This is a genomic window from Geomobilimonas luticola, from assembly GCF_018476905.1.
Classification (GTDB): Bacteria; Desulfobacterota; Desulfuromonadia; order Geobacterales; family Geobacteraceae; genus Geomobilimonas; species Geomobilimonas luticola.
The window spans coordinates 55,220-105,533 of sequence record NZ_JAHCVK010000011.1; the positions used below are offsets into that span (position 1 = coordinate 55,220).

General features: G+C 59.6%; 49 protein-coding genes (1 of these 49 only partly in view). 20 read left to right on the forward strand and 29 right to left on the reverse strand.

The annotated features are described in order from the left end of the window. The 5 genes from KI810_RS15780 to KI810_RS15800 all read right to left on the reverse strand — a co-directional run. Positions 1-1,140, reverse strand: partial view of a C1 family peptidase gene (locus tag KI810_RS15780; protein ID WP_214176525.1) — the 5' portion only. It extends 786 nt beyond the left edge of the window; the window shows 1,140 of its 1,926 coding nt (coding positions 1-1,140); its start codon is at positions 1,138-1,140; its stop codon lies beyond the left edge, outside the window. Positions 1,141-1,263: 123 nt separating this feature from the next. Continuing rightward, a complete protein-coding gene (locus tag KI810_RS15785) occupies positions 1,264-2,067 on the reverse strand; it encodes a hypothetical protein (protein WP_214176526.1) in 804 nt (267 codons plus the stop codon). Between the two features lie 143 nt (positions 2,068-2,210). Next, positions 2,211-3,377: an alpha/beta hydrolase gene (locus KI810_RS15790; RefSeq protein WP_214176527.1), complete on the reverse strand. Its 1,167-nt coding sequence runs from the start codon at positions 3,375-3,377 to the stop codon at positions 2,211-2,213. Positions 3,378-3,458: 81 nt separating this feature from the next. Further along, on the reverse strand, positions 3,459-5,195 hold the full coding sequence (locus tag KI810_RS15795) for a B12-binding domain-containing radical SAM protein (RefSeq protein WP_214176528.1): 1,737 nt from the start codon (positions 5,193-5,195) through the stop codon (positions 3,459-3,461). A 379-nt stretch (positions 5,196-5,574) separates the two neighbouring features. Further along, positions 5,575-6,195, reverse strand: coding sequence for a helix-turn-helix transcriptional regulator (locus KI810_RS15800; protein WP_214176529.1), 621 nt, complete (start codon positions 6,193-6,195; stop codon positions 5,575-5,577). 246 nt (positions 6,196-6,441) lie between these two features. Here KI810_RS15800 and murJ point away from each other — a divergent pair, with 246 nt between their 5' ends. Further along, complete coding sequence (murJ, locus tag KI810_RS15805; RefSeq protein WP_214176530.1) at positions 6,442-8,007, forward strand: murein biosynthesis integral membrane protein MurJ; 1,566 nt, start codon at positions 6,442-6,444, stop codon at positions 8,005-8,007. Continuing rightward, positions 8,004-8,537, forward strand: coding sequence for a methylated-DNA--[protein]-cysteine S-methyltransferase (locus KI810_RS17510; RefSeq protein WP_214176531.1), 534 nt, complete (start codon positions 8,004-8,006; stop codon positions 8,535-8,537). The genes murJ and KI810_RS17510 overlap by 4 nt, the downstream gene beginning before the upstream one ends. Positions 8,538-8,866: 329 nt before the next feature. Here KI810_RS17510 and mazG read toward each other — a convergent pair whose 3' ends face one another. Both mazG and tgt read right to left on the reverse strand, forming a co-directional pair. Beyond that, positions 8,867-9,664, reverse strand: coding sequence for a nucleoside triphosphate pyrophosphohydrolase (mazG, locus tag KI810_RS15815; RefSeq protein ID WP_214176532.1), 798 nt, complete (start codon positions 9,662-9,664; stop codon positions 8,867-8,869). A gap of 35 nt (positions 9,665-9,699) precedes the next feature. Continuing rightward, complete coding sequence (tgt, locus tag KI810_RS15820) at positions 9,700-10,812, reverse strand: tRNA guanosine(34) transglycosylase Tgt (protein ID WP_214176533.1); 1,113 nt, start codon at positions 10,810-10,812, stop codon at positions 9,700-9,702. A gap of 538 nt (positions 10,813-11,350) precedes the next feature. On the opposite strand from tgt, the gene KI810_RS15825 reads away from it, so the two are divergent. From KI810_RS15825 to ftsH, 6 genes are all read left to right on the forward strand, one after another. Next, positions 11,351-12,019: a succinate dehydrogenase cytochrome b subunit gene (locus tag KI810_RS15825; RefSeq protein ID WP_214176534.1), complete on the forward strand. Its 669-nt coding sequence runs from the start codon at positions 11,351-11,353 to the stop codon at positions 12,017-12,019. Between the two features lie 10 nt (positions 12,020-12,029). Further along, on the forward strand, positions 12,030-13,946 hold the full coding sequence (locus tag KI810_RS15830; RefSeq protein ID WP_214176535.1) for a fumarate reductase/succinate dehydrogenase flavoprotein subunit: 1,917 nt from the start codon (positions 12,030-12,032) through the stop codon (positions 13,944-13,946). Next, on the forward strand, positions 13,946-14,704 hold the full coding sequence (locus KI810_RS15835) for a succinate dehydrogenase/fumarate reductase iron-sulfur subunit (protein WP_214176536.1): 759 nt from the start codon (positions 13,946-13,948) through the stop codon (positions 14,702-14,704). Before KI810_RS15830 ends, KI810_RS15835 begins: the two co-directional genes overlap by 1 nt. Positions 14,705-14,770: 66 nt before the next feature. After that, positions 14,771-15,676: a CRISPR system precrRNA processing endoribonuclease RAMP protein Cas6 gene (gene cas6 / locus KI810_RS17635; RefSeq protein ID WP_214176537.1), complete on the forward strand. Its 906-nt coding sequence runs from the start codon at positions 14,771-14,773 to the stop codon at positions 15,674-15,676. A gap of 73 nt (positions 15,677-15,749) precedes the next feature. Next, the gene (locus KI810_RS15845) at positions 15,750-15,941 is read left to right on the forward strand and encodes a hypothetical protein (protein ID WP_214176538.1); all 192 of its coding nucleotides are present in this window, start codon (positions 15,750-15,752) and stop codon (positions 15,939-15,941) included. Continuing rightward, on the forward strand, positions 15,941-17,791 hold the full coding sequence (gene ftsH / locus KI810_RS15850; RefSeq protein ID WP_214176539.1) for an ATP-dependent zinc metalloprotease FtsH: 1,851 nt from the start codon (positions 15,941-15,943) through the stop codon (positions 17,789-17,791). The genes KI810_RS15845 and ftsH overlap by 1 nt, the downstream gene beginning before the upstream one ends. A 13-nt stretch (positions 17,792-17,804) precedes the next feature. Here ftsH and dinB read toward each other — a convergent pair whose 3' ends face one another. The 3 genes from dinB to lexA form a co-directional block, all read right to left on the reverse strand. Next, entirely contained in the window at positions 17,805-19,073 is a 1,269-nt protein-coding gene (gene dinB, locus KI810_RS15855) for a DNA polymerase IV (protein WP_214176540.1), read from the reverse strand. Continuing rightward, on the reverse strand, positions 19,070-19,318 hold the full coding sequence (locus KI810_RS15860) for a hypothetical protein (protein WP_214176541.1): 249 nt from the start codon (positions 19,316-19,318) through the stop codon (positions 19,070-19,072). The genes dinB and KI810_RS15860 overlap by 4 nt, the downstream gene beginning before the upstream one ends. 63 nt (positions 19,319-19,381) lie before the next feature. Beyond that, positions 19,382-19,990, reverse strand: a complete 609-nt coding sequence (gene lexA, locus KI810_RS15865; RefSeq protein ID WP_214176542.1) for a transcriptional repressor LexA — start codon at positions 19,988-19,990, stop codon at positions 19,382-19,384. A 201-nt stretch (positions 19,991-20,191) separates the two neighbouring features. Between lexA and KI810_RS15870 the strand changes: the two genes are divergently transcribed. Both KI810_RS15870 and KI810_RS15875 read left to right on the forward strand, forming a co-directional pair. Then, positions 20,192-21,493, forward strand: coding sequence for a hemolysin family protein (locus KI810_RS15870; RefSeq protein ID WP_425513907.1), 1,302 nt, complete (start codon positions 20,192-20,194; stop codon positions 21,491-21,493). 31 nt (positions 21,494-21,524) lie between these two features. Continuing rightward, the gene (locus tag KI810_RS15875; protein WP_214176544.1) at positions 21,525-22,619 is read left to right on the forward strand and encodes an AI-2E family transporter; all 1,095 of its coding nucleotides are present in this window, start codon (positions 21,525-21,527) and stop codon (positions 22,617-22,619) included. Between the two features lie 4 nt (positions 22,620-22,623). On the opposite strand, the gene KI810_RS15880 is transcribed toward KI810_RS15875, so the two are convergent. Both KI810_RS15880 and KI810_RS15885 read right to left on the reverse strand, forming a co-directional pair. After that, complete coding sequence (locus tag KI810_RS15880) at positions 22,624-23,559, reverse strand: TerC family protein (protein ID WP_214176545.1); 936 nt, start codon at positions 23,557-23,559, stop codon at positions 22,624-22,626. A 40-nt stretch (positions 23,560-23,599) separates the two neighbouring features. Further along, entirely contained in the window at positions 23,600-24,361 is a 762-nt protein-coding gene (locus KI810_RS15885; RefSeq protein WP_214176546.1) for a TerC family protein, read from the reverse strand. A 357-nt stretch (positions 24,362-24,718) separates the two neighbouring features. Between KI810_RS15885 and KI810_RS15890 the strand changes: the two genes are divergently transcribed. Both KI810_RS15890 and KI810_RS15895 read left to right on the forward strand, forming a co-directional pair. Next, complete coding sequence (locus KI810_RS15890) at positions 24,719-25,297, forward strand: TMEM165/GDT1 family protein (RefSeq protein ID WP_246525757.1); 579 nt, start codon at positions 24,719-24,721, stop codon at positions 25,295-25,297. 58 nt (positions 25,298-25,355) lie between these two features. Further along, the gene (locus tag KI810_RS15895) at positions 25,356-26,219 is read left to right on the forward strand and encodes an energy transducer TonB (protein WP_214176548.1); all 864 of its coding nucleotides are present in this window, start codon (positions 25,356-25,358) and stop codon (positions 26,217-26,219) included. 61 nt (positions 26,220-26,280) lie between these two features. Here KI810_RS15895 and galU read toward each other — a convergent pair whose 3' ends face one another. From galU to KI810_RS15940, 9 genes are all read right to left on the reverse strand, one after another. Next, the gene (gene galU, locus KI810_RS15900) at positions 26,281-27,147 is read right to left on the reverse strand and encodes a UTP--glucose-1-phosphate uridylyltransferase GalU (RefSeq protein ID WP_214176549.1); all 867 of its coding nucleotides are present in this window, start codon (positions 27,145-27,147) and stop codon (positions 26,281-26,283) included. Then, positions 27,147-28,016: a methylenetetrahydrofolate reductase gene (locus KI810_RS15905; RefSeq protein WP_214176550.1), complete on the reverse strand. Its 870-nt coding sequence runs from the start codon at positions 28,014-28,016 to the stop codon at positions 27,147-27,149. Before KI810_RS15905 ends, galU begins: the two co-directional genes overlap by 1 nt. A gap of 3 nt (positions 28,017-28,019) precedes the next feature. Beyond that, positions 28,020-28,667 (reverse strand): methylenetetrahydrofolate reductase C-terminal domain-containing protein, encoded by a 648-nt coding sequence (locus KI810_RS15910; RefSeq protein WP_214176551.1) that lies wholly within the window; start codon positions 28,665-28,667, stop codon positions 28,020-28,022. 76 nt (positions 28,668-28,743) lie between these two features. Beyond that, entirely contained in the window at positions 28,744-29,604 is an 861-nt protein-coding gene (gene folD / locus KI810_RS15915; RefSeq protein ID WP_214176552.1) for a bifunctional methylenetetrahydrofolate dehydrogenase/methenyltetrahydrofolate cyclohydrolase FolD, read from the reverse strand. Positions 29,605-29,740: 136 nt separating this feature from the next. Then, positions 29,741-29,989 (reverse strand): FmdB family zinc ribbon protein, encoded by a 249-nt coding sequence (locus KI810_RS15920; protein ID WP_214176553.1) that lies wholly within the window; start codon positions 29,987-29,989, stop codon positions 29,741-29,743. A gap of 105 nt (positions 29,990-30,094) precedes the next feature. After that, positions 30,095-30,559 carry a CBS domain-containing protein gene (locus KI810_RS15925; RefSeq protein ID WP_214176554.1) on the reverse strand — a complete coding sequence of 155 codons (465 nt, stop codon included), beginning with the start codon at positions 30,557-30,559 and terminating at the stop codon, positions 30,095-30,097. Between the two features lie 18 nt (positions 30,560-30,577). Beyond that, the gene (locus KI810_RS15930; protein WP_214176555.1) at positions 30,578-30,886 is read right to left on the reverse strand and encodes a DUF167 domain-containing protein; all 309 of its coding nucleotides are present in this window, start codon (positions 30,884-30,886) and stop codon (positions 30,578-30,580) included. Further along, on the reverse strand, positions 30,876-31,325 hold the full coding sequence (locus tag KI810_RS15935) for a DivIVA domain-containing protein (protein WP_214176556.1): 450 nt from the start codon (positions 31,323-31,325) through the stop codon (positions 30,876-30,878). Before KI810_RS15935 ends, KI810_RS15930 begins: the two co-directional genes overlap by 11 nt. Continuing rightward, positions 31,322-31,639 carry a YggT family protein gene (locus KI810_RS15940; protein WP_214176557.1) on the reverse strand — a complete coding sequence of 106 codons (318 nt, stop codon included), beginning with the start codon at positions 31,637-31,639 and terminating at the stop codon, positions 31,322-31,324. Before KI810_RS15940 ends, KI810_RS15935 begins: the two co-directional genes overlap by 4 nt. A 197-nt stretch (positions 31,640-31,836) precedes the next feature. Here KI810_RS15940 and KI810_RS15945 point away from each other — a divergent pair, with 197 nt between their 5' ends. From KI810_RS15945 to KI810_RS15955, 3 genes are all read left to right on the forward strand, one after another. Further along, complete coding sequence (locus tag KI810_RS15945) at positions 31,837-32,337, forward strand: nitroreductase family protein (protein WP_214176558.1); 501 nt, start codon at positions 31,837-31,839, stop codon at positions 32,335-32,337. Positions 32,338-32,613: 276 nt separating this feature from the next. Continuing rightward, positions 32,614-33,489: a GGDEF domain-containing protein gene (locus KI810_RS15950; RefSeq protein ID WP_214176559.1), complete on the forward strand. Its 876-nt coding sequence runs from the start codon at positions 32,614-32,616 to the stop codon at positions 33,487-33,489. Between the two features lie 33 nt (positions 33,490-33,522). Then, entirely contained in the window at positions 33,523-33,864 is a 342-nt protein-coding gene (locus KI810_RS15955) for a ferritin family protein (protein WP_214176560.1), read from the forward strand. 78 nt (positions 33,865-33,942) lie between these two features. Here KI810_RS15955 and KI810_RS15960 read toward each other — a convergent pair whose 3' ends face one another. The 5 genes from KI810_RS15960 to KI810_RS15980 form a co-directional block, all read right to left on the reverse strand. Next, positions 33,943-35,073 carry an ABC transporter permease gene (locus tag KI810_RS15960; protein WP_214176561.1) on the reverse strand — a complete coding sequence of 377 codons (1,131 nt, stop codon included), beginning with the start codon at positions 35,071-35,073 and terminating at the stop codon, positions 33,943-33,945. A gap of 27 nt (positions 35,074-35,100) precedes the next feature. Continuing rightward, the gene (locus KI810_RS15965) at positions 35,101-36,234 is read right to left on the reverse strand and encodes an ABC transporter permease (protein WP_214176562.1); all 1,134 of its coding nucleotides are present in this window, start codon (positions 36,232-36,234) and stop codon (positions 35,101-35,103) included. After that, entirely contained in the window at positions 36,231-37,205 is a 975-nt protein-coding gene (locus KI810_RS15970; protein ID WP_214176563.1) for an ABC transporter ATP-binding protein, read from the reverse strand. The genes KI810_RS15965 and KI810_RS15970 overlap by 4 nt, the downstream gene beginning before the upstream one ends. Further along, positions 37,202-38,131 (reverse strand): ABC transporter ATP-binding protein, encoded by a 930-nt coding sequence (locus tag KI810_RS15975; protein WP_214176564.1) that lies wholly within the window; start codon positions 38,129-38,131, stop codon positions 37,202-37,204. Before KI810_RS15975 ends, KI810_RS15970 begins: the two co-directional genes overlap by 4 nt. A 90-nt stretch (positions 38,132-38,221) precedes the next feature. Then, complete coding sequence (locus KI810_RS15980) at positions 38,222-39,223, reverse strand: HlyD family secretion protein (RefSeq protein WP_214176565.1); 1,002 nt, start codon at positions 39,221-39,223, stop codon at positions 38,222-38,224. Positions 39,224-39,347: 124 nt separating this feature from the next. Here KI810_RS15980 and KI810_RS15985 point away from each other — a divergent pair, with 124 nt between their 5' ends. The 4 genes from KI810_RS15985 (at position 39,348) to KI810_RS16000 (ending at position 43,253) form a co-directional block, all read left to right on the forward strand. Next, entirely contained in the window at positions 39,348-39,920 is a 573-nt protein-coding gene (locus tag KI810_RS15985) for an ANTAR domain-containing response regulator (protein WP_425513906.1), read from the forward strand. 257 nt (positions 39,921-40,177) lie between these two features. Then, on the forward strand, positions 40,178-41,575 hold the full coding sequence (locus KI810_RS15990) for a L,D-transpeptidase family protein (protein ID WP_246525763.1): 1,398 nt from the start codon (positions 40,178-40,180) through the stop codon (positions 41,573-41,575). Positions 41,576-41,725: 150 nt separating this feature from the next. After that, positions 41,726-42,685 (forward strand): rhomboid family intramembrane serine protease, encoded by a 960-nt coding sequence (locus KI810_RS15995; protein ID WP_214176568.1) that lies wholly within the window; start codon positions 41,726-41,728, stop codon positions 42,683-42,685. 337 nt (positions 42,686-43,022) lie between these two features. Beyond that, positions 43,023-43,253, forward strand: coding sequence for a hypothetical protein (locus KI810_RS16000; protein ID WP_246525742.1), 231 nt, complete (start codon positions 43,023-43,025; stop codon positions 43,251-43,253). 87 nt (positions 43,254-43,340) lie between these two features. On the opposite strand, the gene ptsP is transcribed toward KI810_RS16000, so the two are convergent. The 3 genes from ptsP to KI810_RS16015 all read right to left on the reverse strand — a co-directional run bounded on the left by ptsP (position 43,341) and on the right by KI810_RS16015 (position 48,516). Next, on the reverse strand, positions 43,341-45,692 hold the full coding sequence (gene ptsP, locus KI810_RS16005; RefSeq protein ID WP_214176569.1) for a phosphoenolpyruvate--protein phosphotransferase: 2,352 nt from the start codon (positions 45,690-45,692) through the stop codon (positions 43,341-43,343). A gap of 406 nt (positions 45,693-46,098) precedes the next feature. After that, positions 46,099-47,367, reverse strand: coding sequence for an acetate/propionate family kinase (locus tag KI810_RS16010; protein ID WP_214176570.1), 1,269 nt, complete (start codon positions 47,365-47,367; stop codon positions 46,099-46,101). Between the two features lie 279 nt (positions 47,368-47,646). Then, entirely contained in the window at positions 47,647-48,516 is an 870-nt protein-coding gene (locus KI810_RS16015; protein WP_246525744.1) for an alpha/beta hydrolase, read from the reverse strand. A 135-nt stretch (positions 48,517-48,651) separates the two neighbouring features. Here KI810_RS16015 and KI810_RS16020 point away from each other — a divergent pair, with 135 nt between their 5' ends. Next, complete coding sequence (locus KI810_RS16020; RefSeq protein WP_214176571.1) at positions 48,652-50,172, forward strand: B12-binding domain-containing radical SAM protein; 1,521 nt, start codon at positions 48,652-48,654, stop codon at positions 50,170-50,172. The last annotated feature ends 142 nt before the right edge of the window (positions 50,173-50,314 follow it).

Consider the following 50,314-nt stretch of genomic DNA (forward strand, 5'->3'; position numbering starts at 1 on the left):
GCGGCGGCTGACGGCGTCCTTGAGGATGTTGGTGAGGGTCGTCCAGAAGTCGCTGTGCCAGATGAAAGAGACAGGGTAGACCTCGGCCCGGAGGAGCGCGGGAAGATAATCGGCCAGCCGCTGGACGGATGATGTCTCATCAACCAGTCCACCATGGGCGTAGAGGAGGATGCGCCTGTTCTTCCAGCCTGTCGTGACGTGGGGGATGTGGTGCTCGAATATCTGATGAACTTCATCCTCGCCGGTGCCATAGGTGCCGCCAGCTCTCAGGGATCCGTCGTTGCCGATGCTGACGATGTGGCGGCGCAGGTCGTTGAGGCTGAGTGCGTCGGTGTAAGTGGTGGCCGACGAGTGCCGCGTGGCGACGGCCGCAGCAGTCTTGACGGCGACGGGGGCGCCGAGCCGTGCCACCCAGACGTCGGTGCCGTTGGCCAGCCAGTCGTCGTAGCTTATATGGGCAAACCCCTCCTTGCCCCAGTCCTGTCCCCAGGAGTTCTGGAGCCAGAAACCGTCCTTGTCGTAGGCGACGATGGCGAAGGCGTGACCGCCGAGAATATCGTCGCTCATGGTGATGATGCCGTTTTTCCTCACCTTCTCCCATCCGGCATGAACGGTGGCCGTGGCGTAAAGGATGCCGACCTCGGCGATGGCACTGTGCATTGCCACCAGGTCTTTGTGGTTGACCCGGTAGTAGGCACCGAGGGGGCGGGCTGCCCCATCGTCGGCAGCACGGGGGGTGAGGCTTCCCCCCTTCTTCCAGAGGTTCTCCGTGCAGACCCCGTGCTTATGCCACCCCTTCATGGCTCCCCGGGCGCTCGATCCGTCGTAGTTTTCTCCCGACCATTCATCGTAGCGCCTGGCCAGCTGGTAGAGCATCCAGGGACTCACCCCCGCCTTGTCGGGAACCACTTTCCTCATTCGGAGCAGATAGTTGACCACCGTGGCGAGACCGAAACCGGTGCAGGCCCCCTCTGTCCCCTGATCGAGGATCGGCACGCCGGTTTTCCGGTAATCCTTGAGGTCGACAACCGACGGCACCTCTACCAGCGTGGGGGCAAACATCCTGTCGCGGAAATCCAGGGTGTCTGGCCTGACGTTCAGTGTCCTGCCGCTCCTGGTGACGTTCATCGTTTTCGCCATGGCTTTCTCCCTGGAACGCCCGGCAGCTCATTCCTGACCGCTTTCGCCAGTGAATGGTGCCGGGCGTTCCTCCCTTCAGATTATGGTTCAGAGGTCCGACCTGCTTGCCCTGCGATGCAAAGCTTACAAGCCGTACTTCTGCAGAACGTTCGTCATTTCAGCGATGAGTCTCGTCGCATCCACCCGGTCAAGGAGTTCCTCGATACGGCGGAAGTGTGCCGGCTCCCGCACGCCGGGGCCGAGTTTCCTCCCCACCTGTACGTTGATGAGCTCTTCTATTATGGCGCGGAAATGGGCCGGTTCCCGTACGCCTGGAATCTGGCGGATGGTGTCGCGACGGGCAACGGCGACACGTTCCGCCAGTTTAAGGTCCGTATAGACCTCGTCGATGGCGGCGATCAGTATCTCCTCCTCTTTTGCAAGGGCGAAGCCGGCGTCGAACCAGTGGGCGGGCTCCCGTATTCCGGGATTGAGCTGCGCCGAGATTTCCTGGGCAACCGCGGGCTGGATGGCACCTACCTGGAAATCCCGGTAGTGGGCCGGTTCGATCCAGTCGGCTTTAAGCTTGAGCTTCAGCGCCTCATGCCAGAGCAGATAGAGGTTGTAGCTCCCGGCGGCTATCTTGCCGATCTGTTTGCCGCTCAATTTTTTAAAGAGGGGAGCGAACTCACGTTCGAAGAGGGTTCCCTGGAAGTTCTTGCCGACAAACTCGATCCGTTCCAGCTTTCCTTCGCCGGCAATCTGGAACGCCACCGGCAGGGTGGTGCTGACCACGAAGCCGATCTGCTGGGAGACCTTGTCGAAGGTGGCGTCCACCTCCAACTGGAGCGCCTCCCTGATGAAACGGTAGATGTGGATGAAGTCGTCGAAACGCTGCACGAGCACCGGGTGGGCCGGTTCGACCCAGTCACGCTTGATTATTGCCATGTGTCGCTCCTCCTGTTCGTGGATAAATTATGTTCATCAGATTTTTCCGGGATTTCACACATGTTGCCTGTCTCTGCCCTTATCACCTCCCCACCTGTGTTTCCGACGATGCCGATTGCCAAAAGGGTTAACCAGGACGGTATTTATCGTGCAATCTTCCAGTAACGCCCTGTCGGGGTGACTACCTCCTGCAGGCCGCGCCGGGGTGGACGCTCGTCCTTGTGGATGAGGGAGAACAGGTCGGCAATGACGGAGGTCGCTTCGCCGAAATAGGAGTGCCCGAGAAAATCCGTATCGACGGCGGTGGCATCGATGGTTTCGATGCCGGGCAGGAGTATCAGCCCGGCGCCCGCATCCCCCGCCCGGGGGTAGCCGTGAATTTTTTTCGAAGCGATGAGGGCCTTGTCCGCCGCAGACGCGTAGAGGGTAACGGGGTGATCCTCCCCGGCGATATGGGGGGCTATGTCACGCCTGAACACGTCGGCATCGATGTCGGGGGCGGTGAGGATAATTTCCTTGAATTTTTGCCGCAGCTCCGGCCGGTCCTCGGCGAGTCTCGCGAAAGAGCGGGTCAGCGCGCGGTTCCCCATGCTATGGGCAATCAGGTAGATATTCTGTGCATCGGATCGGGTGGCGATGTCTGCAAGAAAAGCCACGAGATCCTCCTGGGTCCATTCCACATTGGTCTCGTCCACCAGGTAGTCCTTCACATCCCCCTGGGAAGGCCAGCTGTAGAAGACCGGAGCGCCGTCGAAGGCCAGGTCGTAACTCATCTGGGCGGTGCGGCGTGCCGCATCGGCGAACGTCACGTTGTAGCCGTGGACGAAGAGCAGGAGTTTCTTCCCCGTTGACGTCCGCACGCGGCTTGCCACATCAGCGAAGTAGCCGTCTTTATCCTGGGGGACCACCTGCAGGAGCACCACGTGCTTTTCGGGATTCTCCCGGAATTCGAGACGCCAGATGGAGGGGGCTTCCAGTTCGCCGATCCTGTGGTCCCGGGGGATGCTCACCTGGCATGTGCCATAGGTTACGGGGCCCCGCTCCTTGCCAAATACCTCCGCAGGTGTGCTGCTCTCCGTCTTTTTCCGGTCAGTGGCATAGAAGACCTCGACCACGGCGTAGTTTTTGGCAGTTCCTCCGTTGCGAGGCACTCCGTCAGGCTTGGGCGCAGGAGCCGGCATAGGGGCTGGCGCAGGCATGTACACGTTTTCTTCTGCTGCAGGGGGTGGTCGGTGCCCGGTTTTCGGGGGGGCTGCACACGCCGCGGTTATGAGTGTCAGAGCGGCGATCCAGATTGTATATCGATTCATGGAACCCTCCGTACGCATCCTTTCCGGCAAGAGGCTGGGGCAGGCCGTGGCGAGGGCACAGTCTCCGCCTTCATGTCCGTCTTATTTCTGCTCTGCCAGCCGCCGCCTGAACTCGGCATAGGGAATAGGCGTTCCGCCGCCGAAAAAGCCGGGTCCCACCGGGTCGGCACCGGCGTTGGCAAGGCTCTCTCTGCCGAAGTACGGATAACCGCCGCCAAGAAGTGATATTTCCCGGTTCACGGGAGTTGTGTCCGCGCGCTCCGGTCGCTGTTCGACCCAAGCCCGTCGCAACCGCTCCAGAATCCGCTCGCCCCGTGCCCGCAATGCGATCCCTCCGTCGTCCACCCTCAGTCGCACGCCACCCATGGCGTTTCGGAGGGTTTCCTGGTCGGCCGGGTCGATGGCCTGGACCATGTCCCAGATCCGGGAGAGGCAGCGGTAGGTGTCGATGTTGGTCTCCTTGATGAAGGAACGGACTTCGCTCCGGAGCTCCTGGGAGAGAAGGTCGGGATGGAAGCGGCGCAGGAGCTGGAAGGAGAAGTCCACTTCCATGTTGAAGTAGTGGAGGCCGAAGTCGTTGAAGTTGCGATCGAAGAAGGCATAGTTGGCGATCTTGTGGAAAGCCTCCACGTGCGGGTCCTTGATGCGGTAGTCGAAGCCGAAGTAGTCACCGACGAGAATGCCGTCCCGCCGCAGTTTCTTTTCCAGCCCCGTGGCGGCATAGGCTTCGGCACGGCAGAAGTTGAAGGGGTTGTCCATGTGCCGTTCCATGAAGCGGAGATTGATGAGGATGTCCTCCAGAGTGGTGTCCGGTTCGAACATGAGGAGGTTGTAGGCCACGTGGACGTCCACGTCGTTGAGGATATGCAGGGCGTTCTCGATGGCGTCCCTGCTGCATTTTCGGTTCAGGTTCTCCAGTTCCCGCTCCGACGCGTTCTCTACCCCCAGGAAGACCCGGAAGACACCGAGGTCATCGAGGACCGACATCGCTTCCCGGTTGATGCTGTCGGGTCTGGCCTTGACGGCGATGGCGATATCCTTTACGCCTTCCCTCCAGAGTGAATCCCGCAGTTCCGTGAAGCGGGCCAGTGCCTTCGCCCGATCGGGGAGGAAGAAGTTATCGTCCTGGAAGTTGAAAATTCTCACCCCGTTCCCATGGTAAAGCTCACTCATCTCGGCGACGATGTTCGGGACGCTCCGGATGCGGAACTTGCTCCCTCCTCCCGAACGGTACCAGGCGTCGATGCTGCAGAATGCGCAACTCCGCCAGCAGCCTCGCGAGGAGAGGATGCTCGCGATCGGCTTGCCGTAATACTCGTGGAAGGTGTCGCGCCGGGGAAAGGGGAGGAGGTCCAGTTCCTCCGGGTTGCCGGCGGAGGGGTTCACCCTGATGGTCCTGTCCCTGTCCCGGTAGCAGAAACCGGGAACGTCTGAAAGGTTCGAGAGGTTTGCTGCCAGTTCGCAGATGAGCTTTTCTCCTTCGCCAAGGGCTATGGAGTCGAATTCGGGGAAGTCCTGCATGAGCTGCCGGCAGTTCAGGGCGGCAAAATGGCCGCCGGCGGTGAGGTGGCCGGCGAAGCCCGATTCCCGCAGGGACCTGGCCAGGCGGCAGAATTCGCGGGCCCGGCCGGTGAATACCATGGAAAGGCCGGCTATGTGGGGAGCGAAGGCCGCTATCTGGCGAACGACAGTTGCTAGCTCCGTTTCATCATTGAAGGGGAAGATTCTCGCCCGGTGTCCCGCCTGCTCAAGGGCCGATACCATGTAGCGAAGCCCCAGGTTTTCTTCGAGTTCCGCGCCGATCAAAGCGACTTTCATGGTGAATACTCCTCTGGCATTCTATGGTCTGTCTGCAGCATGCTGGAACTATTATGGTAATGGATGTTTGCGGCAACCGCTCGGAAACTGCTCGTCAGGCACCCGTACTCCATCTGTTCCTGCATAACCGGTGAGCCTGTGGAGCCGCACGTAACGTTAATCCGTAGCTGAAAGTGACAACGGGGGACAGTAATGTCGTGCTTCGACGAACGCTAAATTAAAAGGTGTGAATAGTGTAGTGTGGCGTGGAAGTGAGACAATAATCCGGATGGCTATTAATTTTCCTGCTGAAGTGATTAACCCGTCGGGTTAATACGTCTGGCCGAACTCACGGCGACCATGGGGTAGCTGACACTCGGGATAGGTACATGGGGGGGACTTACAATTTGTATTTCAGGGCGAGGGGGACCAGTTGGGAGCGGTTGGAAACATTGGCCTTCTTGAAAATGCGGCTGAGATGGGCCTTTACGGTCTGTTCGCTTATGCACAGCCTGCCGGCAATCTCCCGGTTCCTCTGCCCTTCGGCCACGAGGAGTACGATCTCCCGTTCTTTTTTGCTCAGGCTTTCGGACGCGGGTGGTTTCAGCGCTGCTGAACGGTTGTGGATCAGTGCCTTGAGCTTGCCGTTGTCAACCCAGACCTGGCCGGCATTGATTGCCCGCAATGCCTTCTTGAAGAGGGTGGTGCCGGCGCTGGTGGCGATGACCCCGTCCAGTTTATGGGAAAAAAGGAGCCGGATCACCTCGTCTTCTGCCAAGCCGGTATCGATGAGAATGACATTTGCCCTGTCCCATTCAGGCGGAAAGGGGTACCCGAGGGTGGAGGCATCGACGAGGATCTTGTCGGGGATGCATTCCTTGCTAGACCAGGAACTGTAGATCTCTACCGACTGGTAGGCATCCTCGTCCTGCATCAGGAGGTTTTTCAATGCTTCGCCGAGAAGCCTGCTGCTGAGATTGATCAGGATGTTCATCCGTGGGTAATTCGTCAGTCTGTCCATCTGTCCTCTTCGGTATGGATAGCTGGAAAAGCCTGCTTTGTGGCACGCTGTTCCGCTCTTAAATGTATTCGCAAACGTGTGGGCAAATATAACCCACTGAAATCATTAATGCAAGCAAAAGATTTGCGTGCACTAATATTGTCGATTGCGTTGCGATGTCGATACGACGCAGGAAAAGAGAAAAACATACCAATGGACTGAGGTTTATGGTAAACCTCCCTTGACGCATACCTCCAAGGGATACCCATGTCGGAAAAGAAAAATATCGCCCGGGCTGCCGGGGTGCTCGGTTTTGCAACGGTTCTGTCGCGCATCATGGGGATGGTGCGCGACATGGTGGTCTCGCGCCTGTTCGGCGCCGGACTTGCCACCGACGCCTTTTTCGCCGCTTTCCAGATACCCAACATGCTCCGCCGCTTCTTCGCCGAGGGGGCCCTCACTTCCGCCTTCGTCCCCACCTTCTCCGAATGGTACACGCAGAAGGGTGAGGAGGAAGCGCGGGAGCTGGCCAACATCTGCTTTACCCTCCTGACCATCGTGATGGCGGTCATCACCCTGCTGGGAATCATCTTCTCGCCCCAGATCGTCGCCTTCATGTTTCCCGGGTTCAAGGCCCTCCCGAACAAAATGGAATTGACGGTGTTTCTCAACCGGCTCATGTTCCCCTATATCTTCTTTGTCAGCCTTGTCGCTCTCTGCATGGGGATACTCAATACGGTGCGGCACTTCTTCACCCCGGCCATCTCCACCGTCTTTCTCAATCTTGCCATGATCGTCTGTGCCGTACTTCTCCACCAGCGTTTCCAGGTGCCGATCGTTGCCCTGGCGGTGGGAGTGCTCGTCGGGGGGGTGCTCCAATTGCTCCTCCAGCTTCCCACGCTCTACCGCAAGGGATTCGCCATCCGCCCCCGTTTCGACCTGCACCACCCGGGAATGCGCAAGATCGCCCTCCTCATGGGACCGTCGGTGTTCGGCGTGGGGGTCTACTACCTGAACCTTACGGTCGGCAATATCCTTGCCTCTCTCCTCCCCCAGGGGAGCGTGTCCTATCTCTATTATGCCCAGCGCCTCTTCGAGTTTCCCCAGGGGATATTCACCGTCTCGGTGGCCCAGGCGGTCCTCCCCTCCATGAGCCGGCAGGCCGCTGCCGGCGAGATGGATGAGTTGAAGGAGTCGCTCGGCTTCGGCATGCGCCTTACCCTGTTCATCACCATCCCCGCCATGGCGGGGTTGGCGGTCTGCTCCACCCCCATCTTCAGCCTGCTCTTCATGGGGGGGGAGTTCGACTACGGGAAGGCGGTCAACTGCGGGACGGCGCTCGTCTACTATTCCCTGGGGCTCTCCTTTGTGGCGATGGTGCGAGTCCTGGTCCCCGCCTTCTACGCCCAACAGGATACCCGCACGCCGGTGGTGACGGCATTCGTCGCCTTTCTCCTCAATTTTCTCTTCAGTCTGCTCCTCATGGGGCCCCTCCTCCATGGAGGGCTGGCACTGGCGTCGTCCCTCTCCGCCCTCTGCAATATGGCCATGCTCCTCCATTATCTGCGCCGGAAGATTGGCCCCTTCGGCGGCCGGCGGATCTTCCTGGCAGGGGGAAAGACCCTGCTGGCATCGATTCCCATGGCGCTGGCGGTCAGCTTTGGGGTGAGGATGGCGGACTGGTCCCTGGCCGGCCACAAGCTCATGAAGGGGGGGGTCCTCGGGGGGACGATACTTGCGGGGGTCGGCATCTTTCTGGCTGCGGCCCATCTGCTGCACATCGACGAGGCGCGGGACGTGATCGGTCTCGTGCGAAGGAGGTTGAAACGATGAACAAGCGCAGAATTTCCACGGCGGGGAAATACCGCGCCCTGTTTGAGACATCCTTTGGCTCCGGGGCCGTGGTGGCGAGCGAGGCGGGGGTGCTGGAGGTGTTTCTCCCCTTTGGTGGGGAAGAGAAGGGGGAACTGCTGACCCAATTGACCGACCTGTATCCCCTGGCCCTCGGGGAGAACCGGGTGACGCGGGAGGCCGCCGATCTCCTGCAGCGGTATTTCGCCGGGGAGCGGGTCGAGTTTTCCCCTGTTCCCCTCGACCTGGCGGGGTGTACGCCGTTCCAGAACGCCGTCTATGGGGTGGTGGCCGCCATTCCCTACGGGGCTGTAAGGACCTATGGCGAGGTGGCCGCTCTTATGGGGAGTCCCACGGCTGCCCGGGGGGTAGGTTCGGCCATGGCGGCCAACCGGCTGCCGATCATCATTCCGTGTCACCGGGTGGTCGGTGCGGCCGGTGCACTCACCGGTTATTCGGCGCCGGGGGGGGTGGCGTCAAAAAAATGGCTTCTGACGATGGAACAGGGGTAAAAAGATCCGTTTTTTGGGAAAAATGGAGAAAATCCGGCGCCGTTATACACAGTGGCCCCGAACTTCATGTGAAAATATTAACCAATGATAGGTGATCGGAAAGTCATTCACCGTAGAAGGTTGTTGGGTTATTGTAACATGTTGATATTAAAGGACATAAACCTGTGCTTATAAATTAGGCAGAAAGCAAAAACCGCTTATTCCCTTATTTCTTTATCTTCTTTTCCACATCGTTGTTCACAGTTTGTCCACAACTTGTGTGGATAATGGGTTACCTGTTTGAAAATCTGTAACATTTCCGTTTGTTAGGGTCTGCTTATTCCACGGCGTCATTCTTCTGACGCTCGCTCTCTCATCTTGGCCTCTTGCCAGAGTTCCTCCATCTGCTCCAGGGTCGCTTCCGGCAGCTGCATCCCCCTGGCGTGGAGCGTCGTCTCTATATGTTCGAACCGGCGGGAGAAGCGGGCAATGGTTTTGCGGAGCGCTTCCTCAGGGTTGAGGGCAAGAAACCGACCGAGATTGACGATGGCGAACAGAAGATCCCCCAGTTCCGCTTCCATCCGTTCCTGGTCGCCGTCCAGCATGGTCTCCTCGAATTCGTGCAACTCTTCCAGTACCTTGGCGAATACCTCGTCGGTGCGGCTCCAGTCGAAGCCGACCCGGGCAGCCTTCTCCGTAATTTTATGTGCCTTCATGAGAGCGGGGAGGTGGGGTGGGACTCCGGCCAGGGCGGAGCGGCGTTCTTCCCCCTTTTCCGCCTTCTTGATCTTCTCCCAGTTTTCCACCTGGGCTGCACTGTCACAGATCTCCAGGTCGCCGAAGACGTGGGGGTGGCGGCGGACCAACTTGTCGCAGATGGCGGCGATGACATCGTCCATGGTGAATTCGCCCCGCTCTTCGGCGATGGCGGCGTGGAAGATCGGCTGGAGGAGCAGGTCTCCCAGTTCTTCCTTGAGCATCTCCGGCGAACCGGCGTCGATGGCCTCGATCACTTCGTAGCACTCCTCCAGCAGATAGCGCTTGAGGCTGTCATGGGTCTGCTCCGCATCCCAGGGGCACCCTCCGGGCGCACGCAGGCGGCGCATTATTCCCGTAAGGCGGTCGAATCCGGCTGTTTCATTCTGCATGGGGGAATCTCCTCAAAGGGGACCGTACTGCCCCGCTATTTTTTCTTTTCGCCCTTCAGGTACCCTTCAAGAAACGTCCGCTTGAATTCGCCGAACCTTCCCTCTTCGATGGACTTGCGGATATCCGCCATCATGGCGAGATAGAAATGGACGTTGTGGATGCTGGCGAGGATGGCGGAGAGGACCTCGTTGGCATTGAAGAGGTGGTGGAGGTAGGCGCGGGTGAAGTTCCGGCAGCAATAGCAACTGCAGGTGGGGTCAACCGGGTAGAAATCGCGGCGGTAGTTCTTGTTGGTGAGACGGATGCGACCGCGATTGGTGAACAGGGTGGCGCTCCGCGCATAGCGGGTCGGGATGACGCAGTCGAACATGTCCATCCCCCGTTCCACGCTCTCCAGGATGTCCTCGGGGAGCCCTACTCCCATGAGGTAACGGGGCTTGTCCTCGGGGAGGAAGGGGGCGGTCATGGCGACCACCTTTTTCAGAAGCTCCAGCCCCTCGCCGACGGAGACGCCGCCGATAGCGTAACCGGGGAAGTCCATGGCGACAAGTTCCCGGGCGCAGAGGGCGCGCAGGTCCTCGAAAACGCTCCCCTGAACGATGCCGAACAGGGCCTGGTCCTTGCGGGAGTGGGCCTTTTTGCACTGTTCCGCCCACCGGAGAGTCTTGCGGGTAGATTGTTCCGCGTACCGCTTGTCGCAGGGGTAGGGTATGCATTCGTCAAAGGCCATGATGATGTCGGCCCCCAACGCTTCCTGAATCGCCATGGCCCGGGCCGGGTCGAGAAACACCTCCTCCCCGGTGATTTCGTGTTTGAAGTAGGCCCCGTCTTCCGTAATCCGCTTGTTGGGGAGGGAGAATACCTGGAACCCGCCGGAATCGGTGAGAATCGGGCCGTCCCAGGCCATGAACCGGTGCAGTCCCCCGGCTTTCTCAACCAGCCCTTCACCAGGACGGAGGTGGAGGTGGTAGGTGTTGCTGAGGATGATCTGGGCGCCGCACTCTTGTACCTGAACGGGTGTCATGGCCTTCATGGCGGCGTGGGTCCCGACCGGCATGAATATGGGGGTTTCAATGGTGCCATGGTGGGTGGTCAGGGTTCCCCGCCGGGCACCAGTGACATCCTTCTTTTTGAGCGTAAATTTCATAGGACCTTTTCCCGGGAAATTACAATATGAATCTCCCTTGGATTAATAAGCGTTTATCCCGTTATTGCTGCTAAGTATCTAAGTCGAAAACAGTTTTTGTAACAGAAAAGCAGCCTGATTGCAACGCTCCTTTGCCTGAAACTGCCGGTGGAGCCCCCGGCCGGCGATTGACCGGCGGGCAAGCCGATGGGGAGAGGATAAAGAATACCTGTGCTCCCGTTAATTTCTTATTGCATTTTGGTATAACGACGTTTAGTATACAGTATACATTTTATTCGATTAGGATGCGTTAATTTATAGGGCTTGTTTGCATGTGAACTACCATGAAATCCATATCAAGGAGGAGTAGGGACGATGCAGGCTCATAACGAATGGCGGGCACCCCCGGGCCAGAACGAACTGCCCGGAAGGCAGATCGGGAATTGATAGCCCCTGGTTCCTGTGACTGCAGACTCGGAATGTTCGGAACCGGTTGGCCGGCGCGGTCCGGTCCCGGTAGAACCCAAAGACGAATAATAAACACAAAAGGGATGAAAACATGCAACTACTCAAAAGCACTGTAGGTAGAAAGATCCTGATGGCGATCACCGGCCAGCTCATGGTCCTTTTCGTCATCGTCCATCTGCTGGGGAACTCGACGATATTCGTCGGTGCCGACTGGCTCAACGCCTATGCCAAGCATCTCCACGATCTTGGGCCGTTTGTCTGGGTTTTCCGTCTTGCCATGCTGACGTTCTTCGGCGTCCATGTCATCTTCGGTACCCTGCTCACGCTGGAGAACAGCACAGCCAACCCCCAGAAGTACGCGGTCAACAACAAGCTTGAGGCTACCTTCTCCAGTGAGAACATGATCTGGACCGGCCTCCTCATGGCTGCCTTCGTCGTGTACCACCTGCTTCACTTCACGGTTCGCGTCACCAACCCGGAGATATCCCAGGGAATCGACGCAGTCGGACGCTTTAACGTCTACGCCATGGTGACCGGCAGCTTCCAGCAGGGGATCATCGCCTTTGTGTACATTGGCGCCATGATCGCCCTCTTCCTCCATCTCTCCCATGGTGTCCAGAGCTTCTTCCAGACCATGGGGTGGAACAACGCATGCACTCGGCCCGTAATCAGCACGATAGGCAAGGTTGTCGCCGTTATCCTGCTGGTCGGCTATGCATCCATTCCGCTGTTCATCTTTACCGGCATTCTGAAAGGTTAGGGGGTATATAGTGATACTCGACGGAAAATGTCCAACCGGACCCATTGAAAAAACATGGGATAAACACCGCTTCGATCTGAAGCTGGTCAATCCCGCCAACAAGAGAAAGTACACCGTCATCATGGTCGGCACCGGCCTTGCCGGCGGCGCCGCTGCTGCTTCCCTCGGTGAACTCGGTTACAACGTCATGGCCTTCTGCTACCAGGATTCGCCCCGTCGTGCCCACTCCATCGCCGCCCAGGGGGGGATCAACGCCGCCAAGAACTATCCGAACGATGGTGACTCCATCTATCGTCTCTTCTACGACACCATCAAGGGTGGCGACTTCCGCGCCCGTGAGGCTGACGTCTGGCGCCTTGCCCAGGTGTCCAACAACATCATCGACCAGTGCGTTGCCCAGGGAGTTCCCTTTGCCCGTGACTATGCCGGTTACCTGGACAACCGCTCTTTCGGCGGCGCACAGGTTTCCCGTACCTTCTACGCCCGGGGCCAGACGGGGCAGCAGCTGCTCCTCGGCGCCTATTCCGCCCTTTCCCGCCAGATCAAGGCCGGTACGGTGAAGATGTACAACCGCCGCGAGATGCTTGACCTGGTCGTCGTGGACGGTGTTGCCAAGGGGATCACCTGCCGCAACCTGATCACCGGCGAGATTGAGTCCTACGCGGCCGATGCCGTCTGTCTCGCCACCGGTGGTTACGTGAACGTCTTCTACCTCTCCACCAACGCCATGGGGTGCTCGGTCACCGCCAACTGGAAGGCGTACAAGAAGGGGGCGTTCTTCGCCAACCCCTGCTACACCCAGATCCATCCGACCTGTATTCCCCAGGCCGGCGATTACCAGTCCAAACTGACCCTCATGTCAGAGTCGCTCCGTAACGACGGCCGCTGCTGGGTGCCGAAGAAGAAGGAAGACCTGGGCAAGCACCCCAGCGAGATCGCCGAAGAGGACCGGGATTACTACCTGGAGCGGAAGTACCCCTCCTTCGGTAACCTGGCACCCCGCGACATTGCCTCCCGCGCTGCGAAAGAGCAGTGTGACGACGGCCGTGGCGTTGGCCCCGGCGGGCGCGGCGTCTATCTCGATTTTGCTGCCGCCATCAAGCGGGTCGGGGAGAACACCATCAAGGAGCGCTACGGCAACCTCTTCGAGATGTACGAGAAGATCACCGACGAGAACGCGTACAAGCGGCCGATGCGCATGTATCCGGCTCCCCACTACTCCATGGGTGGCCTCTGGGTCGACTACAACCTCATGAGCAACATCCCGGGCCTCTTCGTCCTGGGCGAGGCGAACTTCTCAGTCCACGGCGCCAACCGTCTCGGTGCTTCTGCCCTCATGCAGGGTCTGGCCGACGGTTACTTCGTCATCCCCTACACCATCGGTGGCTACCTGGCAAGCATCAAGCCGGGAACGGTCACGACCGCCAACCCCGAGTTCAAGAAGTCGGTGGAAGACGTGAACGGGTATGCCAACAAACTCCTCTCCATCAACGGCAAGAAGACTGTTGCCGAGTTCATGCGCGAACTGGGCGGCCTCATGTGGGAAAACTGCGGCATGGCGCGCAGCAAGGAGTCCCTGGAAACCAACCTCAAGAAGATTCCTGCCCTGCGCGAGGAGTTCTGGAAGAATGTCAAGGTTACCGGTACCGGTGCCGAGTTCAACCAGGACCTGGAGAACGCCGGCCGCACCGCCGACTTCCTCGAGTTCGGCGAACTCCTTTGCCGCGATGCCCATCACCGCGAGGAGTCCTGTGGTGGTCACTTCCGTGTGGAGCACCAGTATGATGACGGCGAGGCAAAGCGTGACGATGCCAACTTCTGCTACGTCGGTGCCTGGGAGTACAAGGGGGACAGCAAGGAGCCCGAGCTGCACAAGGAGCCGCTCCAGTTCGAGAACGTACATCTTGCGGTAAGGAGTTATAAATAATGAGCGATCACAAGACCATGACATTGACTCTTATTGTCTGGCGGCAGAAGGGGCCGAACGCCCCCGGGAAGTTCGAAACCTACACCGCCAAGGGAATCACCGAACACCACTCCTTCCTCGAAATGCTCGACGTGGTCAACGAAGACCTCATCAAGTCCGGGAAAGAGCCGATCGTCTTCGATCACGACTGTCGCGAGGGTATCTGCGGCATGTGCTCCCAGGTGATCAACGGTGTTCCCCACGGCGGCCAGGAGCGGACCACCGTCTGCCAGCTGCACATGCGCAAGTTCAAGGATGGTGACACGATTTACATCGAGCCGTGGCGCGCCAAGGCTTTCCCGATCCACAAGGATCTGGTGGTCGACCGAAGTGCTTATGACACCATCATCCAGGCGGGGGGATACACCTCCTGCCACACCGGCGGGGTGCCCGACGGCAATGCCGTGCTGATTCCCAAGCCGGATGCCGACTACGCCATGGACGCTGCCGAGTGCATCGGCTGCGGGGCCTGCGCCGCAGCCTGCCCCAACAGCTCGGCCATGCTCTTCACCAGCGCCAAGGTGGCACAGCTGGCCGCTCTGCCGCAAGGGAAGGCGGAGGCTGCCGAGCGCGTCAAGAACATGCTCGAAACCATGCAGGAGTGCGGATTCGGCAACTGCTCCAACCACTACGAGTGTCAGGCCGCCTGTCCCAAGGGGGTCAATGTGAAGTTCATCGCCAAGCTGAACAGGGAGTATCTCAAGTCCCTGGCATCATAGGTCTGAAACTGGTATGAATGGAAGGGCAGAGATGCGAATCTCTGCCCTTTTTTTGTGGGAGGTGTCGTGGAGTTCAACCTTGTCAGACTGGTCATAACCGTGCGTCTGGATACGAACATTGCCGATCCTCTGGCTCTGTTCGGACTCAATTCCTGCTTTGCGGAGGCTTTCCGCCGCGTCAGCGGATGCCGGGGTCCGTATGATGCCGAGTGTCCCCACTGCCGCAGCTTTTCCCAGTCCCTCAGTACCGACCCTGCCGCGGTCAGGCGTCACCAGAAGCCCTCGCTGCCATTTGCCTTTTCACTGCCGCTACTTCCCTCCTCCCCGAATCTCGGGGGGCAGACGGAACTTTTCCTGACCATTGTCGGATCGGCCATCCAGGATGTGTCTTGCTATCTGGACGCTCTAAAACTGGCTTTCAGCAGTTTCGGCCCGGCAGGAAGATACGTCGTCATGCCCGTCAGGGCTGAAGCCGTCGACTACTATGGGGCGCGCTCTCTTGTCTGGGAAGCGGGGAAGGAGAAACGTGACGAGAACCTGGTTCTCCTTTCCGCAGACGGGCTTCAACGGACATGCACCCTGGCAGCTGACGAGGTGAAACTTCGTATCGTTACCCCCCTGCGGCTTCTCAGCGGGGGTAAACCGGTAAGCGAACTGACGTTTTCTGCGCTGGCCCGCTGCCTGTTCAGGCGCATTACATCCCTTGCCTACCATTACGGTGGCCACGAGGCCGATCTGGATTTCAGGTGGCTTGCGGAGCGAAGCCGGGAAATCAGCTGTACGGACGGGGATTTTCACTGGCAGGGGGGTACGGGGAAGCAGGGAGGGATCGTGGGAAGCGGTACGTTCCGCGGCGATCTGAACGAATTCCATCCGTTCCTTCTCCTCGGAGAATATCTGCAGTGCGGAAAGGGTGCGACATACGGTTACGGGGCTTTCCGGCTGGAAAAGTCGTCCGGAGACTTGTCTTAGCTGTTGCTGCGGTTAAACTTACATGAAAACCCTCCTTGTGTGGACGGGTGCGTACCGGGAAGGCGGGAGATGCATGAAAAAGCGGCCAGAAACGATTGCGGAATGTGTTACGGCGGTCAGGAAAAAGCTCGACAGCGTGAAGAGCGACAACAAGAAGGCCGGTCGCCGCATCAAGGAGATGCAGAAGCTGAACAGCCTGTTGGGGGACGACAGCCGGCAATTGGCAAAACTTGATAACCTGCCTGAGGAGAAAGGGTCGCACTGATGGGTCCGACTTTCTGGAAACCGTTGTTGATCATGCTGGTGCTGGCGGTTTTTTTCAATCTGTTCTACGGCATGATCCTGCAGCAGACTGCGGAACGTGGTGCCGAAATCAGCTACAGCCGTTTTCGCCAGGAATTGACCGCCGACAATATCGGGAAGGTTACACTCAAAGGGGCGTCCATCAAGGGAGAGTTCCGCACCAAGGTTGCCGTTTCAACCGCAGTACAGGGAAAACAGACGACACGCCAGGTGTCTGCCTTTTCCACCACCATGCCTGCCATTGCCGACCCGCACCTTATGGACGAGTTGACGGCGAAAAAGGTGGAAATTGTTGCGCTCCCCACCGAAACTTCCCCCTATCTCGCTGTCCTGTTCAGTTTCCTCCCCTGGGTCCTCATCCTCGGGATATGGTGGTTTGCGATGCGGGGGATGAAAGGGCAGGGGCCGGGAGCCATGCTGGGCGGTTTCGCCAAGTCAGGCGCTCGGATGTATGCCGCGGGGGACAAGGTCAAGGTCACATTTGACGATGTTGCCGGCATGGAGAATGCGAAGCAGGAATTGCGGGAGGTCGTCGAGTTTCTCCGGGACCCGAAGAAATTCCAACGGATCGGCGGCAAGGTCCCCAAGGGGGTGCTGCTGGTGGGGCCGCCGGGAACGGGGAAGACCCTCCTGGCCCGTGCGGTTGCGGGTGAGGCGGAGGTGGCGTTCTTCTCCATCTCCGCGTCCCAGTTCATCGAGATGTTTGTCGGCGTCGGCGCGAGCCGGGTCCGGGACCTCTTTACCAATGCCAAGAAATCTGCGCCGAGCATCGTCTTCATCGACGAGCTCGACGCGGTGGGGCGGAGCCGGGGGGCCGGCTTTGGCGGCGGTCATGACGAGCGGGAGCAGACCCTCAACCAGCTCCTTTCGGAAATGGACGGCTTCGATTCCCACGATGAGGTGATTGTGCTTGCCGCCACCAACCGTCCGGACGTGCTCGACCCGGCCCTTCTCCGGCCGGGGCGGTTCGACCGGCACGTGGTGATCGATCGCCCCGACTGGCGCGACCGGGAGCAGATACTGAGGGTTCATGTCCGCAAAATCACCATGGACCGGGACGTGGACCTGGCCGTCATCGCCCGGGGAACGCCGGGTATGACCGGTGCCGACCTGGAAAGCCTGGTGAACGAGGCGGCCATCCAGGCGGCAAGGGAAAACGCGCCGGTCGTGACCATGGCCCACCTGGAAAAGGCCAAGGACAAGATTCTCATGGGGGGTGAACGGAAGATGTTCATCTCCGACCAGGAAAAAAGCATCACCGCCTACCATGAGGCGGGGCATGTCCTGGTGGCGAAACTCCTCCCCGGCACCGACCCGATCCACAAGGTGACCATCATACCCCGTGGCATGGCCCTGGGGGTGACCCAGCAGCTTCCCGAGGACGACCGTTACCACTACCCCAAGGCCTACCTGGTAAATCGTATCTGCGTGGCGCTGGGGGGGAGGGTTGCCGAACGGCTGGTCTTCAACGATCTTTCCTCCGGCGCCCAGAGCGATCTGAAGCTGGTTACGGACCTTGCGGAGAAGATGGTCTGCCAGTGGGGAATGAGCGACAAGATTGGCGCCATGACCTTTTCCCGGGGGGAGGAGCATCCCTTCCTCGGGCGGAAGCTGGCGGAGGAGAAGAGTTTCTCCGAACAGATGGCCTGGGTGATCGACCAGGAGATAGCTGCCATCATCAAGGAAGCGGAAGTGAAGGCCGAGGGGCTGGTGGTTGCCAGTCGCTCCAGGCTCGATGCCTTGGCCAAGGCGCTTCTTGAAGAAGAGACCCTTGATGGAAAACGGGTTGACGAGATACTCTCTTCCTCGTGACCCTTCCCCGACCCTATCCCACCTCGACCCGCTGTATCCCTTCCGGCCGCCAAGCCGGAGAGATTACCTTTGACCCCTTTTTCTCGCCGTCAACAAGGCTCCCGAAGGTGACGGCAAACTCCCCGTAACGGTTGTTGACGCTGTCCATGGCGCAGGTGGCCAGGGCTTTCTTTCGCTCCGCCCCGAACAGGGGGAGCTGTTCCCCCTGGTAACAGAGGTTGGTGATGCGCACCCCCAGGAGCCGGACCGGCTGGGCAAGGTCGATACTGTCCAGGAGTTCCGCCGCCGTCCGGTAGATCTCGTCGCTCCGGTTCGTCAAGGTGGAGCGGGTGGTCTGGCGGCTGAACGTGGTGAAATCGGCGTAGCGGACCGTAAGGGTGACCGTCTTCCCCATCACCCCGTGCCGCCTGGCCCGCCGGCCGACCATCTCGGCCAGCTGCAGGAGCCAGCAATGGATGTCTTCCCGCCGCTCCATGTCACGGTCAAATGTGGTGCTGTGGCCGACCGACTTGACCTCTTCCGCTTCCTCCGCCGGTACCACCGGGGAATCGTCCTCCCCGAGCCCCATCCGGTGGAGTCGCTCACCGATGACGCCGAAGTGCCGGGTGAGGATATCCACCGGAAATCGCCCCAGTTCGCTACAGGTGGTAATGCCGTAGCGGGCCAGGGCGCGCTGGGTTGTGGCGCCAATGCCGCACAGCTCCCTGATCGGCACCCGTTCCAGCAGCGAAGCGACCTCCTCCGGGCGGATCAAGGTGAGCCCGTCCGGTTTTTTCATCTCCGAGGCGAGCTTGGCGAGGAGTTTGTTGGGGGCAATGCCGATGGAGCAGGAGAGGCCGAAGTGGTGCCGGATACGGGCTTTCATGAGGTGGGCGACCCGCTCCCCGGAACCGAAGAGCCGGAGTGAGCCGGTCAGGTCGAGGAACGCCTCGTCGATGGAAAACACCTCCACCAGCGGGGTGAAATCGTGGAGCATGGCCATGATGCTGCGGGAGATGTGGGTGTAGAGCCGGTTGTTGGTGGTAACCAGGATGAGGTCGGGGCAGGCGGCCTTTGCCTCATGGATCCGCATGCCGGTTTTGACCCCGAAGGCGCGGGCCTCATAGGAGGCGGTCAGGATGACGGTCCGTCCCGCCGCGCCGACGACGGCAATCGGTTTTCCCCGGAGGCACGGGTTTGCCTGTTGCTCCACCGAAGCGAAGAAGGCGTTCATGTCCAGGTGAAGGATGGTGCGGTCGTGGATTCGTCCCTGTGGAGTGGAGAACGGGTCGTTTCCTGTCATTGCGCATCCACCGTTGCCAGTCGCCAGGCATGGGCCGTGGCGTTGTAGGTCAGTTCGAAGAGGGTTGCCCCGTCGCTGACGGCGAAGTGGAAGAGGGTGGCTGCCCCCTGCCGCTCCTCCCAACGGGAGGTGACCTGCCGGATTTCGTATTTTCGCCGCCGCCAGTCGAACCAGACCGGCCTGATACGGTCTCCCGGACCGAAGATGACGGCCACCCGGATATGTTCCTCGATCAGCTGCATCATAGTAAAAAGGTGAAAGGTTAAAGGTGAAAACAAGCCCCTGTTACCCTGTGTCCTTTGCGCTCCTCATTCCAGCGGCCGGAAGATTCCGATCACCTTGCCGATAATGTTCACCTCTCCTTCCCCTTCCCGGACGATGATCGCCGACAGGTTGGGGTTTTCCGGCTGCAGGCGGATGTGGCCCTTCTCCCGGTAAAACCTTTTCAGGGTAGCTTCGCCATCGACCATGGCAACGACAATGTCCCGGTTTTCCGCCGTTGCCTGGGGGCGGATCAGGGCCAGGTCCCCTTCCAGGATCGCGGCGTTGACCATGGAGTCGCCCCTGACCCGCAGGAAGAAGGCTCCTCCCGACCGGACATGATCGCGATCGATGGCGAAATATCCCTCGATCTCCTCCCTGGCGGGCTGGGGGAGTCCCGCACGCACCACCCCCACGATGGGGAGAGAGACGGCGGCGACCTTCGGTCGGGCCAGGGTGATCCCCCGGGAATCACCCGGTTCCCGGTGGATGAACCCCTTCCGGTCCAAGGCTTCCAGGTGCTTCATCACCCCGAGGGTGCCGTTTATGCCAAGGTGGCCGGCGATCTCCCGCAGAGTGGGGGGGTAGCCGCGGGTTTCCAGACAGACGGTGATGTAGCTGAGGACGCGCTGCTGGCGTGGTGTGAGCGGTTCCATACTCTCTCCTGATAATGCAGCCGGGGGAGAAATTTACTTAGGTTGTCAAATGATAACCAATTGTAGCGGCAGGGGGACCGTCTGTCAAGGAGGAGTTTTTGGCGGCTGACCGCTACAAATGGTTGACAAGTGCGGCTTCTGCGGTGAGAATTGGCAGGAGTATGGAAAATTTGTGGTTAAGGGGGTGTCAGTTTGGTTGCAATCTGGGAGGAACTGGCGGTCATTCTTGTGCTGATCCTGGCCAACGGTTTTTTCGCCGGTGCCGAACTGGCGATCATCTCGGCAAGAAAAAGCAGGATCGCCCAGTTGCTGGCCGAAGGGGACGAGCGGGCCAGGATAGTGGAAAAATTGCAGGACGATCCCCATCGCTTTCTGGCAACGGTCCAGATCGGAGTCACCCTGGTCGGAACCATGGCTTCCGCCGTCGGCGGTGCGACGGCCGTTCAGTTCCTGACCCCCCTTCTCCAGGCGATGCCTTTCGCGTTTGTCAGGAATGCGGCGGCGCCCCTCTCCCTGGCGATAGTGGTCGTTCTCCTCGCTTATTTTTCGCTTATCCTGGGGGAACTGGTACCCAAGGCCCTCGCTCTCCGCTATGCGGACCGGATGGCACTCCAGGTGGCCAAGCCGATTAACGTCCTGTCTAAGGTGGGGGTAGTGGCCGTCGCCTTTCTCACGATGTCGAGCAAAGCCGTTCTTGCCCTGCTGGGTGTAAGGGGCGAGGGAGAAAAGGCGTTCATTACCAAGGAAGAGGTGCAGCACATCGTGGCCGAGGGGCGGGAGAGCGGGGTGTTCAGCGCCACGGAGCACGAGTACATCAAGAACATCTTCGACTTCACCCACACCGCGGTGCGGGAGGTGATGGTTCCCCGCACGCGGATGGCGGCCCTCGACCTGGAGCTTTCCCGGGAGGAGATGCTCCGCTTCATCCTCGACAACCAGTATTCCCGCTATCCGGTGTTCCGCGACAGCATCGAGAACATCGTCGGCTTTATCCATGGCAAGGACTTCCTTGGCCGGATGGTGAGCGATCCTGACTTCGACATTGCCACTATCACCCGTCCGCCGTTCTACGTGCCTGAAGGGAAAAAGGTCAATGAACTCTTGAAGGAGATGCAGCGCAATCGGATACATATGGCGCTCGTGGTGGATGAATACGGGGGGATCAGTGGCCTGGCCACTACCGAGGACCTGCTGGAAGAATTGGTGGGGGAGATCGAGGACGAACACGACGTCGGCGAACCGCGGCGGGTGCAGAAGCTTCCCGATGGCAGCCTGGTGGTGGACGCCCTGATTTCCATCAGCGACCTGGAAGACCTGCTCGACATAAAGATGGAGGAGGACCTCCCCTACGATACCTTGGCGGGGCTCATCCTTGCGGAGCTCGGCCGCTTCCCCGAAAAAGGGGAAGTACTGGCGTGGCGGCAGTACCTCCTTACCTGCGAAGAGGTGAAGAAAACGGCCATTGTCAAGGTGAGGATCAGCGAAGCAGGTGAAAATCAATAATTGGAATGATCAGGATGGGGTGGAGGGCTCGATGGACCGCAAGGTTTTTTTCGCACTGGTGATGTTTTTTCTGTTTGCCCTGGCGTCCACGCTGGTGTTCAAGCTTCTTGCCCCCATGTTCGTTCCCCTCGGATGGGCGCTGATCCTCGGCATTGTCACGTTCTCCCTCTATGAAAAACTGCACCGGCGCCTTCAGGGGCGGGATACGGTGGCCGCAGGGGTTATGACGGCCGGCATCCTGCTGACGCTGGTCATCCCTTTTGTCGGGCTTTCCTTTTTCCTTGTCCGGCAGGGGGTGGTGGCATACCAGTATCTGGAAACGGCAACATCCCAAGGCGGCAGCGGGACCGTGCTGGAGAGTTTCGCCCGCCATCCCGCCGTCGCACCGCTGGTTGATACTGTCTGGCCGTATATAGAGCCACTGGGAATCGACCTGGAAGGGACCATTATTCCCGCCGCCAAGAAGCTGGCGTCCTCGTTTCTCGGCTACGCGACGGGAATGGTTGCCAACCTGTTCGTTTTCGTTTTCATGCTCATCATCATGTTGGTGGTCCTTTTCTTCATCTACCGTGACGGGCGGCGCTTCCAAAAGCGGTTCTGGTCCGTGATCCCCTTGAAGGATGCGCACAGGAAAAAGCTTGAGGAAACGGTGAAGAAGGTGGTTTCCGCGGTGATCTTCGGGATATTCATGACCTGTCTCATCCAGGGAATGCTTGGCGGGTTGGCGTTCTGGTTTACCGGGCTTCCGTCGCCGGCCCTGTTCGGCGCCATGATGGCTGCCTGTGCCCTGATCCCCCTGGTGGGGACCGCCCTTATATGGGGACCGGGAGCTCTCTACCTCTTCGTGCAGGGGGAGACGGTAATGGCGGTCGTTCTTGTGCTCTGGGGATTTCTCGTGGTCGGGGCCATCGACAACTTTATCCGCCCCATCTTCATCGTCGGCAAGGCCAATCTTTCGCTGCTGTTGATCTTCCTGGGAATTTTCGGGGGGGTGATTTCCTTCGGCTTCATCGGCATTGTCGTCGGGCCGGTCATCCTGGCGCTGTTCATGGAACTGTTCGACATCTACCGGGAGGAGCTTTTTCCGGGGAATCCGGCGGATTCGGAAACCCCGGAGGACGTGTGACGATTCAGGGGCGGTGATGTTTATGCCCTGTCTTCGGGGCGAGGGTGATGGAGATGATAATGGCCAGGGTAAGGGTGCCGATGATGACGCCGAGGGAGAAATAGATGGGGATATGGACAACGTCCGTCAGGAGCATTTTGGCCCCCACGTAGGTAAGGATGAAGGAGACCCCCAGTTTCAGGTAGGCGAACATCTCCATGACGTTGGCCAGCAGGTAGTAGAGGGACCTGAGCCCCATGATGGCGAAAACGTTCGAGGTATAGACGATGAACGGGTCGTGGGTGACTGACAGCACCGCGGGAATGGAGTCCACCGCAAAGATCACGTCACTCGATTCCACCACGAGCAGCGCCAGGAAGAGGGGTGTCGCGGCCCGAACCCCCCCTTTCTTGATGAAAAACCGGTCGTCCCTGATCCTCTTGGTGATCGGGACGAATTTCCGCACCAGCCGCACCAGCAGGTTCTTCTCCGGCTCAACCTTCTCTTCCCCGCCGAACGCCATCTTTATCCCCGTGAAGATCAGTATCCCGCCGAATACGTAGATCATCCAGTGGAACCGTTCGATCAGCTCGATCCCGACCAGGATGAAGACCGCCCGCATCAGGAGCGCGCCGATGATTCCCCATTTGAGGATCTTGGGCTGGTGCGCCTTGGTGATATGGAAGTAGCTGAAAATCATGATGAAGACAAACAGGTTGTCCACCGAAAGGGACTCTTCGATGAGGTAGCCGGTGAAGAATTCCAGCGCCTTGGTCGGCCCCATGGAGAAATAGATCCAGACGTTGAAGGCCAGGGCCAGGGAGACCCACACGAGGGTCCAGGCAAGGGCCTCGCGAAAACTGATGGCGTGGCTCTTGCGGTTGAACAATCCCAGATCGAGAACGAACATTACGGTGATAATGGCGCCAAAGCCGAGCCAGAGCATGGTTTCGGAAGACATAACGGTTACTCCCTGCAGATGGGTGAAAAGTGTGGTTGCCTTATCCCTTGACGTCATGACCGGGTTCGGCCACATAGGGTTGATGAAGCTTGACCGGCGTCCCTTTGCCGCGGACCCGCAGGTTCAGCATCTCCACCATGACGGAGAATGCCATGGCAAAGTAGATGTACCCTTTCGGTATGTGCATGTCAAGGCCGTCTCCCACCAGGGCAACGCCGATAAGGATGAGGAAGGAGAGGGCGAGCACCTTGATGGTCGGGTGCCGGTCGACGAAGGCGCTGATCCTGCCGGCAAAGAACATCATGAAACCCACCGCCAGCACGACGGCCGCCACCATGACCGCCAGGCGATTGGCCATCCCCAGCGCGGTGATGATGGAGTCGAGGGAAAAGACGATGTCCAGCAGCATGATCTGGACGAGGACGCTGGTAAACGATGCTGCCGTGCCGGCGGATGAGTGCCCCTCTTCACCTTCCAGCTTCTCGTGGATTTCCAGCGTGCTTTTCCCCAGTAGAAAGAGCCCTCCTGCGATGAGGATGATGTCACGCCCCGATATCTCCCAGTGGAGGAGCGAGAAGAGGGGGGTGGTGAGTCCCATGAGCCAGGAAAGAGAGAAGAGGAGTGCAACCCTGGTGATGAGCGCGAGCCCGAGACCGATGATCCGTGCCTTCTCCTGTTGATGGCGGGGGAGTTTTCCCGCCAGGATGGAGATGAAGATGATGTTGTCGATGCCGAGCACGATTTCCAGTGCGGTGAGTGTGGTAAGAGCCAGCCAGACCTGTGGATCCGTCAACCATTCCATGCGACACCTCTTACGTGATTGAATTCAGAATCAGAGCTTGTTCAGTTCCAGCTGTGGACACGAACGAAAAAGACCTTTATCCATGGTGCGCGAACCGCCCTGGATAAAGGTCTTGCATGCGAAGGATCACGTCCTGTGCCCCGGGCCCGGGTGTTGCCACCGTCTTGACGGGCGTCGGGTCGGCCATTTATCCGGCCGATAGCTACTCCCCTTTATTGCTCGTGGAATGATACCCGCAGCAGCTTCCGCCTGTCAACAGGAAATTGCCACTTCGTCGGTTCGGGGGAATCGGGCCTTGCAATTTGCGGGTTAATCTTTTACCATCCCGGGGAGTGGTTCAAGGGGGAAATTGTGGATATGACCGTGTTTTTCAGCAGCTTTGGTATTATTTTCCTGGCAGAACTGGGGGACAAGACCCAGTTGACCGCCATGGCCCTTGCTACCAGGCACCCGTGGAAAAGGATATTCATCGGCATTGCCCTTGCCTTTGCCCTTCTCAATGTGGGGGCGGTGCTGGTCGGCAAGCTGCTGTTCGCGTTTCTCCCCCTGTTCTGGATCAAGCTCGTGTCCGGCGGGCTGTTTCTCTTCTTCGGGGTAAGCACGCTGCGGTCCGGCGGATTCGACGAAGAAGAGGAGGAGGCAGAAGAGCGGGAACTCACGAGGCGGGGACCGGTGATCACCGCCTTCTTCATGATCCTCCTTGCGGAGTTGGGGGACAAGACCCAACTGGTCACCACCAGCCTGGCAGCACAGCACGAGTCGCTCCTGGCGGTATTTGCCGGTTCGACCCTGGCCCTCTGGGCGGTATCCCTGGTCGGCATCTTTGTCGGCAGGCAGCTGACCCGCTTCATTCCCCTTGCCTATGTCCACCGGGGAGCGGGAACCCTTTTTCTCATCTTCGGTGCGGTCATCCTCTACCAGGCTCTGGCCGGGTAAGGGAATCCGCTGGTACTGGCCTACAATGGGGAAAACTCTTTTGACCCGGCAGAGATAGATGTCCAACAGATATATTGAAAAAGCCTTCCTCTACCTGCTTGCCCTCTCCGTGCTGCTCCACGTGGCGCTCTTTGCCGTCATCCTCCTGGCTCCCGAGAAAAAAACGGTGGCGAAACAGGAACCGGTGATGGTCGAACTTCAGGACTTGCCTCCTGTCAGCCAGCCATCTGCCAGGGATGAAAGGGCAGTCCGGCGCCAGTCAGACCAGTTTCGGCGTGTTCCCCGGGAGACCGCACCCAAGGGTGAGAGGGAGAGGGATCGGGTAGCCGCCCCCCCCTCCAGGTCTGCGCCGGCCCAGCCCTTTCCCCCGCGGCAGGCTCCAGGGAGGGAGCGGGGTGAGAGTCGCCCCGCCGGGAAGGGAGAGGTGCCGGTCAAGGAATCTCCCCGCGGAGTGGACATCTTCAAGCCGAGGGCGCAACCGGGGCCGGACATTGCCCGGCTTATGCCGAGCGCCGACAAGATGGCCCGACTGGAGGAGAGTTATCGGAAGAAATACGGACCAGAGGTGGCGGAGGGGGAAACCAGGTTTCTCAATACCGACGATATCATGTTCGGCTCGTTCCTGCGCCGGTTCGAGACAGCGGTCTACGGGGTCTGGCGCTATCCCCAGGAGGCGGCCCAGCTTGGCATCGAGGGGGTTACGCCGGTGAGGATAACCTTCAACCGGCAGGGAGAAATCGAGAAGGTGGAAATTCTCGAGAGTTCAGGAAGTCGAATTCTGGACAACGAGGTCCTGCGCACCCTGCGGATGGTCGGGCCGATAGGCGGCTTTCCCCGTGGTTACGACAAGGATCAGTTCAACCTGATCGCCTTTTTCCAGTACGGGATCACCCGGGGGGGACGTCGCGGCACGTTGCGCTGACGGAGAGCAGAGGCAGTGCAGCATGGAGGGGAAATTGGGAGGGGGGAGAAATCCCTCCATTTTATTTGGCCAGCTTTTCCTTCAGGAATTTCCGGAACTCGCCGTTGAACTCCTCCCGTTTCAAAGCCAGGTCGACCGTGGCCTTCAGGAATCCCAGCTTGTCGCCGCAGTCGTGGCGAACCCCCTCGAACAGGCAGCCGTAGATCGCTTCGTCCTTGGCCAGATTGACGAGGGCGTCGGTCAACTGAATCTCCCCCCCCTTGCCCGGCTCCTGTTTTTCCAGGATCGGAAAGATGTCCGGCGTCAGGATATAGCGGCCGATGATGGCCATATCCGACGGAGCGTCCTTCGGTTTCGGTTTCTCCACCAGGTCGGTGACTTCGTAAACCCGGTCAGTTATATGGTTGGCCTTGACGCAGCCGTAAGAGGCGATGTTTGCCATCGGCACTTTTTCCAAGGCGAGCACGGTCCCCCGGTATTTCCGGTAGACCTCCAGAAGCTGGCCGAGGCAGGGTTTTTCGGCGTCGATGATGTCGTCACCCAGGAGGACGGCGAACGGTTCGTCACCCACGAAGTCCCGGGCGCAGAGGATGGCATGGCCTAGTCCGAGCGCCTGTTTCTGGCGGACGTAGAAGATGTTGACCATTTCGGCGATATGCCGCATCTGGGAGAGTTCAACGTCCTTCCCCTTTTCGTAGAGGAGCGCTTCCAACTCGAAGGAGATGTCGAAGTGGTCTTCGAGCGCCCGCTTGTTCCGGCCGGTGACAAAGAGTATCTGCTCGATTCCCGCAGCCACCGCCTCCTCCACCACGTACTGCACGAGAGGCTTGTCGATGAGGGGGAGCATCTCCTTGGGGGTTGACTTGGTGGCGGGGAGGAACCGGGTGCCGAGCCCTGCCACGGGGAATACCGCTTTCTTTATCTGCATCAGCGTATCTCCTTGATGATGTCCGGAATAAGCTCTTCCCTTCCCATGGCCATGACATGGATGCCGTCGCAGTGCCGGCGGGCAGCCGCCGCGAGTCGGGCGGCGATTTCCACCCCCTTGGCGGCCGGGTCGGAAGCCTCCTCCAATTCGGTAACGATGTGGTCGGGTACCCTGAGTCCCGGGATGTGCAGGGTCATGTAGCGGGCCATGCCGGCGGACTTGAGGAGGATGACGCCGGCGATGACCTTGACGCCGAGGGGGCTGACGGCCGTGGTGAATGCGGCCAGCCGGTCCGGGTCGAAGATGGCCTGGGTCTGGAAGAAGCGGGCCCCGGCGGCGGCCTTTTTCTGCAGTTTGAAGAGGGTCAGCTCGAACGGTTCTGCCTCCGGTGCCGCGGCGGCGCCGGCGAAGAAGGACGGAGCACCGTTAAGCCGCGTGCCGGCCAGGTCGAAACCGCTTGCCAGAGTGGAGATCGTCTGGAGGAGCTGGACCGAATCCAGGTCGAAGACCGGCTTCCCTTGCCGGTGGTCGCCGAAGGAGATGTGGTCGCCGGTGAGCGCCAGGATGGTGCTGACCCCGAGGGCCGCCGCACCGAGCAGGTCGCTCTGCAGCGCCATCCGGTTCCGGTCGCGGCAGGTGACCTGGTAGACCGGCTCGATCCCCTCCCGGACCAAAAGCGCCGCCACCGCCAGGGGGGCGATGCGCATGTTGGCTCCCTGGTTGTCGGTGACATTGATGGCGTCAACCTGTCCCTTCAGGACCCGGGCCTTGGCGAGGAATTCTCCGCAGTCGACCCCCTTGGGGGGACAGACCTCGGAAGTGACGACGAAGTCACCGGCGGCAAGTTTTTGCTGGAGTTGCGAAGTCATGCGTTATTTGTCCAGCTTCAGTTTCCCCGGCTTGAGCATCCGGGAGAAATCCTTGCCGGGGGCGATTTTTTTCAGGTTCTCCGTCGCCTGCTGTTCCTTGAGGCGCTGGTATATCTGGTGCCAGACGCATTCCGCCTCCGGGTCGGTTTCACAGCGCCCCTGGTCCATGCCGCCACAGGGGCCGTTGAGAAGCCCCTTGGGACAGACGGTCACCGGGCAGATGCCGGCGGTTTCGGTGAGAATGCACTCGCCGCAGAGGGAACAGCGCTGCTCGAACTGGCCGAAACGCCGGATATTGCCGAGGAACAGCGTGTCGGCTCCGGCAATGGCCGGCTTGCCGGCACTGGCGGCTATTGACTGGACACCGGCGCCACAGGCGAGTACGAGAAGGGCGTCGGCCTCGTCAACTATCTCCTTCCTGGCCCGCAGGTCGCGGCCGACCCGCAGCATGTGGCAGGCCTCGTCGATGACGACGGAGCCGGTCACCTCCTTGCCGGCAGAGGTGAGGGATTCCTGCATCTGCCAGATCTCTTCCTCTCCCCCCGATTTGCAGACCGTGGCGCACTTGGCGCAACCGACCAGAAAGACACGTGAATGTCCGTCGAGGCTGGCGAGGATATCTTCGAGCGGTTTCTGTTTGCTGACGATCATAGAACCTCGGGCTAGGGGCTATAGGCACCGGGCTATGGGGAGGGAAGGTCTACACCTGTCTACCCAGGATTTACACCTATTGCCTATTGCCTATTGCCTGCCGTTTGGCCGACTCCACGGTGTTGTAGAGGAGCATGGTGATGGTCATGGGCCCCACTCCGCCGGGGACCGGCGTGATGGCGGCGGCCCGTTCACTGGCGGCGGCGTACTCCACGTCTCCCACGAGCTTCCTGTCGCCGACCCGGTTCACCCCCACGTCGATGACCACCGCTCCCGGCTTGACCCACTCCCCTTTGATCATTTCCGGCACTCCGACGGCGGCGATGACGACGTCGGCCTGTCCCACTTTTGCGGCCAGGTCACGGGTCCGTGAGTGACAGATGGTAACGGTTGCGTGCTGCTGCAGGCACATGAGGGCGACCGGCTTGCCGACGATGTTGGAGCGGCCGACCACCACCACGTCCTTCCCCTTCAGGTCAACCCCCGTCTCCTTCAGCATGATCATGACGCCATAGGGGGTGCAGGGTTGAAAGAGGGGCTTGCCGACCACCAGTCGGCCGACGTTGTAGGGATGGAAGCCGTCCACATCCTTGGTTGGAGAGATGGCCTCCAGCACTTTCTCCGTGTCGATCTGTTTCGGGAGGGGAAGCTGGACCAGGATGCCGTGGATGCGCGGGTCACGGTTCAGCTTGTCAATGAGTGCCAGGAGGTCCGTCTCGCTTGTCTCCGCCGGCAGCTTGTGCTCGTCGGAAAAAATCCCCACGTCCTGGCAGGCCTTTTCCTTCATGCTGACATAGACCTTGCTGGCCGGATCCTCTCCCACCAGCACCACCGCCAGTCCTGGCTGGATCCCCTGGCCGGCAAGGATTTTCACGTCATTGGCTATTTCGCCGCGGATCTTGGCCGCAATGGCTTTTCCGTCGATGATCTGGGCCACAGTCGTACTCCCTCCATGCGTTGTAATGTCCGGGAATAATAGAAAACGGGGGGGGATTTGTAAAGCCTTTTCGGGACAAAAAAATCCTCCGGAGGTGGAGGATTCTTTTTCGTGCCGCAGGGTTAGCGGTATCGGCTCAGGCGGCGGCTGACGGACAGCCGGCGCAACTGCCGCCCGACGGACAGGTCGGGGCATCGGAGCTTTTGCTGCTGCCGTACCCTTCGGTATACCAGCCGCCCCCTTTGAGGCTGAACGCGGTACTGGAGATGAGCTTTCTCACCGTGCCTCCACAGGCGGGGCATTCGGTGGCCGGCTCATCGGAAAATTTCTGGCGCAGTTCGAAGGTGTTGTTGCAGGCAGTGCACTGGTACTCGTAGACGGGCATGGATCGACGTCCTCCTCAAAACTATTGATTCGTCGGGTTATTTCCGGAGCTTTAAATATAATGGAGCGGGGTCCGGTTTGTCAAGGGGCCCGATGCGCTCCACCCTCAGGCGAGGAGGGAGTCGGCAAGAGCGAAGAGGAGGCGGGAGCGGTAGATGACACCCGATACCTTGCCGTCCCGGACCACCGGTATGCGTTGAAAGCGGTTGGCTACGAACAGGTCTGCAACGTCAAGGAGCTGGGCGTCCTCGGTGACCGAGATGGCCTGCCAGTCCATGATGTCGGAGACCTTTTTCCCCTTGATCCCGGCGCAGAGGGTGGCGTAGAACTCCGCCGATTCATTTCCGGGCCGGCCTGTCCCGTTCGCCTCCGTTCCCAGGGCCTTGAGAATGGAGAGGGGGGAAAGTATTCCGGCGAGTTCTCCGTTGTCATTCACCACCACAAGGCCGGGTGCGGCGTTCATGTAGCTCTCGTCGCCGAAGTTCTTGTGCAGGATGCGTACTGCCTCGCCGACGGGGGCGTGGAGCGAAATCATGGGGAAATCGGTGATCATAATGTCGCGGGCTTTCATGGTGCGAACTCCAGTGATTTAATTGAGGAGGGCGAGAACTGCATCGCGCCCGATGCCGGTTATCTGTACCGTCTTGTGGCGCGATCTGGCACCTGCAATGATGGTTACCCGGGATTTCGCCACGCCGAGGAGCTTGGCAAGAAACTCCTGGCAGAGCCTGTTTGCCGCGTCGTCCACCGGCGGTGAAGTCAGGCGCAGCTTGAGCTCTTCTCCCTGCACGCCGCACAGCTCGGTTCGGGAGGCGCGGGGCTGGACATGCACGGAAAAGACGACACCGGCGCCGGTTTCGGTGATTTTCAGAAGAGCATCGCCCGTTTCACGCTTCATCGATGTTCAGCATTTTGTAGTGCGAGTCGAGCAGTGATTTGAACGACGTTTCGAACTGCAGCTTTTCCCTGCGCAGGTCCTGTATCTGGCTGTTCAGTTGGGCGAGCCTTTTTTCCGCATCGATCAGGATGCGCTCTGCCTTCAGTTCAGCCTCGGAGATAAGGAGACTCGCTTCCTTCTGGGAGTTTGCCTTCATCTCTTCGGTGACCCGCTGGGCCGCGAGCATGGTTTCGCGCAGCTTTCCTTCCCGTTCGGTCATCTCTTCCCGTTCGGCGGCCAGCCGGTGTGCCTGTTCCTTCAGGTCGTTGTTTTCCCGGAGCAGGTCTTCCATCTCGTGGGATACGGTTTGCAGAAAGCTGTCCACTTCCTCCGGGTCGAGTCCCCCGAACATCTTTCCCTTGAACTGCTGCTGCTGTATATCCAGAGGCGTAATTTTCACGGCAGTCCCCCTCCGCTCATTTTCAATCGATAGCCAAATTCATAGATGGAACTGATGGCAAATTTCTGGAGAAAGTAGATGCCCAGGAGTATCACGAGCGGCGAGAGATCGAGTCCACCCATGTCGGGGAGGACCCTGCGGACCCGGGAAAGGAGAGGCTCGGTTGCCCGGTAGAGGAACCTGACGATCGGATTGTAGGGGTCGGGATTGACCCAGGAGATGATCGCCCTGCCGATGATGACATACATGTAGATGGTGAGGAGGATGTCGGCAACCTTGGCGACGGCAATGAGGAAATTGGCTACTACAAACATTGGGTGCCCCTTTGTGCATGTCTCGGACAACCCGCAATTTATACAGAAGATTCAATGGCGTGTCAAGTTCAACAACCCCTCGCGCGTGACCCGTCGCAACTTTACAGTCACAGGGGGGAGTGATATAGTTGGATGCAAGATTTGTTTGTTCTCATCAAAATTTTGATCAAGATTGCTGAACGTACAAGGAGCGCGTCATGGAGGCCGTTTTTTCGCTCAAGTCGGTGCGTGAATTTTCTCCGCAAGCGGTGCCTGAGGCTCTTATCAGGGATATCCTCAAGGAAGTCATGCACATGCCGGTTACGGGCCAGCAACGGCCATGGCAATTCGTGGTCATTAACGACCGTGGCATTCTGGGGCGGATTCCCGGATTTCTGTCGTCGGCCCATCTGGTCAGGGAGGCTCCGGTTGCTGTGGTCGTCTGTTACGACACCAGGCTGGGTGAAGACAAGGAGGTCTGGTTCCGCGACTGCACGACTGCCGCGGAGATAATCCTCATCGTGGCCAGGGCCCGCAGCCTGGGGGGGATATGTCTGAGCATCCACCCCTTGCCGGAGCGTGTGGCCGGCATGCAGCAGCTCCTTGGTCTGCCTGACAGCATCATTCCCGTTTCACTGGTCCCCCTCGGTTATCCGCGGGAACGGGACCAGCCATCCGGGCGGTTCGATGGCCGTCGCGTCCATTATAACCGCTGGTAGTTTTATGCCTCCATGCACCGTCACTGAAAAACCCTTCACTCCCGCGGAGCTGCAGGGTTTTTTCATGCCATTCATATCAAGGCGTATGGTGTATGGCACGCCGCAGCGAAATGGGGCAGACCGTCGAGGCTGACTGGAATTTCCAGGAGCGTCTGGTAAACTTCAAGCAATTCGCATCACAACCTACTGAAATTACTTGTATTAACTATTTCTAATTGAACCAACGCCTTGTTTCTGGTATGTTCGCAACTTTTAAAGGGGTGGAGGGGAGCGAAAATGGGGGTTGACGCGGTGAACGAGCTGGAAGAGTATCTGCATAAACAGTCCCGGCTGTTTCTTGCCATGCTGGGATTTGTCCTTGCGGTGCTTCTTTCCCTGGTCGATTATCTGAACCCCGGCATCCATCTGGATTTCGCCTATATGCTCCCCATTGCGCTCGTCAGCTGGTACGGGTCGCGCTGGGGAGGAATGGCCATGGCATGCGGCTGTGCCTGCGTGTGGCTTGTTACGGGGAAACAGCCGCTCGACAGTCTGGCGACGTTCGCCGTCAATGGCCTGAATTTTGCCATGCTGCTGGGGAGTTTTGCGGCGTTCTCCCTGGTAGTATCCACCCTGCGGCGGGAACGGGTGATCAACCGGCATCTGGCCCTTTACGACCGGGGGAGTGGTGCCTGTACCCGCAACTTCTTCTCCGAACTGGCCGGCGCCGAGATCAGTCGTGCGCAACGCTATGGTCGGCCGTTCACCCTTGCCTGCGTCAATTTCCGTTATGGCGAGGGGACGCAACCCAGCCTTGGCTGTCGCAATGAAGGGGCCGTCCTGCGAAAGATCGCCCGGGCCATCCGCGTCAATACGCGCAGTTGCGATGTGGTGGGGCTGCAGCGGGACAACGAGTTCGTCCTGCTATTGCCGGAAACGGACAACGAGTCAGCCGACATCGTGCTCAGGAAACTCTACGACCGGCTTGCCGAACTGCTCCGGAAAAACGAGTGGGGGCTCCTGGTGGGGGTCGGAGCGGTAACGTTTCTGCGTCCCCCCGAAACGGTTGACGAACTGCTGGAAAAGGCCGAACGGCTTACGATCAGGGTGCGTGAAGGCGGGATGGGCAAGACTGTTCATGAGGTGTGCACGAATCCGTCTCTGTACGCATGAATTATTACATCATAGCAGGGGAGGAACGAGAGAATGCCTGATTTTGGAACCCCTTTCGCGGGGCTGGCCCATGGCCGTAAACTGACCCACGAGGAGCTGGTTCGCGCCATCCGGTTTCTTGTCGCGGCTGAGTACGAGGCAATCCAGCTGTATATGCAGCTGGCCGAGTCCACTGACAACAAGCTGGCGATCGAGGTGCTGAAGGATATCGCCGACGAAGAGCGGGTCCATGCCGGCGAATTCCTTGAACTGCTGCGGCACCTGGCTCCGGACGAGGAAAAATTCTACAACGAAGGGGCGGAGGAAGTGCGGGAACTGATGGAGGAGTTGCAGAAGAAGTGCAAGGACAGGAAGGGTAAGAACTGCAAATCCTGACACCGGCAATCATGTGGGGAAACCAGACCTGGCGGTTTTGAAAACTGTCCAGGTCTTATTGCGTGCGGATCCGGCCGGTCAGGTTAACGTCTTCCTGAAACGCTGGACGGCAAAGGAGAGGATGACGGCGCCGAGGACGAAGAGCCCGAGCATCTGAGGCCAGAGGATGGAGAAGCCGACCCCCTTCAGGAAGATACTCCGAATGATGACGAGGTAGTAGCGGAGGGGATTGAGGAAGGTGAGCCACTGTACCGTTGCCGGCATGTTTTCGATGGGGAAGGCGAATCCCGACAGGAGCATGGCGGGGAAAATGAACATGAACGAGCTCATCATCGCCTGCTGCTGGGTCCGGCTGATGGTGGAGAGGAAGAGGCCGAAGCCGAGGCTGCTCATGAGGAACAGGCCGGTGGCGGCGAAGAGGAGAGGGAGACTGCCGCGGATCGGCACCCCGAACCAGAAATAGGCCACGACGGTGATAATGGCCACGTCGATGAAGCCGATCAGGACGAACGGGATGGTTTTGCCGAGGATGAATTCCCCCCGGCTTATGGGGGTGACAATCATCTGCTCCATGGTGCCGATCTCCTTTTCCCGCACCACCGCCATGCTGGAGAGGAGCATGGTGATTATCAGCACGATATTCGCGATGACTGCCGGTACGTAATAGTTGCTGCTCTCCAGGTTGTCGTTGTACCAGGCGCGGCTCTGCAGCACGACACCCTCCGGAGCTGCCGCGGCTCCCCGTTCCCGGGAGATCTGCAGCACCCGGAGGTGTTCGTTGTACCGCGCCGCGATGTTCATTGCATAGTTGAGCACGATTCCGGCAGTATTGGAGTCTGCTCCATCCAGTATGATCTGCAGGGAAGCGGTACGTCCCGCCTGCAGGGTTTCACCCATCCCCCTGTTCATTCTGAATACCGCTTTTACCTCTCCCCGGTCCAGGAGTTCCCGGACCCGTCCCTCCTGCCGGATATGCTCGGTCACCTGGAAATAGCCCGAACGGGACAACCGGGTGGCGATGTCCCGGCTTTCGGTGCTGTTGTCCAGGTCGTAGATTGCGGTCTTTATCTGCCGTACGTCGGTATTGACCGCATACCCGAAGATAACGGTCTGGAACGCAGGAATGATGAACAGGATAAAACGCATCCGCGGGTCGCGCAGCGTCTGGATAAACTCTTTTTTCAGCATGCAGGTCAGGCGTTCGAACATTCGGCGCACCTTGGGGTATCCGTCGTGTCAGACGATCTTTTTTCGGAATTTTCTGATGGCCAGGGTTATTACCACCCCGCCGAATACGGCCAGAAATCCTGCTTCCGGAGCCAGAACGTCGATCCCCACCTCTTTGAGGTAGATGCCGCGCAGGATGGTGACGAAGTAGCGGGCAGTTATGATATGGGTTATGCCCTGGATCGGCAGCGGCATGTTTTCGATGGGAAAGATGAACCCCGAGAGGAGGAAGGCTGGCAGCATGGTCGACACAATGGCGAGCTGGCTGGCCATCCGCTGGTTTTTCGTGACGATGCTGATGAGCATGCCGAGGGAAAGGGCGCCGACCAGGAATACCAACGACATGCCGAATAGAAGCCAGAGGCTCCCCCGGAGGGGGATGTCGAAGAAGAATTCGCCCACCAGCACCGAGAGAATCAAGTCGATGATGCCGATGGTGAAGTAGGGGACGAGCTTCCCCGTAATCAGTTCCGGTCCGGTGAGGGGGGTGGAGATCAACTGCTCCATGGTGCCGGTTTCCCATTCCCGTGCCACCGTGAGCGAGGTGAGAAGGGCGGTGATGACCATCATGATGACGGCGATAAGCCCGGGAAAGATGTAGTTCCGGGATATCATGTCGGAATTGAACCAGATGCGGGGCCTGACGTCCAGCTGCCCGATGGTTGCGTCGGTCCCCGTGCGCCTGGCATGCTCAAGGACGACTTCCTGGGAGTATCCACGGGTGACCGCATCGGCGTAGCCGAGGGCGATGGTGGCGGTGTTGGAATCGCTTCCGTCCAGGATCGCCTGGACTTCGGCGCGATGGCCCGTTTCGATCCGGCGGGCGAAGTCTGCGGGGATGATCAGGGCGATCAGGGTATCGCGCCGGTCGATGGCCCGTTCGATCTCACGGTAGTTGTCGGTGGTCTCCTGCAGCGAGAAATAGCGGGAGCCGGCGAAGCGGCTGACGAAGTCCCGGCTCGCGGGGGTGTTACTCTGGTCCCAGACCATGAGCGGTACCCTGTCCACATCCAGGGTCAGGGCGTAGCCGAACAGGAAGAGGAGGAGCATGGGGATGGCGAGCCCCATCATGAGGCTGCGCGGGTCCCGGATGACGTGGAGGAACTCCTTTTTCGCAACGGCCTTGATGCGCTGGTACTTCATCGGGAGAACTCCCCCTGCGGCGCTTCCTGACGGTCCCGGGCCTCGATGAGCGACACGAACACATCCTCCAGGGAGGGGATGATTCGCTCCGGTTGCACTGCCGTATAGCCCGCATCCGCCAGTTTCCTTTCAATGGCCGGAACCGCCGCCGCCGCCCGTTCTACCACCACGTGCAGGCCCCGTCCGAAGAGGGCGGCGTGACGGACTCCCGGCAGTTCCTCGATGAGCCCCATGGCATCCTGGGGGTGATCGCAGAAAAGCTCCACGATCTCTTCGGTCATCTGATGGGTCTTCAGTTCCTCCGGAGTGCCGAGGGCAATCAGTTCCCCCCGGTAGATGAGGCCGAGGCGGTCACAGTATTCTGCCTCGTCCATGTAGTGGGTGGTGACGAACACCGTTACCCCCTGGCCGGCCAGGTGGTAGATCAGGTCCCAGAAGTTGCGCCGGCTGATGGGGTCAACTCCCGAGGTCGGTTCGTCCAGAAAGATGATGGGGGGTTCGTGGAGAATGGCGCACCCCAGTGCCAGCCGCTGTTTCCAGCCGCCGGAAAGTATGGCGGTGCGCGAGGACCGGTGCTCCCGGAGTCCGGCCATCTCTATAACCCACTCCTTCCGTTCGCGCTTCTTTATGGCGGGAATCCGGTAGATGCCGCTGTAGAAATCGATGTTTTCCTCCACGGTAAGGTCTTCGTAGAGGGAGAACTTCTGGCTCATATAGCCGATGTTCTTCTTGATCTCCTCCGCGTCCTTCCCGATGTCGAATCCTGCCACGGTGCCGCTTCCACCGGAGGGGGGAAGGATGCCGCAGAGCATCCGGATGGTGGTGGACTTGCCGGCGCCGTTCGGGCCGAGGAAGCCGAAAATCTCTCCCCGCCCGACCTGGAGGTTCAGTCGGTCCACGGCCACGAAGTCGCCGAACCGCTTGGAGAGATCCGTGAGGGTGACGGCGTAACCGGTTTCGGTGCCGTTCATTGCGCACCACCCTGGCGGGAGAGAACCGACACGAACACGTCTTCCAGGCTCGGCTCAATCTGCCGGATGCCGAGGAGTTCGATCCCCTCGGCACTCATCAGAGAGACTGCGGCGGTTTCTCCCGTGCCAGGATCACCGGTCACCAGGTGGACCCGGTCGCCGAAGAGCCCGACGGTCGCGTCGGAAAACCGGTTGCGCAGAAGGCGTGCGGTGCGGCGGGGGTCAGATGTGCGGATTTCGAGGATGGCCCCGCGCATGAGCTGTTTCAGGTTGACCGGGGTGTCGCAGGCGAGGAGCTTGCCTTTGTGGATGAGCCCGACCCGGTTGCAGCGGTCCGCCTCGTCCAGGTAGGCGGTGGTGACGAAGATGGTGACCCCTTCCTTCAGGAGCTGGTAGAGGATGCGCCAGAAATCCCGGCGTGACACGGGATCGACGCCGTTGGTCGGCTCGTCGAGGAAGAGAACCTTGGGGGTGTGGACGAGGGCGCAGGCGAGGCCGAGTTTCTGTTTCATCCCGCCGGAAAGGTTTCCCGCCAGCCGGTTTTTGAAGGGGGTGAGGTTGCTGAAGGTGAGGAGGCGGTCGATTTTTTCGGCCCGGCCGCGCCGGGGAAGGCCGTAGATGTCGGCGTAGAAATGCATGTTCTCCATCACCGTCAGGTCGGGGTAAAGGCCGAAGCGTTGGCTCATGTACCCGATGTCGTCCTTGATCGCCTCGCTGTCGCGCACCGAGTGCCGCCCCAGGACCCACGCCTCGCCGTCGGTCGGGTCCATGATGCCGGCAAGCATCCGCATGGTGGTCGTTTTCCCCGCCCCGTCCGAGCCGACCAGACCGAACAGTTCACCCTGCGCAACGGAGATGGTAAGGCGGTCCACGGCGGTGAGCCCGTCGAAGCGCCTGGTCAGGTTGTGGGTTCGGATGGCGTCCATGGTCAGTGCGGAAGGCAGGAATCTCGAAGTAAAAGGCATTTCAAGGCCTTTCCATTCTCCCAGTCTTCCGCGCTATCTCCCTTCCGAGCTTCAGCTCTTCCGTTCTTCTGCGCTCGTCAGTATTTCTCCATCCGCCGGCATTCCTGGTTTCAGTTCCATGTCCGGGTTGGGTATGGTGATCTTGATCCGGTAGACGAGCTTGACCCGTTCCTTCTGGGTCTGGACGTTCTTGGGGGTGAATTCCGCCTCGCTGGCGATGAAGGAGACTGTTCCCGGGTAGGACTTGCCGGGGTAGGTGTCGGTGGTGACGTTAACCTTTTGCCCGAGTTTCACCCTGCCGAGATCGGTTTCGTTGATATAGGCCCTGACCCAGGTGTTTTCCATGTCGCCGATGGTGACCACCGGCGTACCGGTGGCAACCTGTTCACCCGGCTCCACATGCTTGGCCATGACCATGCCGGTCGATGGCGCGGTAAGGGCGGCATAGGAGAGCCGCTCCCGGGCAATGGCCAGGGCCGCCTCCGCTTCCTTTGCTCGTGCCCGTCCCTGGTCGATCCGTTCCTGTCGTGGCCCCTTGCGGGAGAGGCTGAGGCTTTCCCTGGCCAGCCGCACATTGGCGGTTGCGGCATCAACGGCTGCCCGTGCGTTGTCCAGGTCACGCCTGGCGACTACTTCTCTCTCGAACAGGCTTTTGACCCGCTTGAAGTCGGCCTCGGCCCGGGTCGCCTCGGCTTCGGCACGTTCCAGGGTCGCCTCCGCCTGGCCGATCTCCTCTTTGCGGGAGCCCGCTTCCAGTTCGGCCAGTGCTGCCCGGGCCGCCTGCACATCCGCCTGGCGCAGCGCCACTTCCTTGGCGAGGTCGCTGCTGTCGAGACGTGCGACGAGTTGGCCGGCCTCGACCCGCATCCCCTCATCCACCAGCCGTTCCATGACCCGCCCCGGAATCTTGAAGCTCGCCTCGACGCTGGTTATCTCGATATTTCCCGACACCCGGACCGCTCCGTCCGTCGTGCGGGAATTCCTGAGCAAGAAAAACGCCGCGGCAGCTGCCACCAGCACCACGACAATGATCACCACGAGCTTTTTACCCACCGTACATCCCCCCTGTTCGGAATTCCATAATGGTTTATACCACCTAATGCCGCCGATTGGAATGCTTTGTGCTTTTTAACACCTGAGAGGTAGTTGGAGAAGGCAGGTAATCCACTGTAAGGCGGTGATTTCATTGAGAACGGTACTTATCTGCGATGACGAGCCCATCATCAGGATGAGCCTAAAAAAGAGGCTACAGGAACTGGGGTTTGATGAAATTATGGAGTGCGGCGACGGCGAGGCGGCGGTCAAAACGGCCCTTGCCCGGATGCCCGACATGGTCATGCTGGACGTGGCGATGCCGAAACTGGACGGCATCTCTGCTGCCCGTGAGATCAGGAAGAAGCTGAAGATTCCGATCCTCCTCCTTACCGCCTGCTACGATCAGGAAACGGTGCGGAAGGCAAAAGAGGCCGGCGTTGCGGCGCTGCTTACGAAACCGTTCCGTGACCAGGACCTCTGGCCTGCCATCGAACTCGCCTTTGCCCACGCTTCCGAGGTGGAGGAACTCAAGGAGGAGGTGGAAGACCTGAAGGAGTCCATCGAGACCCGGAAGGTGATCGAGAGGGCCAAGGGGGTACTCATGCAGCGGCAGGCACTTACCGAACCCGAAGCATTCCGCAAGATGCAGAAACTGGCCATGGACAAGCGGAAAAGCATGCGTCAGATAGCGGAGGCGATACTCCTCACCGAGTAGAAATGTTGCCATAACGATACACTCATGTCCGGCAAACGGCCTGGCTGCGCGACAGAAATCGTCCCGCTTCCGGGCCGCTTCTTTTCCGTAGTTCACCGTTGTATTTCCTTGAAATCACACGTGCGTAAAAAAACGGCATCCTCTCCCTTTTAGGGATTGAAAATCTTGTTAATCTTTTATATCTTGCCGTGACATTTAAGAAATGCTCCTCTGTTTCCCAGCTTCGAAAGATTTCAGGGAGATTTGCCACTGTGGACATGTTGCTGCGACTGACGGTTCTGGCCCCCATGTTTCTGGCGCTCGTACTCTCCGGTTGTTCCAGTACTCCGAAGAGCAGGCCGGAGGCACTGGCGGCTCTTGCACGTCTGTGGGACGCCGATGTGCCTGCGCGCGCCTATGATGAGTATCTGAGCGTGGAAGAGACCTACGCGCGTGCCGAGTCCTTCACGGAAAAGAACGATGACCGGATGGCCGAGAAATATTACCGGCTCGCCCTGGTGAAGGGGAAACTGCTGGAAGAACAGATCCGGCGGGAAGAGGTGAAGCCTGTTCGTTCCCCCGCGGCCGGCGTACCGAAAAGCCTTCCGGCCGATCAGTTGCCAGGTAACCTGCCGGAGCCAGACCGCCAGATAACTGATGGCCCCTCATTTGGAGTGGAATCCGGGCCTGCCGAACCGGATCGGCCTATTGAAAACCAGCCGCTCCCTGGCGTGGAGGGTGCCGTTGTCGACTCCCGTCCTGTGGGAGATGTTTCGCGCGGTCCGGAGACCGACCCTGGAGAAGCTGATCAGTCCCGTCGGCATACTCCCCCTCCCGTCATTAAGTCCGACCGGATAATCGGCGGTGAAGAACTGTACGTGGTGAAAAAAGGGGATACCCTGGGGCTCATCGGCGCAAAGCTGGGGGTCAGCTGGCGGTATCTCGCAAAGGCCAATAATCTCGACCCGAAGCAGCACCTTTACGTGGGGCAGGAACTGCGGGTGGTGAACCGGAGGATCGTTCCGAAGAAGGTGAGGAACGGTCTGGTCATCAATATTCCCGACCGCATGATGTATTACTTCAAGCAGGGGAGGCTGGCTAAATCAATCCCCGTTGCCCTGGGCAAACCGAACCCCCGTGATGTCCAGGATGATGACGTCGTCTGGCACACCCCCACCGGTGTATTCAGGATACTGGCCAAGGAAAAAGACCCGATCTGGCGCGTTCCCCCCTCCATACAGAAGGAGATGGAAGAGCAGGGGAAGGAGGTTGTGAGCAAGGTTCTGCCGGGGGACAAAAATCCGCTGGGTAAGTATGCATTGCGGACATCCATCCCGGGGATAATGATTCACAGCACCATTCGCCCTGCTTCCATCTACGGGTTCAGCAGTCATGGCTGCATCAGGGTCTCACCCGGCATGATGGAAGACCTGTTCGACGAGATCGAGGTCAATACCAGGGGAGAAATCATCTACAAACCGATCAAGGTGGCGGTAACCGAAGACGGCCGGGTGTTTCTGGAAGTTAACCGTGATGTGTACGACAAGAAGATCGACTTCGAAAAGGAAGTGAAAGAGGTCCTCCGAAAAAACAGGGCAACCGGAAAGGTCGACTGGAAGAAGGTCGACCTTGTCCTCAGGAACAAGCTCGGGATAGCCGAAGACGTGACGATGTAAACTGCCAGCGTGGTCGTTATGGGAAATCTAAAATCTGATAGTACAAGGCCTGGCAAACAGGGGCGCTTCCGGGAAAGAGGGAACGCCCCTGTTCGTTTTATTTTGTCGAATAGGTGGTAAAGACCACTGCTGATGCTTATAGTAGAGAGTATGGCGCGAGAGTTCGAGCATGACGGGGAGTATGGAGAGGAGTGGCTGGCGATCATCCCCTCCGATCTGGGAAAGGATGGAGCCGCTTACCCCCTTTCCGAGCAACGAGCCCATCTCTGGTCGCTGGTTCTGGAGGCGCGCTCTATCCCTTCCCGCATCGAGTCTGGCGTCGGGGGGTGGATACTTAACGTGCCGGCGGCTTACTTTGCCGCTGCCTGCAGCGAGCTGCGCCTCTTCGAAGTGGAAAACCGCAACTGGCCTCCTCCCGTGCGCCCCCACCGCCCTTTGGTGGGAAATACCCTTCCCACCCTGTCGGTACTCATTCTCCTTGCCACCTTTCACAATCTCACCCGGCTCGATATCTCCCTCCCTGGCCATGCTTCCATCGACTGGATAGACATCGGCAACGCCCATGCCGCCAGAATCCTGGACGGCCAGTGGTGGCGGCTCGTAACCGCTCTCACCCTTCATGGCGACTGGCTGCACCTCCTCAGCAACCTGACGATCGGCGGTATCTTCATTCTCCTCCTCTGTCGCGAACTCGGATCGGGACTTGCCTGGAGCCTGCTCCTTGGTGCCGGCGCACTCGGCAACCTGGCCAATGCCATCCTTCAGCTTTCGAGCCACCGGTCGGTCGGTGCCTCTACTGCCGTATTCGGGGCGGTCGGCATTTTTGCCGCCATCAGCATGGTGCGTTATCCACGTCATGCGCAGCGGCGCTGGCTGCTTCCCATCGCTGCCGCCCTGGCTCTCCTGGCGGTTCTGGGTACGGAAGGGAAGAGCACCGACCTGGGTGCACACCTGTTTGGTTTCGTCTTCGGCGCAGTGCTCGGAGGGATAGCGGAAAAGATTGAGGGGAGGTACGGTCGTCCCGGAAGGAGGCTGAACGCCCTGCTGGCTCTTTTATGCGGAGTCGTGGTGGCGACTGCATGGTGGTGTGCACTGCTGTACGGGGGATGATTTGCAAGGGCGTTCCGTCACGTATAAAAGAAATATCTGCTGAATGTAAATGCCACAATGTGCACCTATTATTTGAATAGCTGAATAAATACAGTAGGTTGTATTTCTGCTTCGTCCCCTTTGCACGCCTGGTGCTTCGAAATCAGTACAAAATATATATACAGTGGGCGGCTCGATTGGAGGTGCGAACTGCATTGTGAGAAGTGCTTAAAAAATAAATTATGTACGATATCAATATGTTATATATTATTTGTGAAGTTATTTTTATTTTGGCCCGGTCGCTGCAATAGGTAAGACAAAAGCTGAGAAGCAAAAAAAAGGATTCGAGGAGGATGTCATGAGAACGATAGCTAATGTAACCGCAGCGATGGCCATGATGATCGGGACTGTTTCTTCTGCCTTTGCGGCCTCCGGCGCCCGGGAAGATAATAGCGGCATCTTCGCAGGGATCTTCCTCGCATTCTGCGCGCTGATCGTGGTAGCCCAGATGCTCCCGGCCGTGATGATGATGCTCGGTTTCGCGAAAGGGATCAAGCGTGAAGTGGCCCATGAGCATGCAGCCCACTGAAGGAGGTGCGATGGTACACCACAATCGAATATGTATCGGGAATCAGGGGTGAAAGGGGGGCGATCGAAGGATCAGCCCCCCTTTCCGTTATATCTCCAGTTCAGCCTGTCGCTCCGCCAGGTATGCCCTGATGTCGCGGCTGCTTTCCATGGTCAGGACCGTCATGGCCATTTCCCGGGCGGAGGCGAGGCTTGTCTTGCGGATGGCTTGTTTGACGAGCGGTATGTAGGGGGCGGAGAGACTGAAGTCGGTTATACCGAGGCCGAGGAGGAGGAGGGCATTGATCGGTTCCGCTGCCATCTCGCCGCAGAGCGAGACCGGCTTGCCGGCGGCCCGACCCGCGTCGGCCACCCGCTTGATGGAGTGAAGGATGGCCGGGTGGTAGGCGTCATAGTACTGCTTCACCTTGGGGTTGTTCCGGTCCGCCGCCAGGGTGTACTGGATCAGGTCGTTGGTGCCGATGCTTAAGTAGTCCACCTCCCGGGCGAGGAGGTCGGCGATCTGTACTGCCGCCGGAAGTTCAACCATGATGCCGGTACGGATGGAGCGGTCGAACGGTTTCCCCGTACGCTCCAGATCGGCTTTGACGTCAGCCAGGATTTCCTTGACGGTCCGGATCTCATCCACCCCCGATACCATGGGGAACATGAGGCTGGCCTTTCCATGGGGTGAGGCAAGAAGAATACCCGCCAGTTGATCGCGGAAGATATCCCGCTGGTCAAGGGAGACCCTGATGGAGCGCCATCCCATGAACGGGTTGTCTTCCTTGGGATAGGTAAAGTAGGGGAGCCCCTTGTCGCCGCCGATGTCCAGGGTCCGGATGTTCACCGGCAGGCCGGCGAATCCTTCCAGTATCTTCACGTAGAGGTCCTGTTGCTCGGCGCGGCTGGGGAAGGTCTTACGCGTCATAAAGGGGAATTCGGTACGGTAGAGTCCCACCCCTTCGGCGCCGTTGGCGAGGGCGACCCGGATGTCGGAGAGGAGGCCGATGTTCGCCTTGAGGCTTACCCTGACTCCATCGGTGGTTTCCGCCGGCAGGTCCCGAAGCTCTTCAAGTTCCCGCTGGCGAACGCCGTGGTCCCGTTGCAGCCGCTCGTATTCGCCCCGGATCTTTTCGTCAGGATTGATGTAGATGTGGCCCGAATTGCCATCGATGATCACCTCGTCCCGCAGGCCGATCTGCTTGAGCAGGTCGGGGAGGCCGAGCACGGCCGGAATGCCGAGGGATCTGGCCATGATGGCTGCGTGGGAGGTGACGTCCCCCTTTTCGGTAATGATGCCGAGGATCTTGTCGTGATCGAGGGTTGCCATGTCCGACGGGAAGATGTCCCGGGCCACGATGATTCGCTTCTCCCGCAGCCGTTCTCTGCGTTCCGAGCCGTCGAGGGCGCCGATGATCCGTCGGCCGATGTCTTCCATGTCCGCCGAACGTTCCCGGAGGTAGGGATCGTCCATGCGGGCGAATGCCTGTACGTAGTTTTCCACCACCTTCCGGACAGCCTGGCCGGCACTGGTTCCACCATCGATGAGGTCGTTCACCTTGCCGAGAAAACCACGGTCCTCCATGATCATGAGATGGGTGTGGAAGATGACGGCATCTTCCTTCGACAGCATATCAGCGACCCGCTTTTCCATGTAGAGGGTCTGGATCTTGGTCTTTTCCAGGGCCACCAGGAAGCGTTTGTGTTCTTCCTCCCGGGGGAGGGCGGTTTCCAGTTCCATGCCGGGAAGGTTGGTGCGCTGGTTGAGGAGGTATATTTTCCCCCAGCAGAAGCCGGGTGAAGCGGCAATGCCGATGAGGGAGAAATGCTGGCGCCCTTTTTTCCTGCGGGTCGAGCTTCCCCGGTCTTCCTTCAAGAGGCCGGCGGCCTTCATCCGTTCCAGTTCCTGCTGAAAGAAGGCGCGCTCCTCCTCCTTGCGGCGGATGGAGTCGAGGAGCTTTGCGTTGATGACGATGCTGGCTATCTGGTAGGCGATGGTGGTGATGGTGCTGATTTCGGCGGGGGTAAAGACCCGTGTTTCCTTGGTCTGGACGACGATGACCCCGACCGGGGTCTTCCGTTCAAAGAGGGGGATGCCGAGGAACGAAAGGAATTTTTCCTCCTTTGTCTCCCGGAAATATTTATAGCGGGGGTGGGCCGGGGCGTCCTCGATGGCCACCACCCCTTTCTGCTCCATGACGAGGCCGGTGAGCCCCTCCGAGGTCTTCATGGTGATCTTGCCGACCGAGCTTCGGGAGAGACCCTTGGTGGCGGCAAGGCGGAGGGTTTCCCCGTCGTCTTCCAGAAGGTAGATGGAGCAGACGTCCGACCCCATCCGCCGGGCAACGAGGGTGACGATGTTGTCGAGGGTTTCCTGCAGATCGTGGGAATGGAGGATCAGTCCGCTGATATCCTCCAACGTTCGCAATCCCAGGGTTTCCTGCCGTGCTTCGACCATTCAGGCCCCTTTGCCTGCAAATTTACCACTTTTCAGTATAGTCCATCCATCGGCTCAACGAAAGGGTGTGGGAAATTTTTGTCGGTGTTCAACTATGAGCAAGAACTTTGCCATCGACTGCGGAAAGACGTCGTATATTGTTGTAATGCTCTATTTAAGCTTTTCTAAAAATACGGCATATTGTCTCATCCGTTATTTCAATCGTTGTGCCGTATTTTATGGTCATATCGCGGTAATCTGCGGGCATCGAAACGATCCAGGGAATGACCCTCACAACACCTGCTCTGCCTTCGCCGAGACCGGCCCGGTGGCGAGAAAGAGTGACGTGGCGATGGATGCCAGTATGGTCCGGACTGACGACATGTGATCAGGTACCCCTTTTGTTCTTTGCTTCCCCAGTATGCTCTTAGTCCCCTCCACCGGCCGCCGGCCGGGCAAACCGGTAGTCATAGGAGAGGGGGTCGGGATGGTGCCCCGCGATGATGGCGGCCACGTCCTCCGTGAAGACCAGCTCCTCGTTGGTTGGTATGACGAGCACCCGTACCGCCGAATCATTCCGGGAGATGCACCATTCCCCCTCTTCGCCCACGGCTGCACGGTTCCGGTCACTGTCCAGGGTGATGCCGAAGCATTCCAGCCCCTGCAGGACCTTTTCCCGCAGCTGCCACTCCGTTTCTCCTCCACCGGCGGTGAAGACCACCGCATCCGGCCGGCCGAGGGCGGCAATGTAGGCGCCGATGTACTTGCGCAGGCGGTAGCTCTCCATTTCCAGGGCGAGCCGGCAGCGTTCATCGCCATCGGTCGCCCTTTCCCGCAGCTGGTGCCGGTCAGTGACGTTGCCGGTGATGCCGGCCATGCCGCTTTTCTGGTTGAGGATGTTGTCCATGGCCCGGGCGGTAAGATTCCCTTCTTCCATCATGAAGGGGGGAATCCCCGGATCGATGTCGCCGCAGCGGGTCTCCATGACCGCCCCCTCCAGTGGGGTCAGCCCCATGCTCGTGTCGATGGAGCAGCCGTTTTTGATAGCGCAGAGGGAAACCCCCTTGCCGAGATGGATAGTCACCAGGTTGCATTCGATTGGCCGTTTGCTGAGAAGCAGGGCGGCCCGCCGGGAGAGGTAGAGGTGGGAGGGGCCGTGGAACCCGTAGCGCCGGACGCCGTGCCGCGTGTACCATTCCAGGGGAAGGGGGTAGATGTAGGCATGTTCCGGCATGGTCTGGTGGAAGGCGGTATCGAAGATCGCCACGTGGGGGATATGGGGAAAGAGGTCCCGCGCCGCTTCGATGCCGGCGATGTTGGGGCCGTTATGGAGCGGTGCCAGTTGCTGTGCTTCCCGGATCGCATCAAGGACCTCGTCGTCGACGAGGGTGGAATGGGTGAAGGTATCCCCTCCATGTACCACCCGGTGGCCGATGGCGGTAATGGCGTGCAGGCTTGAAATGGCCGGGGAGCCGGGGTCGGTGAGGGCCGCCATAATGGCGGCGATGCCGGCCCGGTGGTCGGGACATTCCACCCCCCGGCGATAAGAGGTACCGTTTGTCGCAGTGTGGGTGATGGTCGTGTCGCCGACAGTGATCCGCTCCACTTCGCCGTGGGCGAGGACTGCGTGGTTGTCCCAGTCGAACAGCTGATAACGGATGGAATAGCTCCAGCAATTGAGGGTGAGGATAAGCACGGGTGACTCCCGGAAGAAGGGTAGGGGAGGCCGGAAGGGAATCCCGGCTCGCGGAAAGCTTACTGTCTCACATGTGGCAAGGCGCGTCAACCCGTCTTGCGCTGAGAAATGCATGAGAGCTGAGCATTCCGTTTTGCTCAGCGTCCCCTCGTGCGCTGCTGTACGGCTCATTTCGCGCCGGCCGATCGGCCGGCTTTGCTCAATTTCGCCTACAGCTGCTGGCACTCGGGCACATTCGCACCACGGAACGCTCAGCTCTCATGGATTGGTCATAACTGGTCAATCGCCTTTATGCACGCCCAGAACCTCCCGGAAGAAGGCGATAAGCCGCAGGCGATGGGGGGAGTCTGTTTCGGCGAAGGCTTCCGTGTGATCTCCGCCGTCAATGGTCCAGAACTGCTTCGGCTCCCGCGCCATGGCAAAGAGCCGGGTGCCGTGGGCATAGGGGATGACCGGATCGGCGGTTCCGTAAATGAGGAGGATCGGGATGGGGGCGATCTTCCCCACGGCGGCGGCGGGACTCAGGTCATCGTCCGTGAGCAGCCGGGCGAGGGGTGTTTTGAGGAGAGAGAGGAGGGGGATTTCGCCGATCTTGTCGCGGACGATCTCCCGGTAGGAGAAGAAGGCTGATTCGACGGCCACTCCCCTGATGCCGGACCTGTCGCCGCCGCCAACGGCGACGATGGCCTGGGCGCCCCCCAGGCTCTGGCCGAGAACCACCAGTCGGTTCCGGTCCAGGTCCTTTCGCCCACGGACGTAATCGATGGCGGCCAGGGAGTCTTCATACAGGCCGCACCGGTCCGGCCGGCCCGCCGATTTGCCGTACCCGCGGTAGTCGAAGACAAAGAGATTGAAGCCCGCCGCGGGGAGCCAGTCCACGAAACCGAGGTGGGCGGACATGTTCTGGGCGTTGCCGTGGAAATGGATGACCGTGCCGTGGGCCGGTCCCACCGCCGGCACGAACCACCCGGTGAGCCTGGTCCCGTCCCTGCTCGGGAAGGTGACCTCTTCGTACTTCAGGCCCAGGTCGGCGGGGGTGCCGTAGCTTACATGGTCCGGGTAGTAGAAGAGCCGGCTGACGCGCCAGCGGGCGAGAAATGCGAGGAGGACGGTCAGCAGCAGGATGGTCACGATTCTTCTCGGGTTCATGGAATAAGCTTCCGTGGTGGGATGTCCCTGTCGGGTTCCCTTCCATCATACCGGTTGTGCCGGAGAAATAAAGGAGGAAATGGGGGTGGTGACCAATCCCCTTGCCATGGGAATCCCCATCGCGCATAATGGGGCATGTTCCTTATTTTTCCTCCTGTTGCCAAGCCGTGCGAGCCGCCGGCCGGCATTGCACAACTTTCGGCAGTGCTTCGCGCCCACGGCATTCCCTGCCAGCTGCTGGACGCCAATCTCGAAGGACTCCTCTATCTGCTGGAGCGACCGACGGTGGCGGACGACACCTGGAGCCGCCGGGCGCTGAAAAACGTTTCGAACAGCATCGCCGCCCTGCGGGACCTCCGGACCTACCGCTCCCCCGCCCGTTATGCCCGGGCGGTCAGTGACGTGAACCGGGTCCTTGCCGTCTCCTCCCGGGAAAGCGGCGCCGTCGTGGGGCTGGCGGACTACGAGCACTCCTCCCTCTCTCCCCTCAGAAGTGCTGACCTGCTCGCCGCGGCGGAGCATCCCGACCGGAATCCCTTCTACCCCTATTTCAGCACGCGCCTGCCGGAACTGCTGGATAACCTGGATGGTGGAGCGGTCCGGGTGGTCGGCTTCTCCCTCAACTACCTGGGGCAGGCGTTGTGCACCTTTGCCATGATCGGATACCTGCGGCAACGGTTCCCCGGACTCACCATCGTTCTCGGCGGCGGGCTGGTGACATCGTGGATGAAGCGCCCCGGCTGGCGCAACCCCTTTGGCGGTCTCGTGGATCACCTGGTGGCGGGGGCGGGGGAGGTCCCCCTTTTGAAGCTGTGCGGGGTGGATGGGAGGGAGGGGGGGCATGTCACCCCCGATTACGTCTCCCTGCCGCTGGATGCCTATCTTTCCCCCGGCTTCATCCTTCCCTACAGTGCCGCCAGCGGCTGCTGGTGGAACGACTGCTCCTTCTGCCCCGAACGCGCCGAAGGGAACCGGTACCATCCCGTCCCCGCGGGGGAGGTGTTGGCAGACCTGCGGGCACTGTCTTCACGAACGAACCCGGCCCTCATCCATCTCCTGGACAACGCCATCAGCCCCGCCTTGTTGCGCAGGTTGGTCGACACCCCCTTGCCGGCCCCCTGGTACGGGTTCGCCCGATTCGGGGAGGAACTGGCGGATGCCGGTTTCTGCCGGGGACTGAAGCGCTCGGGGTGCGTCATGCTCAAACTCGGGCTGGAGTCGGGGGACCAGGGGGTGCTGGACCGGTTGCGGAAGGGGATCGAGCTGGGGATGGCGTCCCGCGTGCTGACCAACCTGCGGGAGGCGGGGATTGGAGTGTATCTCTATCTCTTGTTCGGCACCCCCGCGGAGACGGAGCCGGACGCACGGCGGACCCTGGAGTTCGTGGCCCGGCACCGGGAGTCCATCGGCTTTCTCAACCTGGCGATCTTCAACATGCCGGTCTGCGGGGATGACGTGGTCGGACACGATACCGAACCGTTCTACGAAGCGGACCTCTCCCTCTATACCGGGTTTCGCCACCCCCAGGGGTGGGACCGGCAGCAGGTGCGGCGGTTCCTGACCGGCGAATTCAGGCGCGACCCCGCCGTCGCTTCCATCCTGAGACGCGATCCTCCACTTTTCACCTCGAACCACGCTCCTTTTTTCGTCTCTTAATCTGATGACTCTTTACCCCCCCCCCTTACCCCTGCCCCTCTCCCTCAGGGCGAGGGAAAAAATCAAAGGCTCTAGACCATCAAGTTTTTGTTTTTCGAAATTAGTGTACGTAGTTCTTTGACCAGTTGTCCAGTTGATTTAT

Excerpts from the sequence above, each read along its gene's own strand:
- KI810_RS15835 (WP_214176536.1), top strand. The coding sequence starts at position 13,946 with ATGAGCGATCACAAGACCATGACATTGACTCTTATTGTCTGGCGGCAG.
- KI810_RS16000 (WP_246525742.1), top strand. The coding sequence starts at position 43,023 with ATGAGAACGATAGCTAATGTAACCGCAGCGATGGCCATGATGATCGGG.
- murJ (WP_214176530.1), top strand. The coding sequence starts at position 6,442 with ATGTCGGAAAAGAAAAATATCGCCCGGGCTGCCGGGGTGCTCGGTTTT.
- KI810_RS15960 (WP_214176561.1), bottom strand. The coding sequence starts at position 35,073 with ATGTTCGAACGCCTGACCTGCATGCTGAAAAAAGAGTTTATCCAGACG.
- KI810_RS15845 (WP_214176538.1), top strand. The coding sequence starts at position 15,750 with ATGAAAAAGCGGCCAGAAACGATTGCGGAATGTGTTACGGCGGTCAGG.
- mazG (WP_214176532.1), bottom strand. The coding sequence starts at position 9,664 with ATGCAGAATGAAACAGCCGGATTCGACCGCCTTACGGGAATAATGCGC.
- KI810_RS15970 (WP_214176563.1), bottom strand. The coding sequence starts at position 37,205 with ATGAACGGCACCGAAACCGGTTACGCCGTCACCCTCACGGATCTCTCC.
- KI810_RS15785 (WP_214176526.1), bottom strand. The coding sequence starts at position 2,067 with ATGGCAATAATCAAGCGTGACTGGGTCGAACCGGCCCACCCGGTGCTC.
- KI810_RS15920 (WP_214176553.1), bottom strand. The coding sequence starts at position 29,989 with ATGCCCGTCTACGAGTACCAGTGCACTGCCTGCAACAACACCTTCGAA.
- KI810_RS16020 (WP_214176571.1), top strand. The coding sequence starts at position 48,652 with ATGTTCCTTATTTTTCCTCCTGTTGCCAAGCCGTGCGAGCCGCCGGCC.
- KI810_RS15990 (WP_246525763.1), top strand. The coding sequence starts at position 40,178 with ATGTTGCTGCGACTGACGGTTCTGGCCCCCATGTTTCTGGCGCTCGTA.
- KI810_RS15825 (WP_214176534.1), top strand. The coding sequence starts at position 11,351 with ATGCAACTACTCAAAAGCACTGTAGGTAGAAAGATCCTGATGGCGATC.
- KI810_RS15895 (WP_214176548.1), top strand. The coding sequence starts at position 25,356 with ATGTCCAACAGATATATTGAAAAAGCCTTCCTCTACCTGCTTGCCCTC.
- KI810_RS15860 (WP_214176541.1), bottom strand. The coding sequence starts at position 19,318 with ATGATGCAGCTGATCGAGGAACATATCCGGGTGGCCGTCATCTTCGGT.
- KI810_RS15875 (WP_214176544.1), top strand. The coding sequence starts at position 21,525 with ATGGACCGCAAGGTTTTTTTCGCACTGGTGATGTTTTTTCTGTTTGCC.
- KI810_RS17510 (WP_214176531.1), top strand. The coding sequence starts at position 8,004 with ATGAACAAGCGCAGAATTTCCACGGCGGGGAAATACCGCGCCCTGTTT.
- KI810_RS15880 (WP_214176545.1), bottom strand. The coding sequence starts at position 23,559 with ATGTCTTCCGAAACCATGCTCTGGCTCGGCTTTGGCGCCATTATCACC.
- KI810_RS15940 (WP_214176557.1), bottom strand. The coding sequence starts at position 31,639 with ATGTTTGTAGTAGCCAATTTCCTCATTGCCGTCGCCAAGGTTGCCGAC.
- lexA (WP_214176542.1), bottom strand. The coding sequence starts at position 19,990 with ATGGAACCGCTCACACCACGCCAGCAGCGCGTCCTCAGCTACATCACC.
- KI810_RS15945 (WP_214176558.1), top strand. The coding sequence starts at position 31,837 with ATGGAGGCCGTTTTTTCGCTCAAGTCGGTGCGTGAATTTTCTCCGCAA.
- KI810_RS15800 (WP_214176529.1), bottom strand. The coding sequence starts at position 6,195 with ATGGACAGACTGACGAATTACCCACGGATGAACATCCTGATCAATCTC.
- KI810_RS15890 (WP_246525757.1), top strand. The coding sequence starts at position 24,719 with ATGACCGTGTTTTTCAGCAGCTTTGGTATTATTTTCCTGGCAGAACTG.
- KI810_RS15955 (WP_214176560.1), top strand. The coding sequence starts at position 33,523 with ATGCCTGATTTTGGAACCCCTTTCGCGGGGCTGGCCCATGGCCGTAAA.
- galU (WP_214176549.1), bottom strand. The coding sequence starts at position 27,147 with ATGCAGATAAAGAAAGCGGTATTCCCCGTGGCAGGGCTCGGCACCCGG.
- KI810_RS15790 (WP_214176527.1), bottom strand. The coding sequence starts at position 3,377 with ATGAATCGATATACAATCTGGATCGCCGCTCTGACACTCATAACCGCG.
- KI810_RS15885 (WP_214176546.1), bottom strand. The coding sequence starts at position 24,361 with ATGGAATGGTTGACGGATCCACAGGTCTGGCTGGCTCTTACCACACTC.
- KI810_RS15795 (WP_214176528.1), bottom strand. The coding sequence starts at position 5,195 with ATGAAAGTCGCTTTGATCGGCGCGGAACTCGAAGAAAACCTGGGGCTT.
- KI810_RS15975 (WP_214176564.1), bottom strand. The coding sequence starts at position 38,131 with ATGGACGCCATCCGAACCCACAACCTGACCAGGCGCTTCGACGGGCTC.
- ftsH (WP_214176539.1), top strand. The coding sequence starts at position 15,941 with ATGGGTCCGACTTTCTGGAAACCGTTGTTGATCATGCTGGTGCTGGCG.
- KI810_RS16015 (WP_246525744.1), bottom strand. The coding sequence starts at position 48,516 with ATGAACCCGAGAAGAATCGTGACCATCCTGCTGCTGACCGTCCTCCTC.
- KI810_RS15950 (WP_214176559.1), top strand. The coding sequence starts at position 32,614 with ATGGGGGTTGACGCGGTGAACGAGCTGGAAGAGTATCTGCATAAACAG.
- KI810_RS15925 (WP_214176554.1), bottom strand. The coding sequence starts at position 30,559 with ATGAAAGCCCGCGACATTATGATCACCGATTTCCCCATGATTTCGCTC.
- KI810_RS15995 (WP_214176568.1), top strand. The coding sequence starts at position 41,726 with ATGGCGCGAGAGTTCGAGCATGACGGGGAGTATGGAGAGGAGTGGCTG.
- tgt (WP_214176533.1), bottom strand. The coding sequence starts at position 10,812 with ATGAAATTTACGCTCAAAAAGAAGGATGTCACTGGTGCCCGGCGGGGA.
- KI810_RS15905 (WP_214176550.1), bottom strand. The coding sequence starts at position 28,016 with ATGACTTCGCAACTCCAGCAAAAACTTGCCGCCGGTGACTTCGTCGTC.
- KI810_RS15910 (WP_214176551.1), bottom strand. The coding sequence starts at position 28,667 with ATGATCGTCAGCAAACAGAAACCGCTCGAAGATATCCTCGCCAGCCTC.
- KI810_RS15930 (WP_214176555.1), bottom strand. The coding sequence starts at position 30,886 with ATGAAGCGTGAAACGGGCGATGCTCTTCTGAAAATCACCGAAACCGGC.
- KI810_RS15965 (WP_214176562.1), bottom strand. The coding sequence starts at position 36,234 with ATGAAGTACCAGCGCATCAAGGCCGTTGCGAAAAAGGAGTTCCTCCAC.
- dinB (WP_214176540.1), bottom strand. The coding sequence starts at position 19,073 with ATGACAGGAAACGACCCGTTCTCCACTCCACAGGGACGAATCCACGAC.
- ptsP (WP_214176569.1), bottom strand. The coding sequence starts at position 45,692 with ATGGTCGAAGCACGGCAGGAAACCCTGGGATTGCGAACGTTGGAGGAT.